Origin of the sequence: Emticicia agri, from assembly GCF_004168285.1 — a bacterium.
GTDB classification, from domain to species: Bacteria; Bacteroidota; Bacteroidia; order Cytophagales; family Spirosomataceae; genus Emticicia; species Emticicia agri.
In genome coordinates this window covers 1-57,671 of sequence record NZ_SEWF01000020.1, presented here as the reverse complement: position 1 = coordinate 57,671, position 57,671 = coordinate 1, and the positions used below count along the sequence as shown (strand labels likewise).

Below are 57,671 nucleotides of genomic sequence, written 5' to 3'. Positions count from 1 at the left end.
TATATTGCAGATATTCCAACCTTAAAGCACTGTGTATCATACGGGGAAACGATTGAAGAGGCCATGCAGAATATAAAAGAAGCCTTAGAAGGTGTGTTAATAGTGAGGGAAGAAGAAGGTTTGTCAATACCTGATGACAGTAATGTACTTGAATACTCTATTAGTGTTCCGTCAACTTTACTTATGCATTCTGCTAATAGTCTGACTACTGCTTAATCTTCATGAATCAATCGGCAAAGAATTTGATTAAGGTATTAGAATCAAAAGGATGGGTTCTTAAAAGAGTAAAGGAAGCCATCACATTATGTATCATGCTGAGAGGAAACAAACTATTCCAATTCCTGTGCATGCAATAAAGATATTCAAACTGGCTTATTTATGTCGATTCTGAAAAAAACTGACCTAACACCTGACGATCTCTGATATTAACCTGAACAAGGCCTCTTCTGAATGATAGTATAAATAAAAGTGGATTGATAAGAACCATTTCACGCCAGTTTTCTTAGTTTTGCTCTACTTATATGACCCTGAACCCGGTATGTCATCACAATCAAATCTCGGAAGGACACAAATACTTGACCGCAAAAATACCGAAGCTGAACAAGGTGGAGGAAAAGACAGAATAGAAAGTCAGCACGCCAAAGGGAAACTTTCTGCTCGCGAAAGAATAGAGTTACTTTTAGATGAAAACACTTTTGAGGAAATAGGCAAATTTGTGATGCACCGAAGCAAAGATTTCGGGCTTGACAAAGAGTATTATTTAGGCGATGGTGTGGTAACCGGTTATGGCACTATTACCGGACGTCTGGTCTATGTTTTTGCACAGGATTTTACGGTATTTGGTGGCTCGCTCTCAGAGACGTATGCCGAAAAAATCTGTAAAATTATGGATATGGCCATGAAAAATGGTGCTCCGGTTATAGGACTGAATGATTCAGGCGGCGCACGTATTCAGGAGGGTGTCAATTCATTGGCCGGATATGCTGAAATATTTTATCGTAATACCCTTGCCTCAGGCGTGATTCCTCAGATTTCTGCCATTATGGGACCTTGTGCCGGAGGAGCCGTTTATTCGCCTGCTTTAACCGACTACATATTTATGGTAGAAAATACCTCTTATATGTTTGTAACAGGCCCCAATGTAGTAAAAACTGTTACGCATGAAGACGTAACTTCAGAAGAATTAGGCGGTGCCATTACCCATGCTACAAAATCTGGTGTTACCCACTTTGTAACACCAAACGAAGCGGAATGTATCAATCAGATAAAAAAACTATTCAGCTATATTCCTTCTAATTGTGAAGACCAGGCACCTTTTGCTCCTTATGAGTCTGATGGTCATGAAAAACGTCCTAAACTGGCTGGCTTATTACCCGAAAACCCGAACCATCCGTACGATGTCAGAGAATTGATAGAAGAATTAGTTGATACAAATAGTTTTTTTGAAGTACATAAAACCTTTGCCGAAAACATTGTGGTAGGTTTTGCACACGTGGGCGGGCGTAGCGTAGGCATTGTAGCCAATCAACCTGCTGTATTAGCAGGTGTTTTAGACATTCATGCCAGCATTAAAGGTGCAAGGTTCGTACGTTTCTGCGACTGCTTTAATATTCCGCTTTTAGTGTTGGAAGATGTTCCCGGCTTTTTACCCGGCCCCGACCAGGAATGGAACGGAATTATTATGCACGGTGCCAAACTGCTGTATGCTTTTTGTGAGGCTACTGTTCCACGTATTACGGTCATTACCCGTAAAGCCTATGGCGGAGCCTATTGTGTCATGAATTCAAAGCATATTGGTGCAGATATGAATTATGCCTGGACAACGGCCGAAATTGCGGTAATGGGTGCCGCCGGAGCAGCCGAAATTATTTTCCGTAAAGAAATAAGCGAAGCTGACGACCCACAGGCTGAATTACGGCATAAGATTGAACAGTACACCGAAAAGTTTGCCAATCCGTATAAAGCTGCTCACCGAGGGTATGTGGACGAAGTAATTAAACCGGAAGACACCCGAGAAAAACTGTTAAAAGCCTTTAAAATGCTCGAAAATAAAGTGGATACCTTACCGAGAAAAAAGCATGGGAATATTCCATTGTAAGATTTGTGGGACGAACTTCCAGTTCGTCAAAATTCAGAGAATTTCATAAAAAATTAGACGGGATAATTCATAACTTCTCAATTTGAATTTGATTATAGCTCAAAGACCTTTTTATAAAACTCTCCGAGTTTTGGCGAACTGAAAGTTCGCCTCACAGAAAGGAAACGTTTTTTTTAAAATTGTAGTTACTTTAAAAGTACTCATACTTATTTACACTTAATTATATTATTCTTCGAAAAGACACTGTACTTTTCAAAAATCAGTTAGCTTGATTATGCTTGGAAAAACCGGAGTATTAATAGTAAATTTAGGTACACCTGACACTCCGAATGTACCTGATGTAAAAAAATATCTACGTGAGTTTCTGATGGATGGCAGAGTAATAGATATCCCTTACGCCAACCGTTGGTTGCTGATTAACCTGATTATTGCCCCTTTTCGTTCGCCTAAATCAGCTAAAGTGTATAAAGAACTATGGACAGAAAAAGGCTCTCCGCTTAAAATTTATGGTGAAGCTAATGAGAAACAATTACAAGAAGCCTTAGGAAATGACTACGTAGTAAAGTTAGCCATGCGCTATCAGAACCCGAGTATAGAAAAAGGACTGAAAGAATTGCAGTTGATGGGATTAAGTAAAATTATTGTAGTGCCATTCTTTCCACAATATGCTTCGGCCTCCACAGGTTCGGTCTATGAAGAAGTGATGCGGATAATTGGTCAGTGGCAGATAATTCCTCAGTTAAAGTTTGTCAATTACTTTTACAATCATCCGAAATTTATTAAAGCCTTTGCCGATAATGGCAGGAAATACCTTGATAAAGGTAATTACGATTACGTGGTTTTCAGTTATCATGGCTTGCCCGAAAGGCAAATGACTAAAGCCGACTGCACAGGCAATACCTGCAAGCTTGGTAGTTGCTGCGATACTATCCATGCTTTCAATCAGCACTGTTACCGGGCTTCCTGCTACGAAACTACCCGATTACTGGTAAAAGAATTAGGCCTCAAAGAAGGTACCTATACCACCAGCTTTCAGTCCCGTTTAGGCAAAGAACCCTGGATTCAGCCCTATACTGACCATGTGGTGAAAGAACTGGCGCAAAAAGGCGTTAAAAGAGTATTAGCGTACTCACCTGCCTTTGTGGCCGACTGCTTGGAAACTACCATTGAGGTAGCAGAAGAATATCGGGAAATGTTTGAAGAACATGGCGGCGAACACTGGCAACTGGTAGAAAGTCTGAACGATTCAGCACCTTGGATTGATTTATTGACTGACCTGGTAAAAGAACAGGAGCATTAAAAAAGAATAGGATACAGAAAAAGGGTTGTGCCAAACAAAAGCATAACCCTTTTAGTTTTAAGGCATAAAGTCCTCACCGAAAACTGTATCTTATGAATGTTATTTCTATCTGGGCAAGCCGTAACTCCAAAAAGGCTATCACACTCATTGTTATCATCGAATTTGTTAAGAGTTTCATCGGATTCGATATAGGTCAACATTTCTTTCCTGTTTTTTCCACCGCTTTTATTGAATTAGCTGTTTTGGGGCTGGTTTTTGTTATCACCTTTGTTCAGAACAACTACCGTTATCAGGCGCAAACCCTCAGCAAAGAAGCCCATCGCCAGCTACGCCTCCGAACTACAGGCATCATCTTTTTAAGCAGTCTTTTGTTGTCTGTTCTTTTAGGCAATCATTTTAAAGGATTGGGTTATTCTATCAATAGTGTATTCGTGGCAAATGCGGCTGTTTCAATGTCATCTGACAGTGTAGTAACAACTAATTCTCAAATAGCAACCAAGAAACATACTTTAAAGCATAAAATTCGGGTATTCTCAAAGAAAACGGCTGACGACGACCCTTATAGCGGTCGTCGTGTCGGGTACGTTTTATTGTTTTTATTAAGTCTGGTACTTACTTATTTTGGTTTATATCTTACCTGTGGCGTTTTGTGCAGTGGCTATGGTGTATTGGCGTTGCTGATATTTATAACAAGTCTTGGGGTACTATCAGGAGGTGTTTACTTTCTGATTAAGGCCTTTAGTAAACCCGTCAAGCCTATCTCGACCATGAGCAGGGAAGAAAAGAGGAAAGAACGTAAGAAATTCTTGCTCGTATGGGGAATACTCAGCGTATTGACAGGTATATTATTATTAATAACCAACGCTTCAAATAGTTAAAAAAGAAGAATCCTGTCCGTAAACCATTTCAGGACAGGATTCTTTCTTCTCTATCTTTTAAAAACCTGCGGCATGGCCATCTTTACGTGGGTCTGATGCGCCAGTATAGGTTTTTCGCTCTTCATCGTAGCGAATAGCCTGATACCCGCCATACAAGCCTAAAATATAACCTACTTTATGTCCTTTCTGCATTAGTCCTCTGATAGTTTCATATGAAAATCCTGACTCTAATGTTATCATGCCTCCATCAGTCATTTTTTCACCCGTTGGTTCTGATGAACCTTCATGATTCAGTCGTGGGGCATCTCCGGCTTCTTGCAGATTCATACCGAAATCTACTATATCCATTACTATCTGTACATGGCCTTGTGGCTGAAAAGCCCCTCCCATTACCCCAAAACTCATATAAGGTTTGCCGTCTTTGGTAATAAATGCCGGAATAATGGTATGAAACGGACGCTTGTGTGGCGCATAGGTATTATTTTCTCCCTCGGTCAGGCTAAACATTTCACCTCTATCCTGAAACATAAAGCCTAAGCCATCAGCCATCATACCCGAGCCGAATCCTCTGTAATTACTTTGAATCAAAGCTACCATATTGCCCTCTTTATCAGCTACCGTCAAAAAAATCGTGTCTCCGTCTTTCAAGGCAGGGTTACCTGCATCATATCGGGCAGCTGCCCTATTAGGGTCAATCAATTTTCTTCTTTCTGCCGCATATTCTTTCGAAATTAACTGTTTTACCGGAATTTTGGCATATTCTGGGTCTGCATAATATTTGGCACGGTCTTCAAACGCTAATTTTTTAGCTTCTGTAAACAGATGTATATGCTCGGTACTGCCATAAGGAATTTTCGAGAAGTCATACCCTTCCAGTATATTCAGCATTTGTAGAACACATATACCTTGTCCGTTGGGTGGTAGCTCCCATACATCATAGCCCCGGTAATTGGTAGAAACAGGTTCAACCCAGGTTGAGGTGTGGTCGGCAAAGTCTTTGGCAGTCAGAAATCCGCCATTCTTTTTCATAAAGGCTTCAATCGTTTGTGGTATTTCTCCCTTATAAAAGACATCACGACCACCTTTGGCAATTTTTTCAAGTGTATTAGCCAGATTAGGATTTTTAAATATATCGCCTTTTTTAGGCACTTCTCCATTCGGATAATAATGCTCTTTTACATTCGGGAATTTGCCATATAACCGTGGTACGGCCGCTAAAGAACTGGCCAACTCGCCATGCACAGGAAAGCCATTTCTGCCATAAGCAATAGCATGCGACAGAATTTTCTCCATAGGCAGTTTACCGAATTTCTTATGTAATTCAAACCAGCCGTCAACACACCCCGGTACATTAATAGGTAAAGGTCCGGTTGAAGGGAGATGAGTTAATCCTCTTTTTTTCAATTCTGCTAAAGTAAGGGTATAAGGCGAACGCCCCGAAGCATTCAACCCATATAGTTTACGGGTTTTGGCATCCCATACAATGGCAAATAAATCACCGCCAATTCCGTTCATGTGAGGTTCTACTACGCCCTCCATTGCATTGGCCGCAATAGCGGCATCAATGGCACTCCCTCCTGCTCGCAGAATTTCGATAGCAGCTTGTGTACTAAGTGGGTGAGAGGTGCAGGCCACGCCATTCTGGGCGATTACTTCTGAGCGGGTTGAACGAACATTGCCATACACACGGTCTTGTGCCCGAACTGAGTGAAGCGTTGATAATAGCATCATACAAAGAATTATTTTTTTCATAGGAGTATTGGGTAATGTATTGGCTTAGTTCCGTTGATTTAACAGATTGGATGTCAAACAAATATACTATTTTTCCTGATTGGTCAATTCGGTTTTTGTTGATTAGCTTGTTAAAATTCGTCTACATAAGTATTTTATGCGACAAGCACCACAGCCTTGATTCTTTTGTATGATTAACTTAATTTAACAAATTGTTTAGTAAAATGTGCTTGTCTGTGGTGTAAGTATTGCGTTTTTTTACGTTGTAAATAAACAAGTTAGCTTATTTTAAAATTACCACAATTATCAGGTGAACTACAGTCGTCACCCGGTTTGCCTCACAAAGCAATTTATGAAAGGTTTGATAATAGGTTTTATTTGTTTTTGTTCTTTCACTACCATTGCCCAGCAGGCAAAAATGAATGACCACGGCGATGTAAAAGTAGTATGGAATGATCATATAAAAGATTCAGTTTTCAGAGATTTTCAGGAGAGAATCAAGCGTACTAAAATTTTAGAAGCCATTGCACAGGATATTAACGGCTATCTGGCTTTACCTGAAGACCTGTATATTACTTTTGACGAATGCCAGAGTAGCAATGCGTTTTATGACGAACACAGCAAAAAAGTAACTATCTGCTACGAAATGGTTGTATATTTATATGAGTTGTTCACAACCAAAACACAGAATCAGGCACAGTTGAGAGAGATGGTCATTAATACCACGCTTTTTATCTTTTACCATGAAATGGGACATGCCCTTATAGACCTGATGGATTTACCTGTAACCGGAAAAGAAGAAGATACGGTAGATAATTTTTCTGTTTTTCTATTAGCCGATGGTAGTAGAAAAGGTTCTGTGGCAGTTCTGGATGGAGCTATCGCTTTTTATCTGATGGGAGAATCGGAACAGAATGTTCCTTTGAAGAACCTGCAATTGTGGGACGAGCACTCGCTTGACCACCAGCGTTTTTATCATATTATCTGTATGCTCTATGGCTCTAATCCTACGCAGAATCAGGCTTTAGTCCGTCGGAAGATGCTACCCCTGTCTATGACCAGCCGTTGTCTTGAAGATTATCAGAAAACAAAAAAAGGCTGGCTGAAAGTACTGGAACCCTGGATAAAAAAATAAGGATATGCCCAATGGACATATCCCCGTGTTTAGATGTAAGCAAATTGTAGTTTTAGTAATTTATTTTAATCACTTCATACCATATCTCACCTTCGTAAACTACTGCTTTGTATTGCACACCATCTACTATATAATATGTTTCTCCGTCTATAATCACTTGCTCGTACCCGTCAGGAATACTTTCAACCAAAGCACCAACCGGAGGCGGTACTACTTCGTATTCATTCCCAATCGGGCGATAATAGGACCCATTATAGTAGTGATACGGACGACCAAAGAAAGTATAAATCTGACAGTCAAGTGGCAATACGCCAATTCTTAAACCAATCGGCGGAAACGAAACCACGTATGTATCTCTATAAGGTCTGTAATAGATACCGTTGTAGTAACGATAGTTGATACCTCCGTAATAGACAGGTAAACAAGATGTGGGTAATACACGAACTACACTATTACGGCGTGGCAGATTGTAGTATCTCCAGCTTGGGCTGCCATATCTGCCATCAAATCTGCGGTTATCATAGCCTCTGCGGTCGTATCTGTCATTATCTCTCCTACCTCTGTTATCCCAGCCGCCTCTGTTGCCATAGTTATTGTCTCTACCACCTCGGTTATTATCCCAACGGTTTCGGTCGTTGTCTCTTCCGCCACGGTCTCCATAAGTACGGTTTCTATCGCCGCCGTTGCTTCTGTCTGCGCCATTACTTCTATCGCCATAAGTTCTGCTGCCACCACTATAATTATTATCTCTACTCCCTCTGTCGTTATCAGGTCTTGGCGTTTCTACCCTTCTGCTTTCAGTACGAACATCCGGCTGTGTTTGCACTCTATCCGGACGATTCAGGCTTATATCACCCCTTTCTTCTCTTCCTCTGGCACCTCTGTCAGGAAAAGAGCTTCTGCTTTCTTCTCTTGAAGAGCCACCCGGTGTTGACATCCGGCTTCCCCTCGATTCGCTGCTTCTAATCTCAGAACCTCTGTTCCCTGAACTCCTGTTTTCAAAGCTACGGCCTTCATTACCACGATTCATGGCAACTCTGTCGCTGCCGTTGCTTCTCTCAAAAGACCTCCTTTCAGAGCCTCCACTCCTCTCACTTCTGCCATTGCCTGTTTGTCCACCCTCTCTGTCGCCCTTCCTACCCTGAGCAAAAGTATCAATTGTGCAAAAGCTCAAACCTGCCATCAGCAAAAGCGATGCAGTAATACCTCCCCTCTTTATTTGAGAGGGCACAGGGTTTATAGCATTTTTCTTTATTTCTTTCATTTTCTCCTTATTTATAGCTTATAGATGCTAATATTAGTGAAATGGTTTAATCTGATTCAAATCATTAACAATCATTAACAATATCCAACCTTTAAACAGAAAAATCCAATTCAATTATTTAGCATAGCAAAGCTTTTTAGTACAAAAACTACTTCTGTTTTTATTAATAACGCTGATAATCAAGTAATTATTCAATGGGTGGCCATCAATTCTCGCAACCGCCAATTTTTACGGTAAATATTCGGACGCCACTGGCTACAAATCCTGCTTTCAGTTCAACTGCTTTTCCCGCATTGTCTATAAAATAAATGGTGTGGGGCAAGTATCCTAAACAAAAAAGCCACCTCAACAGAGATGGCTTTTTGCTACAACCCTAACCACTATGATGAAACAAAATCTACTTTAAAAATTTATTTCTTTGAAATAAACCTCTACTTAAACCCGTAGAGTGATATAGTACATATAGTCCTAATAACAACAATACTCCAACTAAAAGGATTTGTAGCGGGTAAATCATGGCTATATTGTTGAGACTATTTCCGATTTCTAAAAGCGTAAACATTTTCTTACATATTATAAAGTTGAATGAACAATGCAAAGGTCTGAAACTCTCTGAACATATTTTAGCGTAAAAACCCCTAATCTTTATACGTGCTGTACGGTATTTTTCAAAAAATTATTCAGAAGGTATTGAAAAGAAGAATTTCTGAATAAAAATAGGTTAGTACAAAATACCTAAACGTAAAGATCATAGAAGCAAACTCCCATTCTCTGTTTCAAAATTACTATTACTAAGACGTAAAATTTGTATGAATGTTACAGAATATACGAAAAATTTTATTCTACGGTTGCAAAAACAATTGAATGGTAAAAAAAAATTATTTAACGGCATATCAAACAACAAAAAACAGGAAATTTGACAGAAAATGATTAAATAAATCAACATTCGGTAAGTCAGTATTTTGACTACCCATATTTTTTAACCATTATTGTAATAAATAAAATTCAGGATATGATTCTACACCCTATAGAAGGTCTATCCTGAACCATAACCTAAACAATGCTTCTCCTGTAGGGACAGGGAAAACCACTTCATTATGAAACTAAATATTACCTGGAAAATTTTTATAGGCATGACCTTGGGTATCATAGTAGGCTACCTGATGAATGTCTATTTAACTTCTGACCCCGAAGCACTTGCCTCCTGGAGTGTGTATTTAAACCTGTTAAGCAAAATCTTCTTACGCTTGATAAAAATGATTATCGGGCCATTGATTTTCTCTATCCTGACGGTGGGTATAGCCAAATTAGGTGATTTTAAAACCGTTGGACGCATTGGGGTAAAAACACTGGGATATTTCTATTTTGCTACTATATTGTCGTTAGTAACGGGTTTACTTGCCGTGAATATTCTTAAACCGGGAAAGATGATGGAAATACCCTTGCCGGAATCGGGTGCAGATACAGGCATAGAGTCGAAAAAAATGACTTTAGAAAACTTCTTTACACACCTTTTTCCGCAGAGTTTTTTTGAAGCATTAGCTACCAACGAAATTTTGCAGATAGTGGTATTCTCTATCTTTTTTGGTATTGCCACAGCCGCTATCGGCGACCACGGTAAAGTGATTATCAAAGGTTTGGATGCCGTTGCCGAAGTGATGTTCAAGATAGTGGGTTATGTGATGGGTTTTGCGCCTTATGCGGTTTTTGGTGCAGTAGCAGCCGTAATTGCCCAGAAAGGTCTTGGCATTCTTGGTGGTTATCTATATCTGATTATCTGTTTCTTTGCTACACTGGCCTTTTTTATATTAGTGGTCTTGCCGCTTATCTGTCTGTTTACCAAAGTACAGTACTGGAAACTGCTTGCTTACGTAAAAGACGCCCTGTTTTTATCATTCAGCACAGCCAGTTCGGAAGCCTCAATGCCATTACAGATTGAGCAATTGAAGAAATTCGGCGTATCAGAAAGAATCGTGAGTTTTGTATTGCCATTGGGGTATTCTTTCAACCTTGACGGCTCTATGATGTATATGACCTTTGCCACCGGTTTTATTGCGCAAGCCTATGGCATTGAATTATCAATAGGTCAACAGGTTACCATGCTGCTTACGCTATTGATTACCAGTAAAGGTATTGCGGGCGTACCACGAGCCTCTCTGGTAGTCATTGCAGGAACGATGTCGCTATTTAATTTACCTGCCGAGGGTTTAATCTTGCTATTTGCTGTAGATTGGTTGTTAGATATGGGTCGCTCGGCTACCTCAGTGGCTGGCAATGCCGTAGCTACTGCCATAGTAGCTAAATGGGAGAATGAATTAGGGCCTGCACAGCCTGCCTGAGCATAAAATTAAAACCACAATGTACATTAAAATCGCAACGTTGCACAACTAACCGGAATAGTGTAATATAGTGCATATAGTGTACATTGTGGCAAAATTTTGTATCAGTTTATTTCAAACTCTTCTCCAACACTTCAACCAAAGCCCACATATCATCTTCCTTATTATACACATTCGGAGAAACCCGTATAGCTACGCCACGGTTGGAGATGATGATTTTATTGCTTAATAATTCTTCGGTAAAAGCCTGGTTATCTACGCCTTGTGGCAAACTGATACCTAATAAGTGATGTCCACGATAAGCCTCTGACTCAAGTCTGCAACCTAATTTCTGTAAGGCTTCTAAAGGTTTCTGCGTAATGCTTTGGCAATATTGCTGCATAGTATCTACTCCCCAATCAAGAATTTGCGAAAGCGCATCTTCTAACATGGGCAATTGAATGAACTGTGAATACTCGCCTGCATTGTATCTTTGGGCAAAGGGTCGGTACACTTTCTGATAGTGAATCAACTGGGCAAACTTCTCGCTGTTTATGCGGTTCAACCACGACTCTTCTACCGGAATACCCTCGTCGAAAAACTCACCAAAATAAGCCAGGCCTATGCTATATGGGCCTAAAAGCCATTTATATCCGGCACAAATCACGGCATCGGGTTGTATGGCATCTACATCAAAACTCATGGCTCCTACCGACTGCGTGGCATCAACAATCATCAGTGCCCCTACTTCTTTACAACGTTCTGAAATAGCCGCCAGATTGAACTTCACGCCATATATCCAATGAATATGAGGTACCACTACCATAGCTGTTTCGTGGGTAATGGCGTTAAGAATACTTTCATTCCACAACTTCCCTCGATTCTCTAAAGTATCAGGTTTGGCAACGGTATGGTAACTGAGTGATAATTGCCGACAAACTCTCTCGAAAGCATATACATTATTCGGGAACTCATCCTGAATCAGGATAATTTGCTTTTTAGCTGAAATGTCGGGTAATCGATGCAGGTTATTAGCCACAACCGCCATGCCATAAGATACTGCCTGAATAATGGCTACCCGTTGCGGATTGTCTATATTCAGCAATTGGGCAAATAACTTTTGTACCCTTTCTGCAGGGTCAAAGTGACTTTTGGGGTCAATGGTAAAAGGTCGGCTGGCTTTCATCAGCATACCCTCAGTGCCTTTGCTTATTGAGGTTTTCAGCATTGGCGCATAAGCAGCCCCATTCAGGTAGGTAATACCCTCATCTAAAGCAAATAAATGTTTCTGGTTAGTCATATCTTTCTGGCTTATACAACGAAATATCTATGCTTGTTTTTTCATTGTCAACAATTTCCTGCACTAATTTTCCGGTGGCGGGTGCCAGACTTAGCCCCATCATGGCATGACCTGATGCAATAATCAGATTAGTGTACTTTTTAGTGCGCCCGATGTAAGGCAGGCCATCAGGCGAGCAAGGACGCAATCCAGACCATACTTTCTCCTGCTTCGGCACTTCAATCGGATACTCAGGAAAAAATTCAGGTACGGCTTTAATAATACCCCTTACCCGATTCATGTTAATATCCTGATTAATACCGCCAATCTCCATCGTACCCCCGAAACGAATCAGGTTATCAGACATTGGAGTTATAGCTACTCTGGCCTCTAATAAAATAGACGGGATATTCAGTTTTTTGCCTTCCTGCTGTTTAAGCGTAGTGCTATAACCTTTTCCGGCCTGCATGGGTAAATTAATATTCAACTGCTTGGCCAGCATTGGCGACCACGAACCTGTAGCAATAATTAGTTCCTCTACAGCAATGGTTTTACCAGATTGTGTACTGATGCTTTTAATTGTGCTGCCTGCTGAATCAAACCCTGTTACCTCGTTATTATATAAAAAAGTAACGCCCTGTTGCTGCAACAAATCTTTCAGTTTTTTTAACAGTACATTCGGATACAAATGCGCATCGCCCGGATAATATACTGCCCCTGCTACGTCGGGTTTTACTTCCGGTTCAAGCTGATGCAGGGCGGTCACATCAAGCACCTGTGCTTCAATACCTAATTTATTAGCAGTTTCGGCTACTTCGGCTTCTTCATGAAAATTATGTCCGGTTTTACATAGCATCATCAGTCCTCGTTCCTCAAATGAAAAATCATTTTTCTCGTCTTTGGCAAAATCCTGATAGAGTTTTTTGGCTAACAAACTTATATCTCGCAAGGCAGGCATGGCTCTTTCTACCTGTCTGGCATTAGCTGCCTTATAAAACTTTAAGCCCCACGAAATCAAATCCCAGTTGAGGCGGGGTTTTACATAGAAAGGACTCTCTGAATTAAACATCCATCTGATACCTTTCTCAATCATACCCGGCACAGCCAAAGGAATAAAATGACTGGGTACTATCATACCTGCATTTCCATACGAACAACCATCGCTACCATCAGTACGCTCAATAATAGTTACCTGATGCCCTTTCTGTTGCAGATAATAGGCCGAATATAACCCTATAATACCACTGCCTATAATGACTGTATGCGGTACATTTGCTTTTGTAGCCATAATTTTTTTCTTATAAATAGCTTATATCACCTGAAAACCAAACGCATACGGGTCGTCATGGTCGTCAATTGTAATCGTATTATTTCCATAAATTCTTGCCCAACCCTCAATACTTGGGTAAATGGCATCAAAATCACCTACCTTGGTAGTACCCTCAATACGACCAATGAATTTACTGCCGATGATACTTTCATGCACAAATTCATCGCCGGGTTGCAGTTTACCTTTGGCTGCCCATTGCGCCATACGGGCTGAGGTACCTGTGCCACAAGGCGAGCGGTCAATGGCCTTATCGCCATAAAAAACCGCATTACGGGCTGTTGAAGTCGGGTCTATTACTTTACCTGTCCATTCTATATGGCTTAACCCATTGATAGTCGGGTTTTCCGGATGCACAAACTGATGTTTTGCATTGATTCGCTCTCTTAATACCCTTGCCCAGGCAATCAGTTGGTCAGCCTTGAAATGCTCTAAGCCTGGGAAATTTTCCTGCACGTCCACAATTGCATAGTAGTTGCCCCCATAGGCTACATCTACTTTCAGCATACCTAAATCGGGACATTCTACTTCAATATTTTCGGCGGCTAAAAATGAAGCAACATTTGTCAGTTTTACCGATTTCACTTTGTTACCTTCCTGCTTATACTCAATCATTACCAACCCTGCCGGAGCTTCCATTCTTATAAATCCGGGCTTTTTAGGCTGAATCAGCCCGTGCTCAATGGCTATGGTAATGGTACCAATGGTACCATGCCCGCACATAGGCAGGCAGCCACTGGTTTCAATAAACAATACAGCCACGTCGTTTTCGGGGTCATGAGGTGGGTACAGAATACTGCCAGACATCATGTCGTGGCCACGTGGTTCAAACATCAACCCCTTACGTATCCAGTCATATTCACGTAAAAAATGTTGCCTTTTTTCAGACATATTTTTCCCTTCCAGTATCGGCCCGCCTCCGGCAATCAACCTCACCGGATTCCCACAGGTATGGGCATCTATGCAAAAAAAACTCTTTATCATAGTTATAATCAGAATTGAGGTAAAACAGGTCTGGTTGCCAGAGAGTCGTTAATGATTTTCAATACACGCTCACGCTCTTCACCTGCCAAGGGCAATCGTGGCTCACGTACCCACTCAGTCCCTAAACCTGTTGCTACTTCGGCTAATTTAATATTCTGTACAAATTTTGTAGAAACATCCAGGTGCATCAGCGGGAAATGCCAGCGATAAATGGCTCTGGCTTCTTCAATACGGCCTTGTTTTACGAGTTCGTAAATAGCTACGGTTTCACGCGGAAAGGCATCTACCAACCCTGCTACCCAACCGTCTGCACCCATTACCAGACTTTCAAAAGCTAAATCATCAACTCCTGAAAGAATCTTGAATCTGCCGCCCAGTGCATTGATAATGTCAGTCATATAGCGAATATCTCCTGTCGATTCTTTCATGGCTTCAAAATGCGGATTTGCGGCCAGTTCATGAAACATCGGAATAGAAATAAAGGTCTTATATGCCAACGGATTATTATAGGCCATTACAGGCAAATCAGTTGAATCAGCTACTCTATGCAGATAATGTAAGGTTTCTCTGTCGTCAGAAGGATAACGCATCGGTGGTAACAACATAAAACCTTCTGCACCTGTCTGCTCACATTCTTTGGCAAAAGCAATGGCTTCTCTGGTAATGCACTCAGCAATACAAATAACCAAAGGTACACGGCCTGCAATCGTATTTTTCGCCGTTTCAAGCAAGGTCAGTTTCTCATCTTTTGTCAGCGTACCGTTTTCGCCCAATGAGCCGCAGATAATAATGCCATGTACACCCGCCTTGATTTGTTCGTCGATATTAAACGAGAAGGTTTTCAGGTCAAGACTTTCGTCCTGAAAAAAATTAGTAGTTACTGCCGGATAAACGCCTGTCCAGGAAGGTTTCATATTGAGTAATATAAGATAATGAATGATTCGGTTTGATGATACAAAGCTATTATACATAGCTCATAAAAACCTATTGTCATTTCACCAATACCTATACTTTTTTACCCCAAATAGTTGTTTACTAATTTATATAGGGGTAAATTAGTATTTATGCCTATAATTAAATTCATTTTTTACGATTCAGCGCATGAATTTGTTGTCTAAAAAAACAAAATGGATGTCTCACGGGTCTTTTTTGTATAGAATACAGATTGAAGTCTGCGCATAATGTAATTTTTATTAATAGTTCGCAATCCGCAGTCGAAATTCGACAATTCTTATGAAACCTCTTTTATTCCGCATTCCAAAAACTGAAACAGAATCGTTTCGTGTGCAGATTGATGATTTGCCCTATTTTTATGATACACTCCATTTTCATCCCGAATGGCAGCTAACTTTAATGCTGGAGGGTACAGGCACACAGTTTGTTGGCGACAATGTAGCACGTTTTCAACCGTATGACATCTATTTTCTGGGTAGTAATCTGCCCCATGTTTTCAGGAGTGATGCTGAATATTATACCGAGAATCTGCGGGCGTATTCTATTTCCATTTATTTCAGAGGAGATATTTTAGGTGAAAATTTCTTTGATATTCCAGAAACCCTGCATTTAAAAAGTTTATTGAATGAAGCCTCCAGAGGTTTTAGAATCAGAAATAAAGAGGCCAATACCCTCACAGTTTTAGTTGAGTCGATAATCTATAAAAAGGGATTTGACAAGCTATTGACTTTTCTTGAAATACTGAATGCTATTTCGGTTTCGCCTGATAAAGAATTTCTTTCGGGTATCACCTATCAGAATACACAGAAAGAAGCTGATAACCAACGCATCAATGCCGTATTTGAGTTTCTGATGCGCAATTACGAACGTGAAGTAAATCTGGAAGAAGTGGCAGAAATAGCCAACATGACTCCTAATGCTTTTTGTCGTTTTTTCAAGCTCCGGACACGCAAAACCTTTTCTGAATTTCTGAATGACATTCGCATAGGACATGCCTGCCGGATGTTGCAAAGTGGCGATAACACGGTGCTGGAAGTGTGCTATGCCAATGGTTTCAACAATGTTTCCCATTTCAACCGTCAGTTTAAAAACAGAACCAAAATGACACCCAGCACTTATTTGCGAAAGTATGATGCCAATACATAAAATTAAATTTCGTACCTTTGCAACAAGTTTCTACGGTAAATCCTGCACGTGGTATAGTTTTTGACCAGACTATTATAGTATATTTTCAGACGACTTTTGCTAATGCTAAAAAATGTGTTTTTATTTTTTTGCACAAATTAAAAAGGATAAGATACGTCCTGTACTAATCAATTATGTTTGAAACTCATCAGTTTAATACAATTCTTGACAAAGAATTTCTCCTTGAAAATTATGATACGCTTGAGTATCTTTTAGAGGTTTTCGGCGATTTTTTAGCACTCATGCCAGAGGAAGTTGAAGAAATCAAAGCAGCACAAGCCGAAAATGATAAAGACAAAGTAGTGAGAAAAATTCATGCCATAAGCTCTGCGGTGGGTTTTGTTGGTGGCATTGATTTATCAGACCGGATGAAAAAATTTGAGGTAAAAGCAAAAAACGACCCCGATTTTGACATTGCGAATGAGGAATCACAGGCAATAGTCAACGAAATTGATGCGTTTATAGGCATCATTCAACAAGAGTATAATCAACTCAGCTAAAAAGAAATTCTTCTGTTATAAAAAAACTCAAAGTGCCTTGGTTAGTATTAATCAGGCACTTTTCTGCATAAATTTTCACACCTTAGTTTTAATTTAATCTTAATATAAAAAATAATTATCCAGCGGTAGCATACTGTTATCTGGTATCTGCTTGGCTTGATTTTTGCTTTGTTATTGGGTAATCAGATGTCTTACAATTTCAGGCAAAAACACCCACTATGAGCTTTCAAAGCAATATACCGATGATAGATACAGATGAACAAACAATCTGGTCGAATAAATACGTCAGGTTCTTTAAAAGTACGATTGGTATTCATAATACTATCGATAACATGATGGGTGTGTTACTGCAATCGCTGAAAAAGTTAGACATTGCCGAAAAAATCTACTACGTACATTTTCTTCCGTCTGGTGTAGCCGAAATAGCCTATAGTACCGATGCGTCGTTGGTGGGGCTCAAAATCCCATTCAGTAAATCGCACGATCTTACCGAAAATACTTTCAGACTTATTGAAGAAGACATAGCCTTGTTCAGTTTTGAAAAAACGGCCAGAAAAGTAATTGTACAGGCCATAAAGACCGACCATACCACTGGACTACTGGTAAAAGTGTGTGCCGAAGATGCCAATATTCATACAGCCTACCGTTATTTTTCATTACTCTGCAAAATCAGGTTTGAAGAGATTGTTTCAACCTACCAGACTACTACCGATTTAACAGAACTCAATATCCGGTTTGAATCTATTCTGAGTAAAAGTCCGATACCGATTGTCTTTGTTGACGAAAGTGCCAATGGGGTATTTATGAATACAAAGGCGTACGATTTATTTGGTTTTTCTTCTGACGAACCTATTAATTCACAAAAAATTGCAGAGGGGTTCAGCAACCTTATTACCAAGCTGCAAAACAAAGAAGAAGTGCAAGCCAAAATGCAGGAATTGATGTTTTCGAACTCAATTGACCGGTGGAGGTGGAAATTCGGTGCGCCTATCAACCGTACCTATAATGTGATTACACAGTTAATTCATGTAAACCGCTATACAGGTAGAATCTGGATTTTTGAAGATGTAACCATCGAAGAACAGGTAGAAGAACGCCTGCAGGTGATAAATCATCAGTTGATTCATCTGGCTGAAAAAGAAAGACGGGACAATGTAATGAAAACCACTTTCCTGGCGAATATGAGCCATGAAATTCGTACACCGATGAACGGGGTAATTGGGGCCGTGAGTTTGCTGGAAAACACGGTTTTATCGAACGAACAATTTGAATTGGTAAATATTATCAAGAAAAGTGGAGAAAGCCTTATTTCGTTGATTAATGATATTCTGGACTACTCGAAAATAGAAGCAGGAGAACTGACAATCCAACCGGAGGTGTTCTCATCAGTTGAGTTGTTTGATGATTGCGTAGACGTATTTTATGCGACTGCCCTCGAAAAATCTATACAGTTAAGGGTAATGCTGAATCCGAATGTACCTGTGTATATCAGGGCTGATAGAAACCGGTTACGCCAGATTATCCTGAATTTTGTTTCCAATGCGGTTAAATTTTCGCCTAACGGAAGTTGGGTAACTATTAAGGTTTCAGCCAGAAACATTGACGGAAAGCCTACTTTATCTTGTAAAGTTATAGATCAGGGCAAAGGCATTGATGCCAATGAACAAGAATTGATATTTGACCGCTTCAAACAATTAACCAATAAGCACTCGGGAGGTACTGGTTTAGGGTTAGCGATTTGCAAGCGTCTGACTGAAATGATGGACGGTATAATTGGCGTAAAAAGTAAGCTTCACGAAGGGGCTGAGTTTTTCTTTGAAGTACCTTTTGAAAATACTGATTCAAAACCGATTCTTCTGGGAGACCTGTTTATAAAATATGCCAATACTGAGGCTTGTATCTGGACTGTGGACTCGCAACAAGCCGTTGAAACATTTGAGCAGTATTTTAAAGATAAGAAATTGGAATTGGTTGCCTTTGGCTCACCGGAGAAGTTTTTTGAAAGCCCTCAAAATTCACCGTCAATGATACTTGTGGATTCGATGCAGGTAAAAGGCGAATTGGAGAAGGCTATCAGGGTTTTCAGAGAAAACGGGGTATCAGAACAAGTGCCTATTGTTGTCATGAGCTATAGCCACGAAAAAGAAGCCAAAGAATATGCAAGGTTAGGATATAGCGATATGATGATTAAACCATTGAAGTTGAAAAACGTGATGAAAATGGTTGAAAAATGGGTATTCAAGACTGTGGTGCAACAAACTGTTCAGAAACAAGAAGAGAATAAACCTGAGAAAATATTAAACGACCACAGAGTATTGGTGGTAGAAGATAATGAGTTTAATCAGAAAATACTGAAACGGATTCTTGAAGGGGTAATGGATGAATTTGATATTGTTGATACAGGCGAAAAAGCCGTAGTTGAAGCGAGGAAAAAGAAATATGATTTGATTTTTATGGATATTCAGTTGCCAGGCATTAACGGTATCATGACCTCAAAACTTATCAGAGAAACTTATCAGGATACTGACCAGCCGTTTATTATTGCGCTCACAGCCGATGTATTTCTAAAAGATTCAAGTGCTTTGGAAGAGGCAGGTTTTGACGATTATCTGCCAAAACCTTACCGTCAGAAAGAGATACTGGGCAAAATTGAGAATTACCTGCAACGCCAGTCTCACATGGTTTTATAACCTGCCGTTGAGAACTTGGTTGGTTTGCTGCTTACTTCGGTACAAACCAGGCTATATTTATCTTTCGATTTCTTATTGGTAGCTTGTATCTCAAGCGGAATGCCTTTCATATCAGCAGGCATGGGTGTACCTGTGCTTTTAGCTAATTGCTGGGCCATAATTTTATAAAAACTTGCCGAATTAATAGGCAATTTCTCACTCATCCACATCGAAGAACTGTACTCGATATTTTCGGTTACCCATTCTTCGCAGGCATAACCTAAAATAGTTTTGGTACGGCCTGTTTTTTTAGGAGTGGAAACCTTCGTCTTAGGGTCATTCTGCATATCATTCATGGTTTTATCCAAATCAAACGGAATACCCATCACCATTTTCTGGTCTTCCATAAACATAATCATCGATTTGTCTGTGTAGTCAATTACTCCCCGAATACTCGACCCCTGCTCCATATTCATGGCAATACCGAAGATGTTTTCTTTACCTACCGGAAAATACCACATCTGCTCACCTTTAGAAGCCTTTCCTTCCTGAATAGCTGTTACCTGAAATTTAAGAGAGCCTGCAAAATTATATTCCGGCTTAGGTTTTACTTTTTTACCACTGGTCATGCCTTTAATAATATCATCGGCACTCTGGGCATGAGAAAATACACTTACGAATGCTAATACTACAACCAACAGAATGTTTTTCATGAGATAGAATCAGTTTTGTGTGAAAATACAATAATCTCCCTATCAAACGAAAATGAGCGTCTTATGTTATGGGTTATTGATTAAATGGAGGGTAAGTCCACAAAAAAATCTCCATAGCACTATGGAGATTTTCAATATATACGTTATAATTCCTTACTTTCCTAAACTTGCCAGTTTATCAACAATCAATCCTTCAAGGTATTCTTTGATAGAGTCGATTTTGATTTGAGACACTACATCTTCGGCAAAAGCTAATAACTGCAAACGAATTGCCTCTTTCTTCGGAATCCCACGCGACTGCATATAGAAAATAGCTTCATCATTCAGTTTACCTGTAGTAGTACCGTGTGAACATTTCACATCATCAGCCCATATCTCTAACTGCGGTTTGGTATTCATGGTTGCCTCATCGGTAGTTACCACATTGCGGCAGTTCTGATAAGCATTGGTTTTTTGTGCATCCTGACGTACAAAGATTTTACCATTGAAAACCCCTGTCGATTTATCCATCAGAATCCCCTTATACAGCTCATTACTCTGGCAATTAGGTTTGCGGTGGTCAACCAGAGTATGGTTATCTACGTGTTGCTTGCCTGTTGGTAAATACAGTCCATACATGTGGCTCTCTATATGCTCGCCGTCTAAAACAATATTCAGGTTATTTCTTACAAAACCACCGTTTACTGTAACTGTAGCCGAGTAGAAGTAACTTCTGTCTTGCTGATAAACCTGTGTAGTGCCAATATGATGCGTTTTGTCGCTTTCGTTTTGCACTTTGTAATAATCTGCTCTTGCATCTTCAAAAAGCACAAACTCTGTAACAGTATTAATAAAATATTTATTATCACCTATAGTACGGTAGGCTTCTGCTATTTTCACTTCAGCGTTTTTGCCTACTACAATCAGGTTTCTTACCTGTGAGCCAACGTCTTCTTTACGGGTATCGCCAATAAAACGAAGGATAACGGGCTCTTCTAAAGTTTTATTATCTGCTATATGCACCACTACCCCATCTTTTGCCAAAGCTGTATTCAGGGCAGTGAAAGCGTCATTTTTATAGTCGGCATATTGGGCAAAATAGCGATTGATTACCTCGGGCATTTTCTCTTGCGCTTCGGCAAAAGGCACTACCTGCAGGTGTTCGCCCGGGCTTTCGATATGGGATAATTCTGCATGAAATACGCCATTAACAAAGTACAATACATTGCCTTTCAGATGTGGCAGATGTATTTCTTTTAAATCTTTATTGCTGAAATCAGAACTTGCTTCAAAATTGTAGTTTTGTTTTACAAGGCTCGACACATTGCTGTATTTCCATTCCTCATGTCTGATAGTCGGGAAACCCAGTTGAGCGAAGTTTTTCATGGCTTCGCTACGCAACTGATTAACAGGCAAAAGGCTTTTGCCATTCAGTTGGGTTTGTAAAGTCTGAAAATCAGCAATTAATTGATTTTTTAAATCTGTATTTTCTATAGAACTCATCTTATAATTCTGCTACTGCTTCTAATTCTATTTTATAACCAAAGTGTAATTCTTTAACCGGAATGATAGACCTTGCAGGTCTGTGACTTCCGAACAATCCGGCATACAATTGGTTGACAATCCCCCAGTGTTCTCCGTCTGCAATATATATCGTTGTTTTCACAACTTTTTCGAGGCTACTGCCTGCTTCTTCCAGAATCTGCTTCAGGTTATCAAAAACCGCAGCAATCTGCTCTTCTATGGCAGCATCAACAGGTAGTTTTTCGGAGGTTTTTATTCTGATGGGTAGAATACCTGACGTAAATACATAACCGTTACTCACAATTGCATGCGAGTAATGACCTATGGGTCTGGGGCTATCAGCTACCTGAATAATTATCATAATTGGGTAGATGGGTTAAGCTACTTCAAGCGAATCAACTTCTGCTTTAATCCAGTCATAACCTTTTTCTTCCAGTTCAAGTGCCAAATCTTTAGTACCCGATTTCACGATTCTTCCTTTGTATAATACGTGTACAAAGTCTGGCACGATATAATCTAACAAGCGTTGATAGTGCGTTACTACAATAAATGAACGTTTTTCGTCTCTTAGTTTGTTTACACCTTCGGCTACAATTCTTAAAGCATCAATATCAAGCCCTGAATCAGTTTCGTCAAGAATACATAATTGTGGCTCTAACATAGCCATCTGAAAAATCTCATTCCGTTTTTTTTCTCCGCCAGAGAACCCTTCATTCAGCGAACGTCTTAACAAAGTATCGTCAATTTTCACCAATTTTGCTTTCTCCTTCATTCTTTTCAGAAACTGCGCTGCATCTAAAGATTCCTGTCCGTTATATTTACGTATTTCGTTGATAGCAGTTTTAAGGAAATTAACGGTAGTTACACCCGGGATTTCGACAGGGTACTGAAAGGCAAGAAAGATTCCCTCTGCGGCTCTTTCTTCAGGAGACATATCTAATAAATCTTTACCATTGAACTCAACAGTACCATTGGTTATTTCATAATCTTCTCTACCTGCCAGCACTGAAGCAAGTGTACTTTTTCCTGAGCCGTTTGGTCCCATAATTGCATGAACCTCGCCCGGTTTTACCTCAAAATTTATTCCACGTAATATCTCTTTCTCCTCAATTCTCGCATGTAAATTACTGATAGTGAGCATTTTTAAGCTTTATTTTAAATGATTCTTGACTCTGATTGTAGTATTCTCTGATAGAAACTAAAAAAATTAGGCTGCAAAGATACAACCAAAATAGCCAAGATGCTATTCTTATTCAATTATATAACCCTAAATAATGGCAGCTCGTTCCTTTTAGCCTATAAAATTTGATATATACGTAATAAATATGTCTCGTTTATTTCAAAAAATTATAATTCATCAAAAAACAGTATGAAAAACACGGAATATCATTCCGTGTTACGCCACTACTTCGTAGAGTTTTACAGTTTTTGACTTATTTTTCAGAGTTACCTCCCCTACTTCCTTACAATTAAAAGACTCTTTTACCTGCTCATAGGTTGCTTCGCTGATAATAATCTGCGACGGTTTAGCGGCCGACTGCAATCGTTGGGCTGTATTCACGGCATCACCTATAACGGTATAGTCAAGGCGTTTCAGTGAAGCCGAGCCTATATTACCCGAAATCATTTCACCGGTATTGATACCGATAGATACCTTAGGCAGATAAGTAGCATGATTAGGCAATACCTCTTCAATTTTATCAATAGCTGAGCGGACAGCCAGCGAGGCCTCAATGGCACGGTCAATGTGGTAATCACCTTTAAAAACCGCCATAACGGCATCACCCATAAACTTATCTACGTATCCTCCCTGGTCTATAATACCTTTCACCATTACATCAAAGTATTTATTAATCAGGTTTACTACTATATCGGGCGACTCTTTTTCTGAAATGGACGTAAAACCACAAATATCAATGAAAACAACCGTGGCCTGAATAGTTTCGTTGGCAGTAAGTGATTTTTCAAATTCCTGACTATTCATAAATTTCAGGACTGTTTCATCGACATACATTTTCAGGATGTTGTTTTCTTTGATAGCCTGTAAGGTCTGGCGTAGTTGAACTACGTGCTTGATGGTTTTTTCAACCGTTACTTCAAGGTCTTCGAAATTGATAGGCTTAGTTAAAAAATCAAAAGCACCCCGGTTCATGGCAATTCTGATATTGTCCATATCGCCATAAGCCGAAACAATAACCGCCTTTAAAAGCGGATGATTGTCGGAAATTTTACTCAAAAGGGTCAGTCCATCCATTTCCGGCATATTAATATCACTCAATATCATATCAATATCCGGAAACTCCTGTAATATTTTAAGTGCTTCGGCACCATTCTGCGCAAAGCTGAATTCGTATGTTTTTTCTCTGATTTGTCGGCGGAATTTCTGTTTGATGAGTGTTTCTAAATCTGCCTCATCGTCCACAACCATTATCTTAGCGTTCATATCGAACTTACAAGTTTTTGTTTGAGTTCTACAAAATCTAAAGGCTTGGTCAGGAAATCGTTAGCTCCTAATCTAAGCGCCTGGGCGTGGCTTTCTTCATCCCCATAAGCAGTAATCATCATGATGGTAGGCGGTGCACTCGGAGAGGTTGTCCGGATTTGTTTCAGCAGTTCTAACCCACTCATGCCGGGCATATTAATGTCAGATAAAATCAGTACTGCTTCTGAATCCTGGCCTTCAAGGTATTTCAGCGCTTCTTCTCCTGAGCCACTAAAAGCAAAATCAAATTCACCTGCCCTGATTTCCCGACGAAAACGTTGTTGGAATAAAGTTCTTACATCTTCTTCGTCATCAACTACTAATATTTTCATAATACTTGGGTTAAGCAATTAAATATATTTCAAAGATAAGGCAATTTGATGATAAACATTGTTCCCTCTCTCTCTTTTGTTTCCACTTCTATAGACCCATTATGGCTTTTGGTAACAATATCATAAGTCAGCGACAAGCCTAATCCGGTGCCTTGTCCGGTAGGTTTTGTAGTAAAGAAGGGCTGAAAAATTTTTGCTTTTATATGCTCCGGAATACCTGTACCATTATCGCTCACCCGTATTTCAATACTGTCGGTCAGTTTTTTTGTACGCACTATTACCTGCCCTTTGCCCTGCATATCTTTTACGGCATAAAAGGCATTATTGATAAGGTTCAGCAATACTCTGCCAAAATCCTGGGTAATCAGCTGAATCATCGGTATGCTTTCATCAAGAATGGCTTTAAAATCGGCATTGAAACTTTTGTCTTTGGCTCTTATGCCATGATACGCCAGACGCAGGTATTCATCGGCCATAGCGTTCACATCGGTTGGTTCTTTTTTGCCCGAGCTTGTGCGTGAGTGTTCGAGCATCCCTTTTACGATACTGCTTGCCCGCTTGCCATGATGATTTATTTTTTCAAGGTTCTGTGCAATGTCTCCTAATAGTTCTTCTTCCAGTTCTTCATCCCGTTTGCTTTTTTCTTTCTCCCGTTCTTCTTTCAGTTCCTCAATCAGTTCCTTACTCAGTTCAGAAAAATTATTCACAAAATTCAGTGGATTTTGTATTTCATGAGCAATGCCTGCGGTTAGCTCGCCTAATGAAGCCAGTTTCTCACTCTGAATTAACTGACTTTGAGTAACTTTCAGTTCTTGTAATGATTGCGCTAACTCTGCGGTTCTTTCGGCTACTTCCTTTTCCAGTATTTCATTCTGTGCTGCCAATATCTGTTGTTTTTCCTGTTCATACGCCAGATTTTCAGCAGATAGTTTTTCTATTTCTACCAGTTTCTTACTAAGTGCCTGATGTGTTCGGGTGTATTCTCTTACCAGCGATAGCGATAAACCAATAGGAATACTAAAAAACATAATGATTATAAAGAATATACCCAGATTCATAATAATACTGCCCGACCCATTACCTGTGGTACCCTCAATAAATAAAACAATAATAGAAAGTAAGGCACAACCGGCTACTACAAGCAGCGAGTAAATAGGTACTTTAGCATTTGAATCTTTTCTTCGATCGGCAAGGATACTGACCCTGATAAAGTCAACAAACAACAAGAGAAACGGCAGCCATGCCTCCACAGAATAAGGCATATCCCAGTTAAAAATATAACTGAACATACTGATTGTTACCAACAAGGCCTGTACATAAAAGATAATACCAAATTTCTGATTCAGGTATTGGTATAACGACACATTGATGAGAAAAACACCGGCATAGGTAGTGATAACCGAAAGTAGCCCATACACTTCTTTTGATGAAATTTCGGTCTGGTAACTTTCTATACTTCTCAGAAAAAATGCCAGTGTCAATGCCAGCATGGTGAGCCCCAAACTTAAACTTACTTTTCTCGCTCTGTTTGAGGCATAAAATGAAAAATGAAGAATAGTAAAAATCAGAAAAATACCCGTAAAAAAATAAAAGAATCCGGAAGTACGATTGGCCTGTTCTTCAAAAAACTTACCTACGTCCTGCGCTCTATGTACTCTCAGATGAAAGGTTTCGGAGTTGGTACCAGGGTAATAGAAATTATCTTTGGAAAATGAGTACCTAACAGCCAATACATGCTTGTTGGTATCAGACAAAACAATGGGCAACGAGGTAGTAGAAACCTTCGTCTGTTCTTCGTCGTCGTTCTTACTTACTACCCCCAGCTTATGCAAGAGTTTACCATCAAGGTAAATTTCGGAGGCTCCCATCTGTTTGACACTGATAGAGAGCGGCTTGTTTACCAATGCCTGTGTAACTTGTATAGGTCTTCTGAACCAGGCTATTTCAGACTCACGCAGTTTCGGAAACTCTTCGATAGATTCAGCCACCTGAAGTTTATCCCAAAGGCTATCATTAAATTCAGGTTTCGCCCATGCCGGATTGTCTCCGGCATGCCATTTCCAGTGGTTACTCAGCGTAACTCCATACATGGGAATAGAATCAATCGGAGTAAATTTCCTTGGTTTCTGGCCTTGTGCCTGTAAGCCTATCAGCAGTATAATAAACAGGTAAAAATGCTTCATTTATTTTCTAATATCTTCTTATATTTCTTAAAATTGAGTGATTTAGCGGCCGCCGCGCGGTGATTAATTGATTAATTTACAGAGCTTTAAATAATCACGCAATCACCGCGCGGCGGCCGCTCATTTACTAAATCACTAAATATATTAATTCACAGGTATAGTAATCACAAACTCAGTTCCTTCTCCTTCTGTTGAATTTACTTCTAATACACCACCATGTCCTTTGGTGATAATATCAAAGGCTAACGACAAACCTAAGCCTGTGCCTTGTCCGGTTGGTTTAGTAGTAAAAAATGGCTGAAAAATCTTGTTTCTGACACTTTCTGGAATACCCGTGCCGTTGTCACGTACTTTAATCACAATTTCTTCCTCTTTTTCCAGAAATTCTGTGGTTACTTCTACCATAGGTTTATACCCATCAATACCCAGCTTTGCTTTTTGTTGCACTGCGTAAAATCCATTATTAAACAGATTCAGCAATACACGCCCGAAATCCTGTGGAATAATATTTACTTTAGGTACTTTAGGGTCTAAGTGTGTCTTGAAGTCGGCATTAAATGTTTTGTCTTTAGCTCTTAGTCCATGATACGACAACCGCAGGTATTCATCGGCCAGGTCGTTCATATTTGTTTCTTCTTTTTGTCCGGTACTAGTGCGTGAGTGTTGCAACATACCACGAACAATACTTGCGGCCCGCTTGCCATGATGGTTGATTTTTTCCTGATTCTGCACCAAATCACTTACCAAATCTACAATTAAATCTTTATCCTGATCTTCTCTGTCCAATTCTTCCTGCAATTCTTTGGCTAATTCCACACTCAATTCAGAGAAATTATTCACAAAATTCAGCGGATTCTGTATTTCGTGGGCTATACCTGCGGTTAATTCGCCCAGAGAAGCCATTTTTTCAGCCTGTACTAACTGGTTCTGTGTAGCTCTTAGTTCGGCAATGGTTTCTTCGAGTTCGTTTTTCTGTTTGGTAAGTTCAGCCGTTCGTTCTGCTACCTGATATTCCAGTTCCTGCTTTTTGGCCTCATTCCTGATTCGCTCTTCTTCGGTTTTCTGCCGCTGGGTTTGTTCTACTTTATTTTGCTTATGTGCATAAATACCAAAACCAATCATCCAGAAAAAAGAGAACCCATAAGCTGTACCGAATATTTCTTCATATTCTTTATAAAATGAAGGGAACAAAAATTCAAAAAACGTATTGATAAAAATCATGATTACCACAGGTAGAACAGCCGTAAACAAAGTACGTGTATTGCGGTTGTATCTGGCCCTGTAAATAAGAAATGCTCCTACCAGAATAAACACCTCGTAATACCAGTCGTTAATGAATTTCATACCGGGCAAACCTGCCAATAAGAAAAGTGGTATTACAAATAACCAGGTTCTCTGCAATATCTTGTCGAGTTCCGGGTATCGGTTAGGTGTATCGTAATAGTTGCGTAAAAAGCGTATTACAAAAAATGTAAATATGCCTTTTTCCACCATTTCGCTGTAATCAACTTTCATAGTGTTTTCAGAATAAGTCGGGTAAATGTTAGTTTGGCTACAAAATACTCAATGTTTTGTCGGGTTGGTGTCTCTACCATCATTCTCAACCAAAAATAGCGAAGAATCCTGCAAATTACAATTTTAAGGTATTAGTTAAAGACAGTTTATGTTTTTAGTCAGAAAAAAGTATAGCAACAGGATTATTTGAATAAAATTTGTCATAATATTTGCAATATAAAAACCCGGAACTATTAAGAGTAGTTTTCCTATCAGCCAAACCTGAAGTACAAATGAATTTTGAAAAGGCAGAAGCCTATGTTTTTGACAAATTAGAAGATAGTTTATCTGCTACATTATTTTATCATGGCGTACACCACACTATTGATGTGTGCAAAGCCGTGTTGCAGATAGCTATAGCAGAGGGAATCAATGACAAAGAGACCTTGCTATTGTTGCAGACAGCAGCACTCTACCACGATTCAGGTTTTATCAGTACCTACAAGGGGCATGAGGAAGAAAGTTGCCGTCTGGCCAGATTATCCTTACCTGATTTCGATTATTCTGATGAAGAAATTGAGACTATATGTAGTCTGATAATGACTACTAAAATACCGCAGAATGCGCATACGCATCTGGAAAAAATTATGGCAGATGCCGACCTTGATTATTTAGGGCGTGAAGACTTCTGGCCTATTTCCGACTCTCTTTATGAGGAATTAAAAGAACGTGAAATGGTAACAGATAGGAATAGCTGGAATAAACTACAGATACAATTTCTTGAAAGCCACCACTATTGGACAGACACGGCTAACCAATGGCGTACCCCTAACAAACTCAAACGCATTGAAGAACTAAAGGCGAAGATGGAAATTGAGTGAATGGTTATAAATTGTGAGTTAGCAGACCAACTAAGATTTATGAAAATCATCGCACCACTTAGATTAAATCACTCAATCGCTAATTCACTCAATATAAACTCACTGCACCGACAATCTTCTTAGTTTATCATTCTGGGCACGTATGCGCTGGCAGAGAATTCTTAATACACTTCTCAGTAATTCGTCTCGCTCTTCCATCAGGTCGTAGAAATCGTCCTGGTCAATTCTGAATAGCAGGGCATCGCTTTTAACCAAAGCCGTTGCCGAGCGAGGCTCTGAATCGAGCAAGGCTAATTCGCCAAAAATATCACCCTTGCCAAAAGTAGCAAAAACTACATCATGGTCAACAATCCCGATTTCGCCAGAGTATATTACGTACATACAATTGCCTATGGCCCCTTTCTGAAAAATCTCCTGTCCTTCATGATACGTTACTTCGTTCATAATCGGCACAATTGAGGTCAGCACGTTCTCGGGGGTTTCAGAGAATAACTGTGTATTTTTCAATACAATTACTCGCTCCAGTTCAGATATTTCGTTTTCATCATGTCCGTGTTGCATAGCTAAAATATCTTTATATTTTTCTGTTAAATCCGGGTTATTGAGTATAATCTCTTTGGTGGCTTCGTTCAGAAGTTTTTTCTGTGAGCCAATATATTTTTCAAAAAGCTGGTTTTTATTGGCCTTAAACTCCCATTGACGCAAAGCCATTACAATAGTCCAGTCGCCAAATGCAAGGTTACCTTTTTCCAGCACATATTGTACAATAGGCTTGGTTTTAATACCTTTATTAAAATACGCATCAAATACTGCTATCTTTTTATCAACCTCGGTTTCATCTAACATGGCGTGCAGGCACTTATAAATATCCCTCGGAATAATATTATCTAAAATCTCTAAGGCATTAGCTCTTTTCTCTTTCGACGAATGTTCTACGCCCATCATGGCATCCTGTACCATATCTTTATCATAAAGCAGCATCAGCAGATAAAAAATTCGGTTCGATGATTGCCCCAGTTCATATTGCAGTAAAGTGTCTTTCAAGGTAATAAATCCATGTAATACCTGATAGGCATGCGCCAGTTCTTCCTGCAGTAGTTTTTCAAACATGGCCTCATAATCCTCTGCATTGGTTCGTCTGCTTAATACTTTCAGCGCCATCTGCCTTACATGCAGCGACTCATTCTGCGCCAGGCGTATCAACAACCTTTCACTGGCAAGGCTTTGGTATTTTTCGCTGAATAATACCACTTTTTGTAATAATCCGGTATCGCCCCCTTTCGATAATGCCTCTACCTCCTCAAAACCTCTTCCCCCTGATTTTATCAGGCTGTTGATGGCTTTTTTGCCCCATAAGCGGTCTTCTAATAATTGTACAAGACTTTTTATCAGCACAGGCGAATCAACAGATCCTGCTACCTCTATGGCTTTCTCTTTTATCTCTCCTGTTTCTTTTTCAAGGCATATTCTTACAAAAGTTTCATACTCTTTCAGATGCAGAAACGCTATAATCTCCAAAGCCACATAGATATGCGAGGGCTCTGTACTGGCGCATAATGCATCAAGTTTTGCTTTTGCCTCAGTTCTTTGCAGTTTCCAACAGGCTATAATAGCCCCCTCGACTGTATAAATATTTTTAGCGTTCAGATAATGGGAACGTTGTTCAGGCGAAGAGGCTGATGCGCAGGCTATTTCTGCCGAAATACGCCGGGCAAGCGGGTCTGTTTCATTTTCATTAAAAATCCTCAAAAACTCTGCATCTAAATGTAAGTGCATATTTCTGATAACTGTCAGAATATGCAGACGCACTTTATCAGATTTATTCTTTAATAATAACTCTACCTGATGCTGAATCACTTTAGGCTCAAACTTCACTATCCAGTCAATGGCACTGATTACTTCTTCTGGTTTATCGCTTGTCAGGTTCTTTAAAATAATTCCGAGTGCATCGCCCTGTACCACCAGTTCATTGCTTTTCAGAAAGCGTTTGCTCAGGGCATTTTTCAACTCTATAATATAGCGTTTGTAGGCTTTGTTCAGAAAAAATAACGCCAGTAACGACAATAGTACTGTAAAAGCAAAGGCTATCCAGATTTCAGACGAATGAACAAAGTAAGCAATCAGCAACAGAATACCGGCAATACCCATTCCAAGCGGCTCATAAAAGCCTTTTGCCAGCGTATGTCCTTTCAATCGCTGTTGTGTTGATAGTGGTTGAAACATCACCAAAAAAACAGGGTCGAAAGCTGTTCTTCTCAATACTTCAAAACACAGATAAGCAGCACTGAAATCGAATAAGAGCGAACTATCGTCGTGCTGATAAGACGACATACCCACCAGTAAAACCGACATTAATAAAGTCCCTATCGGCAACAACAACAAGGCATTTTTAAGCCCGAATTTATCAATAACCTTGCTCGAAAACAGTAGCTTTACTATGGTAGAAATAGCATAAGTAATGGCTAATAAATACCCCACAAACTGAATGACATCGTGCTGGCTGTGGAATTTATACTTTACATTCACAAAGAAATTATACTCAACCCACGTAGCCGATGCCGCTATGGCTACCAGACCAATACACATTTCAAAAACCAAACGACTACCACCAAAAAGCGTTTCTACCATTTTTGATTCGGTAGGGCGACGGATTTTATTCTGATGATGGCTGGGTATTTCGGTAAGTTCAAAAGTGCGTTTCTGGGTAAAAAAAGCTAAAAGAAAAGTAACAAAAGCCACCAGTACCAGAATAGCCAGCACTGAAGTAGAATGAATAAGTGCCGCCAGAATTGCCCCAATGGCTTTGGCTGGCACATCGCCAGACCCGATTACACTAAAAAGCCTTTTACTTTGCCGCACATCAAAGACCAGTGCCGAAACACCCCAGAACTCTAAATTCACTAACAAATAAATAACCCTGAACCCCACCATGATGCCAATGGCCACAATAGTAGAATGATTAAAAAACAGGATTGTGCCAATAATGATTGATAGCACCAATACGGCTAATAAAACTCTGACGCTAAGTTTCTTTAAAACCAGATGGTGTTCATAATATTCATAAATCTTACCTACGCCCATCATGGCAAAAGTAGAAGCAATATAAGCAACAGGTAAGGATACTTCGGGGTGGTGTTCGAGTAAAATTAAGTTAGCTGATACATATACTAAGACGGTTCCTATACTAATAAAAAAATTGTGTAGGAAAAACAATATAAGCAGTCTTGATTCTTTTGGGCGTTCTTCTGTCTGGGCTACCCCACTCATACTTTTAGATTCAACCATTTGCATTTTTGAATGGACAATGCAATTTAGGAATGTTTTTTTAAAGATTTGTTAAGTTTCCGAAATTGCCCCTAAGAAAGAAGCCTGAAAATGTTGGCTATTTTGAAATCATTCGGATAACTTGTATTATTGCAAAATAAAATGGCATTTTTTAACGAAGATATCGCACTTTCTCAAAACACAAATTACCCCGTAGGTAATGTGTATGACAGTGCTTTGATTACTCTCAACCGCCATTTCTGCCAACCGCAACCGATACTGGTTGCCTTTTTTCAGCTTTTGTTCTTCATGGCTCAATTCGGGTTTTACTAATGAGGTTTGAATTAATCGTCTTGAACTTTGATTGACCTGATTTGATGATTTCGCTGAGTTACTATTTAAATTATTCTGAGATAATAATTCAATTAAAGTTATTTAATCAATGCGATCAGGTCAATCAGCTAAATCACAGTTCAGACAAAATCACACATTCACTCAATCACTCATTAGATACCTCTTATGCAAAATATATTTGTTTCTTCCGAAGTAGGCACACTTCGTCGCCTTATTATTCATAGCCCAGATAGTGGTCTGGGCAAAGTAGTACCCTCAAAAGCACAGGACTGGTTATTTGAAGACATTGTTCACCTGCAAACCATGCGTCGTGACGAGTACGACTACTATTTAAAGATTTTGTTATATTTTCTCGACAAAGAAAAAGTACAGGGCAAATTAAAGGAAATTGATGCCGATACAAGTCGGGATTTCTATAAGCCCGAAAAAGAGAAATACTTCAAATCGGATAAAGTAATAGAGTTTGAAAGCCTGCTGGCAGATATTCTTCACATGCCGGAGGTACGTACCGAACTTACTGCGGCAGTATGTGCTATAGAAGAATGTTCGTTTCAGTTTCAGAAAGAATTAGCTAAGTTATCGGTAATTGACTTGGCCAAGGTGCTTATTACAGGTACTATGCCTTCGAACAAAATGCTCTTTCCGCCGATTCCGAACCTGATTTTTACCCGTGACATCGGGATTGTTGTAAACGACCATTTATTGCTGAACAAACCAGCCAAATATGCCCGCACCCGTGAGTCTTTATTAGCCAAATATATCTTTTTCAACCATCCTGTCTTTGCCAATTTAAGAGGCAAGATTATTGAGATTACAGAAGACGAAAATCATTTTCTGTTAGCTGAAGAAGAACAGGAAGGCCGTCTGAATACTTTAGAAGGTGGAGACGTAATGATGGTAGCCCCCAATCATTTACTAATTGGTGTGAGCGAACGCACTACAGTAGAAGCCGCCCGACAAGCCATTGATTTGCTTTTTGCCAAAAAAGTAGTAAGCAAGATAACCATTATCAAGATTCCTCAAAAACGGGACTATATGCACATTGACACCATTTTTACACAAATCAAGTGTAATGTATGGGTACTGTTAGGTTCATTGGGAAGAGTGCAGGAAGAAGCCGAAAAGCAGCAGACTTGGGAGCAATTGGGGCAAAAACCCGGTTATGAAACATTGATTATTAAACAATTTATTAATAAACCTGATGGCGTAAAAATCAAGGATTTTGCCAATCTGGAAGACCTTCTTGGTTCGGTTACGAGAGACGACCTAAATTGTTATGATGAAATCAAATTCATTTACTCGGGCAATAACCAGTTTCCGTATGGTGCCCGGGAACAATGGACTGACTCATGTAATTTATTAGCTTTAAAAGCAGGGGTGGCAATCGGGTACGACCGCAACGACCATACTGCACAGGCATTCAGAAATGCAGGATTTAAAACCATTAATGCCATTGAATTACTGGAAAAATTTGAAAGCAACGAATTATCGCCGGAAACTTTAAGAGATACTATTATTATGTTGCCCTCAGCCGAACTCTCAAGAGCCAGAGGTGGCTCCCATTGCATGAGTTTGCCTATTCTGAGAGACAATGCAATTTAGGTTTTTATTTGAGCAGAACCAGATAATCAGGTGAATATCGCACGGGTGCAAGAAAGAATCGTTCTCAATGAAAAACTATAAATTTAAGAGAACGATTCTTTCTTTAATTTTAGTCAATACATTAATATCAAACACAACCCATTAAACCTTATGAAAACCAGACTTCTATTCTTCCTACTCCTTTACGCTACACAGATTTTTGCGCAGAAAAAATCCTATTATGTCTTTACTTCTTTCAGAGATAACGGGCAAGATGGTCTTCACCTGGCGTTGAGTAACGATGGCTACAACTGGCAACCCCTCAGAAATGACCAGTCGTTTCTGAAACCACAGATTAACCATCCTGATAACCTCATGCGTGACCCTGCCATCAAACAAGGCCGTGATGGCACTTTCCACATGGTTTGGACAGTGTCGTGGAATGGTGATAATGGCAAAATAGTGGGTTATTCCAGTTCAAAAGACCTTATTAATTGGAAACCCCAAACGGCAATTCCGGTACTGGAACACGATACTGATGTAAGAAATGTATGGGCACCGGAGTTATTTTACGACAAAAAACAGAAAGACTGGATTATCTACTGGTCATCGACAGTCAAAGGAAAATTTGAAGAAGATATTACCAACCTGAGCGAGAGTAAATACAATCATCGTTTTTACTATGTGCGCACCAGAGATTTTGAGCATTTCAGCGAAACCCAGCTTTTGTATGATCCGGGTTTCAATTGTATAGATGCCACTTTATTCGAAGATAAAGGCAAATTTTATCTTTTTCTGAAAGATGAACGATTGAAACCTGTAAAAAAGAACTTAAGAATGGCAGTCGGCGAAACACCCGTAGGTCCTTTTAAAGACTTAACCGCACCTTTTACTATCAGTTGGGTAGAGGGTCCATCAGCCATTAAAATCGGAGATGAATATTATGTTTATTTCGACCACTATACTAAACCTCATTACTATGGTGCTTACCTCTCAAGAGATTTAAACGACTGGCAGGAAGTTTCAGCACAAATGCGCTTCCCCAAAGGCATGAGGCATGGTAGTGTGATAGAAGTTTCTAAGAAAGTAGCACAGAAATTATTGAGAGAATAATTAATCGTGAATTTGCGAATGACGAATTAGTGAATAATTCAATAATTAGTATATTCGCTAATTCATCATTCGCAAATTCACGATTACATTATCCCAACCGTTCACGCATGGTTTTTGCTCCATCGCACATGGCTTTTAGTTTCTGGCGTGAGGCCCAGCGGGCGGTCTGACTTAACCCACAATCAGGAGCAACTGCCAGTTTTTCAGCCGGAACATATTTCAGGCAAAGTTCTATTCGCTCCATTACGTCTTTTACGGTTTCGCAGTAATAGTTCTTTACGTCAATAATGCCCACTGCCACATCCATTCTCTGCGCAAATTCGGCAAGCAATTCTACTTCATCAAACTCACGGTTGGCCATTTCAATATGAATTTCATCAACATTCATATCCAGAAACTCAGGTAACATCGGGTGTAATTTCCGATACCCTACCGGGCGTCCCTTGAAATTACCAAAGCATAAATGTGTGGACACACGTGCCTTGCCTACCACTCCGGCAATGGTACGATTAAAAATATCTACAAATCGTTTGGTATCCTCTTTATATGCATAGCACGACATTGAGGGTTCATCAACCGTAATTTCGGTGCAACCTGCGGCCACCAGGTCTTCCAGTTCTTTTCTTACAAAAGGCAGTAGCCCTTCTGTTACCTCAAATCGGTCTTTATAGATTTTCCCATCAGGCAACATACGTCCTGATAAGGTATAAGGGCCCGGCACAGATGCTTTCAGAGTATAACCTTGGGGGGCTAATCTTGCCAGACGCTGGTATTCTTTTACGGCTCCTAATCCTTTAGGTGCAGTTAGCGGCTCAACAATCGAATGTTTGCCACGCTGGTCGTGCGCAGGTGGCCCAAACTTACGGGTTTCTGAATGATTGGGTTCAAGTCCTTTGATAAAGCCATAGAAAGATAAATTAAAGTCAAGGCGGGTTTGTTCGCCATCGGTAATTACATCCAATCCGGCAGTAGTCTGGTCATGAATAGCCGCAATCACCGCATCTTCAATCATTTCTTCTATATCTGCTGCCCCGAATTTATCAAGGTTCATAGAAGAGAATTCCAGCCATCCCGGAAAAGGATAACTTCCCACAACGGTTGTTCTAATAGGTATAGGTTGCATAAGTTTATTTAGTGAATGTGTGATTGAGTGAATTAGTGATTAAGGGCGAATTAGTGAATAGTTTGTGTTAATCAATATATTTGTAATCACTCATTCACTAAATCACTAACTCACTCATTGATTAATAAGCCTTCTATGATAATTAATTTGTCCTAAGTGATAATTGAAATGGCCGTACAGATGAATCAGGAAATACTCGTTAGTAGCTTGTCCGTCATTGTACTCTTCTGTATGGTTTTGTGCTAAAACTTCATCAGTAAGATTAGTGATTACCTCTCTCAGCATCTGTATTGTCTCTTCAATCTGCTGAATCAAGGTGGCTCTCGGTACATTTTTATCTGAAAATTCTAAAGGGCGATTTCTGATATAGCCTGTATTGCCCAATTGAGCCCCTATATAATGATTCAGGTTACCCATCAGGTGGAGACATAAATTACCTGCCGAATTTTTGATTTCCGGCCTGACTTGCCAGATGATTTCCTCATTCGTATAGGCTTCTATCTCAGCTTTCAGTTTCAGTAAATCTCTGTCGAATAGTTTGATTAATTCAGTTTGTAGCATATTTCTATATTTTAATCGCATCAATCTCCACCACCACAACCTCCGCAGCCACTACTACAACCTCCTCCGTCCCCTCCTCCATCACCACTACCGCACGAACTGCTGCTGCTGTTGTTACCTATGTATCTACCTTTTTCCATATAATGTGGGTCAAATGCTGCATTAATACCATTTTCGTTGTTCAGTAAGTAAAAATCAGTAAAAAGATAGGCTCCAGCGATAGTGGCAAAATCAAAACTATGTGTATTTTCTTCTATTGTGGTTTTTATACTTTCTCTGCTGTTTATCGAAAATTTACTTAAAAAATATCCTATTAGAATATATAGGATTATCATTACAACCAAAAAAACCACAGGTTTTTGATTACCAACTCCTTGAAAAAGGCGTATAACTCCTATCAGCAAAATAATAAAATGGAAGATTAAAAAATAACTTCCTCTCGATTTAATAGCCTCTTTTAATGGTGTGGTTAATTTGACAAAATAAGCGGCATGATTAAGCAATATAAGTCTTACGGATTTTATACCAATATTTTCATTCTCATGTGCCTGAATACTATAAAAAAGTGGTTCAGTTTTATCAAATGTATGTTTAAATGTTTCACCATTAAAAGTCAATAACCCTTTTTCTACCAGATTTACAGTCAACATCCGCATGGTCGTTTCCTGACCCGCATACACTGCCGAAACATGAAGTGGATGTAATTGCCTTCCAAGATTGATAGCCGTATTTTCTTTAAAAAATTTATTGGCATATATCAGTGTAAACCCAATCAGCATCAACCCTGCATAAAATCCTAAAAATTCGGGTCCGTCTAATCGGTACGGGTTTTTAGTAAAATATAAAAGAACTGCTAACGCAATATCACTACCTATAAGAATCCTTTTTACAAATGGTAAATCAAAAGGGCTTCCGATTTCTTCATAAACAGGTGCTCTGAAAGGAGAATTTTGCGGAAGGTATTTTTCCAGATCAAAACCTTTCGGGAGCGGCCAGATAGACTCGGGAGGAATTTCTCCAAACTCTTTTATATAAGCAATAATGGTATCATCATACCATTTAACATGCTTTATGTTTTCACTTTCACCGCCTTTACTTGGGTAATGATGTACCTCTTTACCCAATGTTTTTTTACAGAATTCATTCCAGTAGTTATCGGTATAAGTCAGATGCAGATGCCATACTTTGTCAATCTCTTCGGAAGGCGAAGCACCATTGGGTTGCGTGATACACAAATAGATAAATTTCTTGTACTCACTGATTGCCAGCGCTGCCAGTGGTTTTGACCAACTTTCTTCCTTACATAGTTTGTCTGAAAACTTTACTTCAGCATTGGGGTCGTCCAGTTTAAATTCGCAGATTTTTTGCCATAATTCGGTGTTTTTCATAAAAAAACAGTTTTATTGTGTTTCTATAATATAGCCAAAATCTTGCAATTTATTTATATGCATCAGATTACCAAATTATTAAATCTTCAAACGCATTTTTACATAATCTTTGCCACTTTTCTGAAAAACTTCTGAGCCTGTTTCCATGCCAAACTGCTCATAAAAGCCTATGGCTGTTACCCTAGCATCGCAGATAAGTTCTTTTATACCGAGGTATTTTGCCTCTTTAATCAGAAAATTCAATAGTTGTGTGCCATAGCCCTTACCCTGATAAGCGCTATCAGTAGCAAACTTTCTGAATTGTGCCTGTTCTGCTTTGATAAATAGCGAAATTACTGATACTAATTGGTTGTTTTCAAACAATCCATAATGCAAACCGTCGGCATCGTCAGGCAAAATCACAAAGTCAATGGGTTTATCAGGCCACATGACCTTGTGACGCAATGCCCGGGTTTCATACGCTTGTATTTGTTTAAGGTCAATCAAAATGTTTATAATTCTCTAATCCAGATATTGCGGAACGATACCTCTGAACCATGCTCCTGCAAAGCAATAGGCCCTTTACCTGAATAATATTGGTATGAGGGAATACCGATATACTGAATAGTACCCTGAATCTCAAAATGATTCAATATTAAAACGCCATTCATCAATACAGTTACATAAGCAGGCGTTTCTACCGAGCCGTTGTATCTGAATTTAGGCGCAGTAAAGAATATATCGTAGGTATTCCATTCGCCTGGTTTCAGCATAGAATTAGCCATCGGTATCACCTGTTTATACACACTCCCTGCTTGTCCGTTGGCATAAATAGGCACTTCGTTATTATACGAGTCAAAAATCTGAATCTCATATTTGCCATGTAAAAACACCCCACTATTTCCCCCATTCGGATAACCCATTTTTTTCGAGTCCAAAGGTGTACTAAACTCTACATGCAATTGAAAACTGCCAAACTCCTGTTTGGTTCTTAGCTCGCCTGTGCCATTTTTGGCAATCATTGCACCATCTTTTACAAGCCATTTAGCCGGAGCCTTATCTTTGGTTTGCTGCCAGGCATCAAGGCCACTGCCATCAAAAAGTATTACTGCATCAGATGGCGCACCACCGGGAGTTTTGGCAGGTACTACCAGTTTGGGTTTAGGTTCCCACACCTCAGTGGTTTCAGGGACTTTAAAATTCTGGGCAAATCCGCCCAGGCTGATAGCTGCTAAGGCAAGCTGACAAATAATTTTTTGCATAGGTTAAAAACAGACAGGGTTATTAATGGGTCTTGTTGTCGGATACATAACTCGCTACACCTACTTTGGCATACATATGGGCTATGCGATGGGCGTGTTCGTCATAGGCGGCTTCAAACAATTCGGTAGCTCTTTGCGTACCAACTAAAGCACCGGCAGTGAGTACTTTAGGCGGATGTCCGGCCTGTGTCAGATAATCGGCTACCTGTGCTTTAATACTATTGATGAGCATGGCTCCCCCAACAGTTGAACCGGGTGATACAGGCGTATCCAGGTTTGGCACATGCACCATTGAGTCTCCCACAGGGGCTCCTGTATCCAATACCAAATCGGCAAAATCATTTAACTTCTTTCCATCCGGGCGTTTGGTAAGGCTGGCTTCCAGATGGTCTTTGGTTACCAAAGCGACTACTTTAATGCCTCTCTGCTGAAAAATCTCTGCCATTTCAACAGGTACTACATTGGTACCTGACGACGAAATAACCAGCGCCGTGTCAACCGTAGATAAATCGAAATTACGTAAAATGCGGTCGGCTAATCCGCTTACATTTTCTAAAAACATGGCCTGACGTTGCCCATTAGCACCAACCACTAAATTATGAAAGGTCAAGGAGAGTTCTACAATCGGATTAAATCCCGGAAATGAACCGTACCGAGGCCACATTTCTTCTACCATAATACGACTATGACCCGACCCGAATGCATGCACCATTCTTCCTGCCAGAATCGAATCGGCAAACCATCGGGCAGCCGTTTGTATTTCATTTTCCTGCTGCTTTACTGTTTCTACAATCGCCGCACATTTATTCAGATAATCCTGTATGACACTCATTTTAATTAGATTTTTATTTAGTTAGTACAAAACTGGCAGCACCAATGGCTCCGGCCATATCGCCAAAATAGGCCTGCGCAATTTCAGTTTTTTTATTTCCCGGTTTCCACTCATATAAGTCCATAAAAGCTGCCAATGGCTCAAAAAGGGAGTTTTCAGCTAAGGTTATACCCCCGGCCAGCACTATCATTTCAGGCGATAGCAGATTGGCAACAGAACTGATGGCAATAGCCAGTTTTCTGACTGACGAAAGCCACAAATAAGAGGCAAAGTAATCTCCTTTGCGATAAGCCTCTACTAATTCCCAGGTAGAAGTAAATCTGCCATGACTTCTTTTTTCTATGGAATAATTGCCAATGGCATATTCAAGACTACCAACCATTCCTACAATACTTTGCGTTTCTTCATGAGCATTCAACGAAATATGCCCGAGATGTCCTGCCATTTGCGAAAGTCCCTGATACAATTGCCCATTGATTAAGATACCACCGCCAACACCTGTGCCTAAAGTGAGTAATACCACATTACGTTTATCTTTGGCTACTCCGAATTTTGCTTCTGCCATTAATGCGGCATGGGCATCGTTCAGCACATAGGTAGCATCGCCCAGATACTCACCCCACATAAAATTCTCTAACCCTTTCAGTCTGTTAGGCAGGTAGGCAATACATTGGTTCTGCTCATTCGGTAAGCCGGGTGCTGATAAGCCAATGCCTAAAACAGGTTGTTGGAGATAATTTTTCAGATACTCTACCATTTCTTTCACATTTTCCCGCCAGGAGCCATCTTCAGTATCCTTCGTCGGAATATAATGTTGCTTCAATACCTCTCCATTTTGGTTGATAATCAACCCTTTAATGTTTGTACCACCGAGGTCTATTCCAATAACATATGACATTTCTTATTGTCGATTTTCGATTGCAGATTGTCGATTGATTGTCGATTTTCGATTGCAGATTGTCGAATGTGCGTTTAATTCGACAATCTGCATTGAAAATCGACAATCAATTCACTTGTTTTTTCTCGCTGTTATAGCCGATGCTGAAAAAATTGCTAATAATTCACTAGCTTCTTTCATTAAATCATGCAAAAGACCGTCTTCTACTATTTTTCCCTCTATTAACAATTCCATCCAGAATATAGACTCGTCTGTTTCTTCCTCTGCTATATGTATTTTATTAATAAAATCTGCTTGTGATTTAGCACGGCAGGCTGAACGATAATTTGCCCCAACCGAAGTACCTGACCGCAGCAACTGTTTTCCAATCACATCAGCTACTTTATCTGCTGGTAAAGCCCGTACTAATCTGATAACTCTTAAAGAAAACTGCTTCGTACGGCTCTTTAATTCAACAGAATTCATTTGTATGATAGTTTATTGGTAGTTTATACTTATTTTTTATTGTCGAATGTCGATTGCAGATTGTCGAATTAAAATGCACATTCGACAATCAATTGACAATCTGCAATTGAAAATCGACAATTGACTAATATTGCCCTTCACTCACACCCCATCCACCATCAACAAATAAAGCCTGCCCAGTCGTAAATTTTGAACCATCAGACATAAAATACACAGCTGCTCCATCTAAATCGCTTACTTGTCCATTTCTGCCCCCATCCAAAGGTTGCTTGGTTTTCACAAAATCCATGATTACCTCGTCTTTAGAAGCCCTTTGAGACATAGGAGTTTCTACCAGAGCCGGAGCCAAAACATTTATACGGATATTATCAGGCGCATAGTAAGCAGCAATAGATTTAGAAAAACCAATAATAGCCGCTTTAGTAGCCGCATAAGCATGGGTAGAAAAATATTTTGGCGAAGGCGAAACACCCAGCACCGAACCCATGTTCAGAATAGTACCGCCTTTACCTAAAGCTAAAAATTTACGGATTGCCGCCTGATTGGATAGCATCAGACTTGTAAGATTCAGTTCAAAGGTTTTATTCCAGCCCTCTAAAGATATTTCATGCAATGGGCCATCGCCAAACTTTCTACCGCTTCCGCCTGCTACATGGTATAATCCATCGAATCCCCCAAAATCATTAATAGCTAAGTCAATAGCCTTATTGGGTGTATCAGGGTTGGCGGCATCACCACTCATGGCATGGGCGTTTTCACCTAATTCTATTTCAGCCGCCACACAGCTTTCAGGATTTCGCCCTACCACTACAACCTTTGCTCCATTTTTCACAAAGGCTTTGGCAGCCGATAATCCTAAGCCGGTAGTACCACCTATAATCACTATTTTTTTGTTTTTTAACATACTTCTCTATCCATTTGGCAATTCACTCGTCCAACTTGTCTATACAAGCAAAAGTAAGCAAAGAAAAAATCTTTACAAATTTTTTTTATAACGATTGAACGGTTCGTTGTTACGGAAATCGTCTATAGCTACTATTAAATCAATTCCTGATAATAATACACAAACAAAAGAGGCACTGATTACAAAACCAGTACCTCTTTATATTATGATTGACCCGTTGTTATAGAAACCGTTTATCTATTATTTTCTACTTGCGTAAGTAGTATAGTATTTCTGTGCTTTGGACATTTTCTTTTGCAAATCTGCAATTCTATCTGCATCTGTAGGGTGGGTAGAAAGTAATTTCGGAGGTTTTGATGAGTTTTTACCAGCCTCTGCCATTCTTTGCCAGAATGCTACTGCATTCTGCGGGTCATAACCTGCCATTGCCATAAAAATCAATCCCAATTCATCAGCTTCTGACTCCTGCTTACGGCTGTTAGGCAATACATAACCCAAAGTGGTACCTACCCCCAAAACTTGTCCTACCAACTCCATTGTTTGCTGATTTCCTGTATAAACTCCTGCGCCAATTGCACCCAATTGTGTAATTCCCTGTGCTGCCATTGCCTGACTCATACGCTCACGACCGTGGCTGGCAATCGCATGGGCTACCTCGTGCCCCATTACTACGGCTACACCTGCCTCATCTTTACAAATCGGCAAAATTCCTGTATAGAAACAAACCTTACCGCCGGGCATACACCAGGCATTTACTTCTTTGCTTTGCACTAATTTGAATTCCCATTGATAACCATTAATAATATGGCTCAGGTTATTCTGAATCAGATAGTTTTCTACAGCAGTTTTAATTTTGTTTCCTACCCTTGCAATCATGGCAGCATCATTATTACCGACAGATACTACCTTAGACGTATCCATAAAGCCTTTATATTCGGCAAAACTCATCTGAATCATTTGTTCGTTCGAAACCAAGCCTACAAACTGGTTACGACCAGTAAGCGGCACTTTCTGACAAGACCAAATAGATACAAACAACAAACAAGCAGCTACAGAAGATTTTAATAAGGTTTTCATTGTATTTATTAAATTAAGTTCTTGATTGTATTAGACGTTAATAGTTGAGAATATAACAAAATCACAAATATTTATTTTCAGATAATGTCTAAAAAATCAGACCACTATCTGTGAGTGAAGTATGAAAAATACCTATTTTTGTGAAATTTTGTGAAATTTTTCGACTTTTGAGTGCCTCAAAAGTAAACAAAAATTACCTAACTCAAACCAAAATCTGAACTTTAGATACAGCATATATCGTATGAAAATTATCGCAATTGGCCGGAATTACGTAGAACATATTAAAGAATTAAATAACGAACGCCCTGACGAACCTGTTATATTTACAAAACCGGATACAGCTATTCTGAAAGACGGGGAGCCTTTTTACTACCCTGATTTTTCGCAGGATATTCATCACGAGGTAGAAATATTGCTTAAAATCAACAAAATGGGTAAAAATATTGAGGAAAAATTTGCTCATAAATACTACGATGAAATTGGTATAGGCATAGATTTTACGGCGCGAGACCTGCAATCGAAACTGAAAGCCAAAGGTTTACCCTGGGATTTAGCCAAAGGATTTAACGGTTCAGCACCTATTTCGAATTTTGTACCTAAATCGAAATTTACTGACCTCGCCAATCTGAATTTTCATCTGGATGTAACAGACGCTAACGGTGAGACACAAACTCGTCAGCAAGGCAATACTTCATTAATGCTTTTTTCGTTTGATTATATTATCTCGTTTGTTTCAAAGTATTTTACGCTGAAAACAGGAGATATTATTTTTACAGGTACCCCTTCAGGCGTTGCTCCAGTAAAAACAGGCGATAAGCTAACCGCCTTTATAGAAGGAAACAAGATGCTTGAATTTGAAGTAAAGTAAGATTTTAAAAAATAAAATCTGGCAGGAAAAGCTGAATCAGGTTAAATGCCTTTATGGAAATAGATGGCTTAACCCCTATATAAAACTGTAAAGCTGATTTCTACTTTTCAGATTGTTCTTGTAGCAGACTGCCTTTTCATTTTTATAAGAACAATCTCTATAAAATAGAGTTTACTGATTTAAAGAAGACTTGTTCAAAGATTCCAAAATAACCCCGTCTTAACCCTTCCGCAAGGCATCCGCCCAAACGGTTTCAAAAGCCCCTCACCCCAGCAATGGGGAGAGGGGCTGGGGTGAGGGGTTAAGACATATCCACCCAAACCCTTACAAATACGTGAAGAATACTGATAAGTCCATGATTATCACAAGAGTTTTAAGTGCTATCTTATTAATAGTGTATTTAATCTCCGATACCTCTCTTAACCTTTCTTATGCACAGAGAGAACCCGGTCAGGCAGCTAAGGAACAATACCCGAAAGGATACTTTATGTTTCCGATACAGCCGGGCAAACAGGCATCTCTGTCAGGTGGTTTTGGCGACTTACGTACCAATCACTTTCATGCAGGGCTTGATATTCGTACAGGTGCCGTAGAGGGTTATAATGTATATGCAGCAGCCGATGGGTATGTTTCGCGCATAAGAGTGATGCGTGGTGGCTATGGGAATGTTTTATACATCACCCATCCAAACGGCTACACTACTGTATATGGGCACTTAAAAAACTACAATACTGCCATTGAGGCATATCTGCGCAGACGTGAATATAGCCAGAAAGTATGGGAAATAGAGCTGACACCCAACCCTAATGAACTGAAAGTAAGAAAAGGCGAAATTGTGGCCATTTCCGGTAATACGGGTGCATCGGGTGGACCTCATTTACATTTTGAGATTCGTGATGCCCTGGAAAATGCGATTAATCCGATGAAATTCGGTTTTCCTGAAATTCAGGACTCGCAGGCTCCTGTCATAGAACGGGTAATTCTGAAAACCCTAAACGCCTATTCACGTGTGAATGGTGAATTTGGCAGGGTATCTATGGCTCCCAAACGTTCGGCTTCCGGTGAATATATCTTACCCAATATTGTAAAAGCACAGGGTATTATAGGCTTAGAACTTAATACCTATGACCGTAGCCAGACCTCACCTTTCCGTATGGGTATTACTGCTTTAGAAGTAGAAGTAGATGGCAAGAGTACCTACAAACTGAATCTTGAAAAAATGCCTTTTGATGTTTCCAAAGACATTAATGTACATATTGATTACGATATTTCGCAAACCGACGGTGTGCGTATTCAGAAATGTTATGTAGCCGATGGTAACCGGATTTCTGTTTATGAAACCGATAAAAATAAAGGGAGAATACTTATCAGTGATAATCAACTGCATAGTGTATATGTGCGTGTGAAAGATACCTATGGTAATACTTCAGTTCTGACATTTTCTATTCAGGGAGAAGCGCCCATTTTGCAGGAGAGTGAAGGAGAAACACCTTTGGCGGAAGAAAGTAAATTTACCGGCAATATAGCTACTTCTATTACCGAAAATACGCTCGCTATCAGAGCCAAAAACACCAAAGCGCCCTTTGCTGTTGTGCAGAACAAGGGTGTACCTACCAAAGTACCTTTATCTTATGTAGGCAATAAAGAAGCCGTATACCTATATGACTTAAACAAAGGAATTGCAGATTTTGCACAGGTAGATAACAGTTCGGCACTTATTGGCATTAAAAAAGAAATATTGCCGCAAATCGGGCAGTTTTATACCGAGCCTAACCTGCGTATCGATTTTAATAATGCCGTATATGATACCCTTTATCTGACTACAGGCATGAGTGGCAATCGTTTGACCATCAATACACAGAGAATTCCTCTGAAAGATAATATAACGGTTCAATGGACACCCTCGGGTGTGTCTATGTCGCCTAAAACGGGGGTATATGATGTAAGTAACGGCCGTTCGTACTTAGGTGGTGTCTGGGTCGGTAGTGCCATTCAGTTTAAAACCCGTCGGTTAGGCAGTTTTATGCTCTTTACCGACAATGAAGCTCCCTCCGTTCGTCCGGCTCGGTTAGATTCCTCTTATCTGAGTTTTGTTATTTCAGATAATCTGTCGGGAATTAAATCTTTTAATTGCTTTGTGGATGGCGAATGGGTATTGATGGATTATGAATATAAAAATGGCAGAATATGGTCTATTAAGATCGATGAAGAACGAATGTTTGGTGGAGATTTGAAATTAGAAGTAGTAGATAATGTGGGCAATGTAGGTACTTATCAGGTAAATCTGGATGAGTATTTTAAACAAAAACAAGTACAAAAATCGAAAAAGAAACATGCACCTGCACGTAGGAAATCCGGTTCCGGAAGTAAAAGCAAAAAATCAAGACGGCGTTGAAATTGACCTGAATGATTATAAAGGCAAAAAAATAGTTTTATTCTTTTATCCGCAAGATGGCACCCCTACCTGCACGGCAACAGCTTGTAATTTAAGAGATAATTATGAGGCACTGATAGCCAAAGGCTATACCGTTTTTGGCATCAGTCCTGATAATGAAGCGAGACATCAGAAGTTTATAAAAAAGCATAACTTACCTTTTGATTTACTAAGTGACCCCGACCATCAAGTGATGGAAAAATTCGGGGTCTGGGCAGAGAAAAAATTATGGGGGCATGTACACATGGGTGTTCTGCGTACTACTTTTATTATTGACGAAAATGGAATTATTGAAGAGATTATCTCAAAAGTCAATGCTAAAAACCATGCCCAGCAGGTGTTGAAATAAATTATTTCATAATAATGGCACGCATCATTCTATTAGTGGTGGCTATAGCCATAGCAGTCTTCCTGTTTTTTCAACCCTTTCCGTTCGGACAAGGCTTAGTCGTTATTATGTCATGTCTCACAGCACTCTGGTTGCTGAGCATAGTCCTCAAAGATTCAAGCATTATTGATATTTTCTGGGGAATGGGTTTCGTGATTACAGTATGGTTTTATCGTTACACAGGCGGTTTGATTGATACCCGTTCATTCATTTTCTGTAGCATTGTTACCATCTGGGGTTTACGCCTGAGTATCCACTTGGCTATCAGAAACATCGGCAAAGGAGAAGACTATCGTTACCGGGAATGGCGCAAGGAAAACGACGAAAACTGGTGGTGGGTGTCATTTTTCAGGGTTTTCTTATTACAAGGAATCCTGCTCTGGATTATTTCATCAGTCTATGTCCCTGCCTTATCTTCTGAATTTAATACCTTACAAACCCTCGATTATATAGCTATTGGCGTTTGGTCAACAGGTTTCATTTTTGAAGCCGTTGGCGACTGGCAACTCACACAATTCAAGAAAAATAAAGCCAATAAAGGAAAAGTATTACAGACCGGACTCTGGTCTCGTACACGTCATCCCAATTATTTCGGCGATGCAGTGCAATGGTGGGGCTATTTCCTTTTTGCTTACACCAATCAACAATATCTCTACGTTTTTAGCCCACTGTTAATGACATTTCTGCTCATGCAGGTTTCTGGCGTAACTCTATTAGAGCAAAAACTGACTGAAACCAAACCGCAATACGCCGATTATACCAAGCGTGTTCCTGCCTTTTTTCCAAAATTGTTTTGATATTTCACTCCAGTTCGGTGAATGAATTCACCGGCTAAGATAACAAAGGAATTTTTCTATTTGTGTCCGACTCAAGTCGGCACTGTATAATAATTATACCGTTGTTATTTTAGCCAGCCAATTCTATTCGCTGACACGAGCCTAACAACGAGGAGGATTCTTTTAAATTTCATTAAAATAGCCGAATGCAATGGCTTAATTAGCATCGAAATGCTTTACTAAATCCTCATTTGCACCCATAAACCCTAAGTTTAACCATATTCTTTATTTAAAAACCAAGATGTATTATGTACTTTTGCAAAAATTAATACAACAACCACATTTTTAACATTTTCTAAACTACCTTTGTATTAATTGTTTTTTTGACACTTAATAAATCTTTTTAAATGCAAAACCAAGAACTACAAGCAATTGCGGTACAAGTACGCCGGGATATTGTTAGAATGGTGCATGCCTGTCAGTCCGGCCATCCGGGTGGCTCTTTAGGTTGTACCGATTTATTTGTTGCCCTTTATTTTCAACAAATGAAAATTAACAACCGCAAAGGTAAAGACACTTATCTATCATTTAATATGGACGGAAAAGGTGAAGATCTATTCTTTCTTTCAAACGGACATATTTCTCCGGTGTTTTATTCAACTTTAGCTCGTAGAGGGTATTTCGATGTAAAAGAACTGGCAACTTTCCGTAAAATTAATTCAAGACTACAAGGACACCCTACTACACACGAGCACCTGCCAGGTATTCGTATAGCTTCAGGTTCATTAGGCCAGGGGCTTTCGGTAGCTATCGGAGCAGCTTTAGCCAAACGCCTGAATGGTGATAAAAACTTAGTGTATTGCTTAATGGGTGATGGTGAGCAACAGGAAGGCCAAGTATGGGAAGCCGCACAGGCAGCCCCTCACCACAAAATAGATAACCTGATAGCAATCATAGATTTGAACGGACAGCAGATTGACGGCCCTACTGAAAAGGTGATGAGTAACCGTGATTTGAAAGCCAAATATAAAGCTTTCGGTTGGAATGTAATGGAAATCAAAGACGGCAACGATATGACCCAAGTAGTAGCCGGATTGCGTAAAGCTAAACGTCTGACAGGCAAAGGGCAACCGATTATGATACTCATGAAAACCGAAATGGGTGCCGGAGTAGATTATATGATGGGTAGCCACAAATGGCACGGTGTAGCTCCTAACGACGAACAACTACAAACAGCACTGAATCAATTGGTAACAACCGGGACTATTGGGGATTATTGATTAAGACATGACAATCACAAGCATTGAACAACTTGATTTTTCTAAGCGATACAGCTATGCCGATTATTTAAAATGGCAGATAAGCGAGCGTTTGGAATTAATTAAGGGATATATTATGCGAATGTCTGCTCCGTCACGGGAACATCAGAAACTTTCATGGAATTTAGAAAGGGAAATGGATAAATATTTTTACGGAAAACCCTGCGAAATATACCATGCTCCTTTCGATGTCAGACTTCCCCGCCTCAATGAAAGAAATGACAAAGAAGTATATACAGTTGTTCAACCGGATATTTGTATCATTTGTGATGAATCCAAGTTAGACAAGCGTGGCTGTATTGGTGCTCCTGACTTGATTATAGAGATTCTTTCTCCCGGCAATACCAAAAAGGAAATGAAAGAGAAATTTGAGGTATATGAAGAAACTGGAGTAAAAGAATATTGGATGGTAGATATGGCTGAAAAAATAGTGCTGCTTTATTCCCTCAACGAACAAGGCAAATACGTCGGGCATCGTCCATTTATTGAAGACGAAACTTTGCACTCTATTATTTTTCCTGATTTAAATATTGATTTAACCAGAGTATTTGCTTGAAAATAAAGTCCTTAAATATTAAAAACTTCAAATCTATTGTTGATATAACCATCAACGAGCCGAATCCTTTTACCGTTTTTGTAGGCCCTAATGGAAGTGGAAAATCTAATATTTTTGAGGCTTTAGAGTTTGTAAGAACATTTTCATTGTTTGGTGCCACTTATGGGAATAGAAGAACTCAAGCCATTTCAACCCAAGTAATTGATAGTTACGGAGGAAAATCTAATGTTTTTAATTTTAACGATAATATTAGCCCAATCTCAATTCAAATTATTGAAGAATCAAAAGACATTAAACTCGTACTTGACTCTGATTTAATAATTAAAGAAAGTAATTTTATTGATATAAACAACAATATTTTCAATTCATTTTCAAGATTATTTTTAGGAAAACAAATCGACAAAGTAAAAAATGTTGGAGACAATAGATTAAATAATTCTTGGAACTCCTCTGAAAGTAATCTTGAAAAAGTACTAAAAAGAGTTCTTGAAAATGAATGGGATAAGAAAGAAATAATAGAGTGGCTTGAATTATTTATTCCCGAATTTAAAGATGTAGAAGTACGTAAAAGTGAATTTAGTAGTAACGAAGAATTACTGATTTATCAAAAACATTACGATAAACCTTTCAATAAAGAACTAATTTCTGATGGCACATACAACATTCTTTGCTTACTGACAGCAGTTTTTCAATCTGATGAACCTCAATTTCTTTGCATTGAAGAGCCTGAAAATGGCTTAAATCCAAAGGTAGTTAAAGAGTTAGTAAATTTCTTTAGAGATGCCTGCGAAGAGAAAGGTCATTATATATGGCTAAATACTCATTCTCAAACATTGGTTTCTCAATTGCGAGAAGAGGAAATGATAACTGTTGATAAGATTAATGGTGAAACAAAAATAAAACAATTTAAAGAGGGTGATTTTTATGGGATGCCTGCCGATGAAGCATTATTAACTAATGCCTTAGGAGGTGGCTTACCTTGGTAAAAGTAGGTTTCATATGTGAAGGTGATGTAGAGAAAATCTTAATTGAATCACCTGATTTTCAAAACCTTTTAAAAAGGCTTGACTTAGAATGTATAAAACCAATAATAAATGCAACAGGTAAAGATAACTTACTACCTCATCGGATTTTAGAGCATAGAGAGAATTTAAAGGATAAGCAAGCAGAAATTATAATAATTATCACTGATTTAGACGATTTATCTTGTATTACCTTAACTAAGCAACGGATAAAACCTTTAGAAAATGAAATCATTATAGTTTCAGTAAAGCAAATCGAATCTTGGTTTTTAGCTGACTCAGAATCAATGAGTACTCTCTTTAAACAAAAATATTTTTTTGAGTTTCCGGAACGGGAAATGATTCCATACGAAACAATAAGACGAGAATCTTTGAGAATACGAGAGCAGGGCTTCGGCAAAAATGCAAAACTTAAGTTTGCGGCTAAATATATCAGAAATGGCTTTTCCATCGAAAACGCCGCTAACCACCCTAATTGCCCGAGTGCCAGATATTTTATAAACAAATTACAATCATTAAGTAAAATTCATAGCTAACGATTAATCAGCGTTTATGACAAAATACACATTCACCGAGAAAAAAGATACACGTTCAGGCTTTGGTGCGGGTATGACCGAATTAGGCAGAACTAACCCCAATGTTGTAACCCTTTGTGCCGACCTTGTAGGGTCTCTCAAAATCGATACATTCATTAAAGAAAATCCTGAAAGATTTATCCAGTGTGGTATTGCCGAAGCTAACATGATAGGTGTAGCTGCCGGATTAACCATTGGCGGTAAAATTCCATTTGCTACGACTTTCGCCAATTTCGGTTCAGGCAGGGTTTACGACCAGATTCGTCAGTCGGTAGCTTATTCAGATAAAAACGTAAAAATAGCGGTATCTCATGCAGGTCTTACTTTAGGAGAAGACGGTGCTACGCACCAGATTCTTGAAGATTTAGCGATGATGCGTGCCATGCCGAATATGACGGTTATCAACCCTTGCGATTTTAACCAGACCAAAGCCGCTACCATTGCTGCCGCCAACTGGAAAGGCCCTATTTATCTGCGTTTTGGTCGTCCGGTAGTACCTGTTTTCACAGCACCTGACCAGAAATTTGAAATAGGCAAGGCATGGATGGTAAGCGAAGGTAAAGACGTAACTATTGTTGCTACAGGCCATTTAGTCTGGGAAGCTATTCAGGCTGCCGAAATATTGGAAGCACAAGGCATCAGTGCCGAGATTCTGAATATACATACCATTAAACCTTTGGACGAAAAAGCTATCTTAAAGAGCGTTCGTAAGACTAAATGTGTGGTTTCTTGCGAAGAACATCAGGCCAATGGTGGTTTAGGTGATGCAGTGGCACAAACGTTGGCGCAGAATTTTCTGGCACCACAGGAATATGTAGCTGTAAACAATTCATTTGGTGAATCTGGTACACCAGCCCAATTGATGGAAAAATATGGCCTTTCAGCAAAAAATATTGTTGAAAAAGCCTTAAAAGTGATTCAAAGAAAACAATAAAACAGATAGGTTGTTTTAAGAGTTATGCCGCGCGGCGGCCGCCTCACCCCGTGCGACGTCCGCTCTAAATCTCCCTCTCCTGAAAAAGAAGCGGACGCCGCGCAGAGGGAGACTTTTAAGCCCCTCTCCCTCAGGAGAGGGGTTTGGGGTGAGGTGAAAACTCACATAAATCAACCAATTTTCGGTAAAATGCAGATTTCAGACCAGGAGTTAGTTAGTTTAATCATAGAACCGGATAAGCGTCAGAATGCGTTTGAGTTACTGCTTAAAAAATATCAGCAGAAAATCTATTGGCATATACGTAAAATGGTGATTGCCCATGACGACGCCGACGATGTAGTGCAGGAAACCTTTATCAAGGTTTGGCAGGGTCTCCAAAACTTCAGAGGCGATGCACAACTATATACCTGGATATATAGAATTGCCACCAACGAATCTTTAAACTTTCTTCAAAAGAAACGTCGTCGCAACCACATTCCTCTTGAAACTGAATCAGAAGATAGTATGGATTTGCTCAATACGCTCGAAAGTTCAATTTCGCAGGATTATATTTCGGGCGATGAGATTCAGCTAAAACTCCAAAAAGCCTTGCTTCAGTTGCCCGATAAACAACGGTTAGTATTTAATATGAAATACTACGATGATATGAAATACGAAGACATTGCCGAGATAACAGGCACTTCTGTAGGGGCTTTGAAAGCCTCCTATCACCTCGCTGTGAAAAAAATTGAAGATTTTTTAAATAAAGATTCATAATTTTTTAAACCTTTTAAAAATTAACTTGTCAAAAAAACAATTAATCAGTTAAAAGGCTAAAAAAGAGCAGGATAACAACACTACCCGGCTCTCCGTAGTAGTATGAAAGAGATAATCAACATAGAAAAACTTTCCAAAGTAAACGTATTTAAAGTACCCGAAGGTTACTTCGATACTTTGTCTATGTCTATTCAGGAAAGAATCAGATTCTCTGAGGAGCCTGTTGTGAATTTCGGCAAAAAACAAAACTTTGGTGTTCCGGAAAATTATTTCGATACACTTTCATCAAGAATCATGAATCGGATTGCCGGTCTTGAAAAACAGGAAATCAGGTTAGAAAACTTACCTAAAGTAAATGTTTTCAAAGTTCCGCAAGGTTATTTTGAAAATACCGAAGAAAGCATCAGAGCACAGGTAAGGGTTGAGAGCATTGAACGTAAAAATATTTTTGAAGTTCCTGATGGATACTTTGACGAATTAACTGGTCGTATTCTGAGCAAGACACAGCAGGAAACGAAGGTTATTCAGGTAAACTGGTGGCAGAAAGGCCGAACCATGTGGGCAGCAGCAGCAAGTATTGTATTGTTGATTGGGTTGGGTTTTGCCGTGCCGCAGTTTAGTCAGTCAGATTCAGAAGCAGCATTTGAATCATTGAGTAAAGAGGAGATTAACAGCTATCTGGCAACGCAGGATTTGGGTAATCTGGAATACGAAGCCATCACTACCAATACTGCTCCATTGCCAAAAGAGTTTGAAACCAAGATGATAGATGATTTGAATATCAATAAGAAAGATATTTTAGAACATCTTGAAAGTCAGGATATTGAAGAAGATATATAGTGTGCTATGGCACTAAAGATAAAACCAACAGTTATGAAACAATTAATAATTATCATTTTAGTCATCCCGATGTTTTCGTTCTCGCAGAACAGACAAGGGTTTAATGGTGAGCGATTCGAGAAAATACAAACTGCTAAAATTGGCCTGATTACTGAAAAACTAAACCTTACCACAGAACAGGCACCGCAGTTCTGGTCGGTCTATAATGAGTACCAAGGCAAGAAATTTGACCTCAGAAGAAGTATGAAAAGAACTTTGGACGAAGCTAATTCGCTGACAGCCTCTGACGATAAAATCATATCATCACATCGTCAGACACTGGCTATCAAAAAGAAAGAGATAGAATTAGATGAAGAATATATGGCGAAACTACTGAAAACCATTTCGCCCAAACAATATGCAGAATTAAAACGCACAGAGCAGAATTTCAATAAAAAACTGATAGAAAAACTGCGCGAATAGTTTAAAAGTTAGATAATTGGTATAAAAAGGTCGGGATTGATTGCATCTCGGCCTTTTTTGTGTTTTTTTGTCATTGTAACGCATAAATTTTAATTAATTTTGCACACATTTTTATCCATAAGCGTATGCAACAGCCAATAAATAAAAGCAATCGCCTCAATAACCTGAGTTATGCTATCCGTGGGCCTGTCTTCGAAAAAGCACAACAACTGGAGGCAATGGGGCAAAAAATTATCAATCTCAATATTGGTAATCCTGCGCCATTTGGTTTTGACGTTCCTGATGAAATTATATATGATATGATTATGAATATCCGCAATGCACAAGGGTATTCACATCATTTAGGTATTTTTCCTGCCCGCAAGGCTATTATGCACTATACCCAGCAATTAGGCATTCATGGCGTAACTATCGACGATATTTTTATCGGCAATGGTGTAAGCGAATTAATTGTAATGACCATGCAGGCTCTATTAAATGAGGGTGACGAAATACTTCTCCCCTCGCCCGATTATCCGCTCTGGACAACCTCAGTGGCACTTTCAGGCGGTAAACCTGTGCATTATATCTGTGATGAGGAGTCAGACTGGAACCCTGATTTAGACGACATCAGACGAAAAATCAACCGCAAGACTAAAGGTATTGTGTTAATAAATCCGAACAATCCGACCGGAGCAGTATATAGTAAGGAAGTACTGGAAGGCATTGTAAAAATGGCAGCCGAGCATAACCTGATTATATTCTCTGACGAGATTTATGATAAAATTCTGTATGATGGAAATAAGCATATACCCGTTGCTACTCTAAGCGACGATGTATTTATTATGACCTATGGCGGCTTATCTAAAAACTATCGTGCGGCTGGGTTTCGTGGAGGTTGGGTAATTCTGAGCGGAGCAGTGCATAAGGCTAAATCATTTGTCGAAGGTTTCAATCTATTGGCAAGTATGCGCCTGTGTGCCAATGTGCCTACCCAATATGCTATTCAGACAGCTCTCGGGGGGTATCAGAGTATCAATGACCTGGTAGCACCTGAAGGACGATTATGCAAACAACGTGATTTGATTCATTATAAAATGACCGATATTCCGGGCATTACCTGTGTAAAGCCTAAAGGTGCTTTGTATTTATTCCCGAAAATTGATTTACGTAAATTCTCGTTCAAAGATGACGAACAGTTTGTTTTTGATTTATTGTCTGAACAAAAAGTGCTCGTTGTTTCTGGAACAGGCTTTAATTATATTAAAAACGACCATTTCCGTATCGTATTTCTCCCGTCTGCCGAAGAACTCGAAACTGCTTCTAATCGTATCCGTTATTTCTTAGAAGGCCATCGGGTAAGGGTAGATGAAATGGAGATGGCGTGAGAATCATTGAGTGGTTTAGTGATTGTGTGATTAATGGTGAATTAGTGAATAGTTAAAAATTAATCTTTAGCTCAAATATTCGCCATTCATGATTCACTATTAAAACAATCACTAAATCGTAGTATTGCAAAGTCGGAATAAAATTTGGTTTATAGTTAAGATACAATAAAATTAAGACACGGTTAAGTTGGTCATATTGACGCTAAATTGGTAAAATATATCTGGAGTGATGCTAATAGCCAACTTACCCACTTCATGCGATTATGGACAGTTCACTGGGACATAGATCTCTTCAAACGATGATGTTATAAGCATGAAATAAACTATTTTAAAACAATGACTATAAACAAACAGTACATAGGTATCGATGTGGGAAGCCATGAGTTAGTCATCGCTCAGGGCTTAAGTCAAGCTTCATCCAAATTCATCAAACTTCCTGTACAAACTATCGACAATACTATAGAAGCTATCAATCAGTGGATTGAGACACTTGGTGAAAATGTACATATTATTTTTGAACAAACTGGTACTTATAATCTTCCATTAAGCTATGCTTTAACGCTTCATGAGATTACTTTTAGTGTAATCACTCCAAGCCAAAGCAAAGGGTTTGTCAAAAGTATGAAAGTTACTCATCAGCATGATGGAGTGGATGCAGCCTTATTAAGCTTGTATGGAGCCAATTATCAACCTGCTCCCACCAGTATCGAAGATGAGCATTTGCATCATCTCAGACAAAAAAGGAAACATTTATCCACTTTAATGACTCAGAAACAAGCCTATGAGAATCAACTTCATGCCTTGTCTTTTGACCCAAGAGCTGACAAGTTAGTCATTGAAAGTTTAGAATTATTGCAAATGACCTTGCAAATACAAATCACTAAATTTAAAGAGGAACTCTTTACTTTAGATGATGACCAACATAAACACTTGTTTGGTTTAATCAAATCAGTAGTGGGTATCGGTGATGCCTCTGCCAATGCTTTGATTATCGCCAGTGATGGGTTTAAGAACTTTAGCAATGTCAAGCAAGTACTTAAGTTCTTAGGAATTGTTCCCATCGAAAAACACTCCTCCAAAAGTGTACACAAAAACTATGGGCTGGCTAAAACCGGACTGGGTTATGTCAGAGCGATTCTTTATATGGCTGCCCGAAGTGCTAAAAAATATAACCTGGCCTGTGTGGCTGTTTATCAAAGGCAAAGAGCCTTGGGTAAAGCTCACAAAGTCGCTATGATTGCCGTGATGAACAAATTAATCAGACAAGTTTTTGGGGTGGTTAAAAACCAAACCTTGTTCGTCAATGATTTTGAGTTTGCCAAATAATATTTCGACTTTTTATTGACTTTTAACACAGTTCATC

The 57,671-nt window shown here is 39.3% G+C and carries 51 protein-coding genes (1 of these 51 running past the window's edge); 26 read left to right on the top strand and 25 right to left on the bottom strand.

Annotation, left to right across the window (positions count from 1 at the left end):
- The 4 genes from EWM59_RS14525 to EWM59_RS14510 form a co-directional block, all read left to right on the top strand.
- Nucleotides 1–216, top strand: the 3' portion of a protein-coding gene (locus EWM59_RS14525; RefSeq protein ID WP_130021774.1) for a type II toxin-antitoxin system HicB family antitoxin. 51 nt of this gene lie to the left of the window's left edge; 216 of the gene's 267 nt are visible here — the last part of the coding sequence; its start codon lies off the left edge, out of view; the stop codon is at nt 214–216.
- A gap of 322 nt (nt 217–538) precedes the next feature.
- Complete coding sequence (locus tag EWM59_RS14520) at nt 539–2,098, top strand: acyl-CoA carboxylase subunit beta (protein WP_130021898.1); 1,560 nt, start codon at nt 539–541, stop codon at nt 2,096–2,098.
- A 274-nt stretch (nt 2,099–2,372) separates the two neighbouring features.
- Nucleotides 2,373–3,398, top strand: a complete 1,026-nt coding sequence (gene hemH, locus EWM59_RS14515; RefSeq protein WP_130021773.1) for a ferrochelatase — start codon at nt 2,373–2,375, stop codon at nt 3,396–3,398.
- A gap of 92 nt (nt 3,399–3,490) precedes the next feature.
- On the top strand, nt 3,491–4,276 hold the full coding sequence (locus tag EWM59_RS14510; RefSeq protein WP_130021771.1) for a hypothetical protein: 786 nt from the start codon (nt 3,491–3,493) through the stop codon (nt 4,274–4,276).
- 57 nt (nt 4,277–4,333) lie between these two features.
- Here EWM59_RS14510 and ggt read toward each other — a convergent pair whose 3' ends face one another.
- Nucleotides 4,334–6,028: a gamma-glutamyltransferase gene (gene ggt / locus EWM59_RS14505; protein ID WP_130021769.1), complete on the bottom strand. Its 1,695-nt coding sequence runs from the start codon at nt 6,026–6,028 to the stop codon at nt 4,334–4,336.
- A 331-nt stretch (nt 6,029–6,359) separates the two neighbouring features.
- On the opposite strand from ggt, the gene EWM59_RS14500 reads away from it, so the two are divergent.
- A complete protein-coding gene (locus EWM59_RS14500) occupies nt 6,360–7,142 on the top strand; it encodes a DUF4344 domain-containing metallopeptidase (protein WP_130021767.1) in 783 nt (260 codons plus the stop codon).
- 52 nt (nt 7,143–7,194) lie between these two features.
- Here EWM59_RS14500 and EWM59_RS14495 read toward each other — a convergent pair whose 3' ends face one another.
- Nucleotides 7,195–8,406: a DUF6515 family protein gene (locus tag EWM59_RS14495; RefSeq protein ID WP_130021765.1), complete on the bottom strand. Its 1,212-nt coding sequence runs from the start codon at nt 8,404–8,406 to the stop codon at nt 7,195–7,197.
- A 1,097-nt stretch (nt 8,407–9,503) separates the two neighbouring features.
- On the opposite strand from EWM59_RS14495, the gene EWM59_RS14490 reads away from it, so the two are divergent.
- Nucleotides 9,504–10,745, top strand: a complete 1,242-nt coding sequence (locus EWM59_RS14490) for a dicarboxylate/amino acid:cation symporter (protein WP_130021763.1) — start codon at nt 9,504–9,506, stop codon at nt 10,743–10,745.
- A gap of 109 nt (nt 10,746–10,854) precedes the next feature.
- Here the strand turns inward: EWM59_RS14490 and EWM59_RS14485 are convergent, their stop codons facing one another.
- The 4 genes from EWM59_RS14485 to EWM59_RS14470 are packed head-to-tail and all read right to left on the bottom strand — an operon-like array spanning nt 10,855 to nt 15,228.
- Complete coding sequence (locus tag EWM59_RS14485) at nt 10,855–12,024, bottom strand: aminotransferase class V-fold PLP-dependent enzyme (RefSeq protein WP_130021761.1); 1,170 nt, start codon at nt 12,022–12,024, stop codon at nt 10,855–10,857.
- Nucleotides 12,017–13,291: an NAD(P)/FAD-dependent oxidoreductase gene (locus EWM59_RS14480; RefSeq protein ID WP_130021759.1), complete on the bottom strand. Its 1,275-nt coding sequence runs from the start codon at nt 13,289–13,291 to the stop codon at nt 12,017–12,019. Before EWM59_RS14480 ends, EWM59_RS14485 begins: the two co-directional genes overlap by 8 nt.
- Before the next feature lie 21 nt (nt 13,292–13,312).
- On the bottom strand, nt 13,313–14,314 hold the full coding sequence (locus EWM59_RS14475; RefSeq protein WP_130021757.1) for a 4-hydroxyproline epimerase: 1,002 nt from the start codon (nt 14,312–14,314) through the stop codon (nt 13,313–13,315).
- 8 nt (nt 14,315–14,322) lie between these two features.
- Nucleotides 14,323–15,228 carry a dihydrodipicolinate synthase family protein gene (locus tag EWM59_RS14470; protein WP_130021755.1) on the bottom strand — a complete coding sequence of 302 codons (906 nt, stop codon included), beginning with the start codon at nt 15,226–15,228 and terminating at the stop codon, nt 14,323–14,325.
- A gap of 319 nt (nt 15,229–15,547) precedes the next feature.
- Here EWM59_RS14470 and EWM59_RS14465 point away from each other — a divergent pair, with 319 nt between their 5' ends.
- The 3 genes from EWM59_RS14465 (at nt 15,548) to EWM59_RS14455 (ending at nt 19,643) form a co-directional block, all read left to right on the top strand.
- Nucleotides 15,548–16,414, top strand: a complete 867-nt coding sequence (locus EWM59_RS14465; RefSeq protein WP_130021753.1) for an AraC family transcriptional regulator — start codon at nt 15,548–15,550, stop codon at nt 16,412–16,414.
- Between the two features lie 173 nt (nt 16,415–16,587).
- Nucleotides 16,588–16,953, top strand: coding sequence for an Hpt domain-containing protein (locus tag EWM59_RS14460; RefSeq protein ID WP_130021751.1), 366 nt, complete (start codon nt 16,588–16,590; stop codon nt 16,951–16,953).
- 218 nt (nt 16,954–17,171) lie between these two features.
- Nucleotides 17,172–19,643 (top strand): response regulator, encoded by a 2,472-nt coding sequence (locus EWM59_RS14455; protein ID WP_130021749.1) that lies wholly within the window; start codon nt 17,172–17,174, stop codon nt 19,641–19,643.
- Here the strand turns inward: EWM59_RS14455 and EWM59_RS14450 are convergent.
- From EWM59_RS14450 to EWM59_RS14415, 8 genes are all read right to left on the bottom strand, one after another.
- The gene (locus EWM59_RS14450) at nt 19,628–20,335 is read right to left on the bottom strand and encodes a DUF4412 domain-containing protein (RefSeq protein ID WP_130021747.1); all 708 of its coding nucleotides are present in this window, start codon (nt 20,333–20,335) and stop codon (nt 19,628–19,630) included. The two genes, EWM59_RS14455 and EWM59_RS14450, sit on opposite strands and share 16 nt — an antisense overlap.
- A 153-nt stretch (nt 20,336–20,488) precedes the next feature.
- Nucleotides 20,489–21,817, bottom strand: a complete 1,329-nt coding sequence (sufD, locus tag EWM59_RS14445; RefSeq protein ID WP_130021745.1) for a Fe-S cluster assembly protein SufD — start codon at nt 21,815–21,817, stop codon at nt 20,489–20,491.
- A 1-nt stretch (nt 21,818) separates the two neighbouring features.
- Complete coding sequence (locus EWM59_RS14440) at nt 21,819–22,199, bottom strand: RidA family protein (RefSeq protein WP_130021743.1); 381 nt, start codon at nt 22,197–22,199, stop codon at nt 21,819–21,821.
- A 15-nt stretch (nt 22,200–22,214) separates the two neighbouring features.
- Nucleotides 22,215–22,979, bottom strand: a complete 765-nt coding sequence (sufC, locus tag EWM59_RS14435) for a Fe-S cluster assembly ATPase SufC (protein WP_130021741.1) — start codon at nt 22,977–22,979, stop codon at nt 22,215–22,217.
- A gap of 255 nt (nt 22,980–23,234) precedes the next feature.
- Nucleotides 23,235–24,281 (bottom strand): adenylate/guanylate cyclase domain-containing protein, encoded by a 1,047-nt coding sequence (locus EWM59_RS14430; RefSeq protein WP_130021739.1) that lies wholly within the window; start codon nt 24,279–24,281, stop codon nt 23,235–23,237.
- Nucleotides 24,278–24,652 (bottom strand): response regulator, encoded by a 375-nt coding sequence (locus EWM59_RS14425; RefSeq protein ID WP_130021737.1) that lies wholly within the window; start codon nt 24,650–24,652, stop codon nt 24,278–24,280. The genes EWM59_RS14430 and EWM59_RS14425 overlap by 4 nt, the downstream gene beginning before the upstream one ends.
- 29 nt (nt 24,653–24,681) lie before the next feature.
- Nucleotides 24,682–26,835 carry a sensor histidine kinase gene (locus EWM59_RS28405; protein WP_229239364.1) on the bottom strand — a complete coding sequence of 718 codons (2,154 nt, stop codon included), beginning with the start codon at nt 26,833–26,835 and terminating at the stop codon, nt 24,682–24,684.
- Between the two features lie 144 nt (nt 26,836–26,979).
- Complete coding sequence (locus EWM59_RS14415; protein WP_130021735.1) at nt 26,980–28,350, bottom strand: ATP-binding protein; 1,371 nt, start codon at nt 28,348–28,350, stop codon at nt 26,980–26,982.
- 209 nt (nt 28,351–28,559) lie between these two features.
- Between EWM59_RS14415 and EWM59_RS14410 the strand changes: the two genes are divergently transcribed.
- A complete protein-coding gene (locus EWM59_RS14410; protein WP_229239363.1) occupies nt 28,560–29,210 on the top strand; it encodes an HD domain-containing protein in 651 nt (216 codons plus the stop codon).
- Between the two features lie 99 nt (nt 29,211–29,309).
- Here the strand turns inward: EWM59_RS14410 and EWM59_RS14405 are convergent, their stop codons facing one another.
- Complete coding sequence (locus tag EWM59_RS14405; RefSeq protein WP_165372184.1) at nt 29,310–32,495, bottom strand: cyclic nucleotide-binding domain-containing protein; 3,186 nt, start codon at nt 32,493–32,495, stop codon at nt 29,310–29,312.
- 498 nt (nt 32,496–32,993) lie between these two features.
- Here EWM59_RS14405 and EWM59_RS14400 point away from each other — a divergent pair, with 498 nt between their 5' ends.
- Both EWM59_RS14400 and EWM59_RS14395 read left to right on the top strand, forming a co-directional pair.
- On the top strand, nt 32,994–34,430 hold the full coding sequence (locus EWM59_RS14400) for an arginine deiminase family protein (RefSeq protein ID WP_130021731.1): 1,437 nt from the start codon (nt 32,994–32,996) through the stop codon (nt 34,428–34,430).
- 150 nt (nt 34,431–34,580) lie between these two features.
- A complete protein-coding gene (locus EWM59_RS14395) occupies nt 34,581–35,522 on the top strand; it encodes a glycoside hydrolase family 43 protein (RefSeq protein ID WP_130021729.1) in 942 nt (313 codons plus the stop codon).
- 88 nt (nt 35,523–35,610) lie between these two features.
- Here the strand turns inward: EWM59_RS14395 and EWM59_RS14390 are convergent, their stop codons facing one another.
- From EWM59_RS14390 to EWM59_RS14345, 10 genes are all read right to left on the bottom strand, one after another.
- The gene (locus EWM59_RS14390) at nt 35,611–36,645 is read right to left on the bottom strand and encodes a cobalamin-independent methionine synthase II family protein (protein ID WP_130021727.1); all 1,035 of its coding nucleotides are present in this window, start codon (nt 36,643–36,645) and stop codon (nt 35,611–35,613) included.
- A gap of 114 nt (nt 36,646–36,759) precedes the next feature.
- The gene (locus tag EWM59_RS14385; protein ID WP_130021725.1) at nt 36,760–37,206 is read right to left on the bottom strand and encodes a DinB family protein; all 447 of its coding nucleotides are present in this window, start codon (nt 37,204–37,206) and stop codon (nt 36,760–36,762) included.
- A gap of 20 nt (nt 37,207–37,226) precedes the next feature.
- Nucleotides 37,227–38,594, bottom strand: a complete 1,368-nt coding sequence (locus EWM59_RS14380; RefSeq protein ID WP_130021724.1) for a glycine-rich domain-containing protein — start codon at nt 38,592–38,594, stop codon at nt 37,227–37,229.
- Nucleotides 38,595–38,672: 78 nt separating this feature from the next.
- On the bottom strand, nt 38,673–39,023 hold the full coding sequence (locus EWM59_RS14375; RefSeq protein WP_130021722.1) for a GNAT family N-acetyltransferase: 351 nt from the start codon (nt 39,021–39,023) through the stop codon (nt 38,673–38,675).
- 62 nt (nt 39,024–39,085) lie between these two features.
- Nucleotides 39,086–39,835: a 3-keto-disaccharide hydrolase gene (locus EWM59_RS14370; RefSeq protein ID WP_130021720.1), complete on the bottom strand. Its 750-nt coding sequence runs from the start codon at nt 39,833–39,835 to the stop codon at nt 39,086–39,088.
- Between the two features lie 22 nt (nt 39,836–39,857).
- Nucleotides 39,858–40,667 (bottom strand): sugar isomerase domain-containing protein, encoded by an 810-nt coding sequence (locus EWM59_RS14365; RefSeq protein WP_130021718.1) that lies wholly within the window; start codon nt 40,665–40,667, stop codon nt 39,858–39,860.
- 13 nt (nt 40,668–40,680) lie between these two features.
- Nucleotides 40,681–41,565 carry an ROK family protein gene (locus tag EWM59_RS14360; RefSeq protein WP_130021716.1) on the bottom strand — a complete coding sequence of 295 codons (885 nt, stop codon included), beginning with the start codon at nt 41,563–41,565 and terminating at the stop codon, nt 40,681–40,683.
- A 111-nt stretch (nt 41,566–41,676) separates the two neighbouring features.
- The gene (locus EWM59_RS14355; RefSeq protein ID WP_130021714.1) at nt 41,677–42,030 is read right to left on the bottom strand and encodes a four helix bundle protein; all 354 of its coding nucleotides are present in this window, start codon (nt 42,028–42,030) and stop codon (nt 41,677–41,679) included.
- A 124-nt stretch (nt 42,031–42,154) separates the two neighbouring features.
- Nucleotides 42,155–42,934: an SDR family NAD(P)-dependent oxidoreductase gene (locus EWM59_RS14350; RefSeq protein ID WP_130021712.1), complete on the bottom strand. Its 780-nt coding sequence runs from the start codon at nt 42,932–42,934 to the stop codon at nt 42,155–42,157.
- Nucleotides 42,935–43,174: 240 nt separating this feature from the next.
- Nucleotides 43,175–44,011, bottom strand: a complete 837-nt coding sequence (locus EWM59_RS14345) for a M48 family metallopeptidase (protein ID WP_130021710.1) — start codon at nt 44,009–44,011, stop codon at nt 43,175–43,177.
- Between the two features lie 241 nt (nt 44,012–44,252).
- Between EWM59_RS14345 and EWM59_RS14340 the strand changes: the two genes are divergently transcribed.
- The 14 genes from EWM59_RS14340 to EWM59_RS14275 all read left to right on the top strand — a co-directional run bounded on the left by EWM59_RS14340 (nt 44,253) and on the right by EWM59_RS14275 (nt 57,634).
- Nucleotides 44,253–44,879: a fumarylacetoacetate hydrolase family protein gene (locus tag EWM59_RS14340; RefSeq protein ID WP_130021708.1), complete on the top strand. Its 627-nt coding sequence runs from the start codon at nt 44,253–44,255 to the stop codon at nt 44,877–44,879.
- A 355-nt stretch (nt 44,880–45,234) separates the two neighbouring features.
- Nucleotides 45,235–47,274 (top strand): M23 family metallopeptidase, encoded by a 2,040-nt coding sequence (locus EWM59_RS14335; RefSeq protein ID WP_130021706.1) that lies wholly within the window; start codon nt 45,235–45,237, stop codon nt 47,272–47,274.
- Nucleotides 47,213–47,662, top strand: coding sequence for a thioredoxin-dependent thiol peroxidase (gene bcp / locus EWM59_RS14330; RefSeq protein WP_130021704.1), 450 nt, complete (start codon nt 47,213–47,215; stop codon nt 47,660–47,662). The genes EWM59_RS14335 and bcp overlap by 62 nt, the downstream gene beginning before the upstream one ends.
- A 14-nt stretch (nt 47,663–47,676) precedes the next feature.
- Nucleotides 47,677–48,498 carry a DUF1295 domain-containing protein gene (locus EWM59_RS14325; RefSeq protein ID WP_130021702.1) on the top strand — a complete coding sequence of 274 codons (822 nt, stop codon included), beginning with the start codon at nt 47,677–47,679 and terminating at the stop codon, nt 48,496–48,498.
- A gap of 386 nt (nt 48,499–48,884) precedes the next feature.
- Nucleotides 48,885–49,757, top strand: a complete 873-nt coding sequence (locus EWM59_RS14320) for a transketolase (RefSeq protein WP_130021700.1) — start codon at nt 48,885–48,887, stop codon at nt 49,755–49,757.
- 7 nt (nt 49,758–49,764) lie between these two features.
- On the top strand, nt 49,765–50,352 hold the full coding sequence (locus EWM59_RS14315) for a Uma2 family endonuclease (RefSeq protein ID WP_130021698.1): 588 nt from the start codon (nt 49,765–49,767) through the stop codon (nt 50,350–50,352).
- Entirely contained in the window at nt 50,349–51,338 is a 990-nt protein-coding gene (locus tag EWM59_RS14310; RefSeq protein WP_130021696.1) for an AAA family ATPase, read from the top strand. Before EWM59_RS14315 ends, EWM59_RS14310 begins: the two co-directional genes overlap by 4 nt.
- On the top strand, nt 51,332–51,910 hold the full coding sequence (locus EWM59_RS14305) for a hypothetical protein (RefSeq protein WP_130021694.1): 579 nt from the start codon (nt 51,332–51,334) through the stop codon (nt 51,908–51,910). The genes EWM59_RS14310 and EWM59_RS14305 overlap by 7 nt, the downstream gene beginning before the upstream one ends.
- Before the next feature lie 16 nt (nt 51,911–51,926).
- Nucleotides 51,927–52,883, top strand: a complete 957-nt coding sequence (locus EWM59_RS14300; protein WP_130021692.1) for a transketolase family protein — start codon at nt 51,927–51,929, stop codon at nt 52,881–52,883.
- A gap of 189 nt (nt 52,884–53,072) precedes the next feature.
- Entirely contained in the window at nt 53,073–53,639 is a 567-nt protein-coding gene (locus tag EWM59_RS14295) for an RNA polymerase sigma factor (protein ID WP_374755949.1), read from the top strand.
- A gap of 102 nt (nt 53,640–53,741) precedes the next feature.
- The gene (locus EWM59_RS14290) at nt 53,742–54,479 is read left to right on the top strand and encodes a hypothetical protein (protein ID WP_130021690.1); all 738 of its coding nucleotides are present in this window, start codon (nt 53,742–53,744) and stop codon (nt 54,477–54,479) included.
- 33 nt (nt 54,480–54,512) lie between these two features.
- Entirely contained in the window at nt 54,513–54,941 is a 429-nt protein-coding gene (locus EWM59_RS14285; RefSeq protein WP_130021688.1) for a hypothetical protein, read from the top strand.
- Nucleotides 54,942–55,066: 125 nt separating this feature from the next.
- On the top strand, nt 55,067–56,308 hold the full coding sequence (locus tag EWM59_RS14280; protein ID WP_130021686.1) for a pyridoxal phosphate-dependent aminotransferase: 1,242 nt from the start codon (nt 55,067–55,069) through the stop codon (nt 56,306–56,308).
- Between the two features lie 336 nt (nt 56,309–56,644).
- Nucleotides 56,645–57,634, top strand: coding sequence for a transposase (locus EWM59_RS14275; protein WP_130021068.1), 990 nt, complete (start codon nt 56,645–56,647; stop codon nt 57,632–57,634).
- Nucleotides 57,635–57,671: the final 37 nt, after the last annotated feature.

What these genes read in the sequence shown, in the direction of transcription:
- EWM59_RS14520 (WP_130021898.1), top strand. Translation starts at nt 539, where the DNA reads ATGTCATCACAATCAAATCTCGGAAGGACACAAATACTTGACCGCAAA.
- hemH (WP_130021773.1), top strand. Translation starts at nt 2,373, where the DNA reads ATGCTTGGAAAAACCGGAGTATTAATAGTAAATTTAGGTACACCTGAC.
- EWM59_RS14510 (WP_130021771.1), top strand. Translation starts at nt 3,491, where the DNA reads ATGAATGTTATTTCTATCTGGGCAAGCCGTAACTCCAAAAAGGCTATC.
- ggt (WP_130021769.1), bottom strand. Translation starts at nt 6,028, where the DNA reads ATGAAAAAAATAATTCTTTGTATGATGCTATTATCAACGCTTCACTCA.
- EWM59_RS14500 (WP_130021767.1), top strand. Translation starts at nt 6,360, where the DNA reads ATGAAAGGTTTGATAATAGGTTTTATTTGTTTTTGTTCTTTCACTACC.
- EWM59_RS14495 (WP_130021765.1), bottom strand. Translation starts at nt 8,406, where the DNA reads ATGAAAGAAATAAAGAAAAATGCTATAAACCCTGTGCCCTCTCAAATA.
- EWM59_RS14490 (WP_130021763.1), top strand. Translation starts at nt 9,504, where the DNA reads ATGAAACTAAATATTACCTGGAAAATTTTTATAGGCATGACCTTGGGT.
- EWM59_RS14485 (WP_130021761.1), bottom strand. Translation starts at nt 12,024, where the DNA reads ATGACTAACCAGAAACATTTATTTGCTTTAGATGAGGGTATTACCTAC.
- EWM59_RS14480 (WP_130021759.1), bottom strand. Translation starts at nt 13,291, where the DNA reads ATGGCTACAAAAGCAAATGTACCGCATACAGTCATTATAGGCAGTGGT.
- EWM59_RS14475 (WP_130021757.1), bottom strand. Translation starts at nt 14,314, where the DNA reads ATGATAAAGAGTTTTTTTTGCATAGATGCCCATACCTGTGGGAATCCG.
- EWM59_RS14470 (WP_130021755.1), bottom strand. Translation starts at nt 15,228, where the DNA reads ATGAAACCTTCCTGGACAGGCGTTTATCCGGCAGTAACTACTAATTTT.
- EWM59_RS14465 (WP_130021753.1), top strand. Translation starts at nt 15,548, where the DNA reads ATGAAACCTCTTTTATTCCGCATTCCAAAAACTGAAACAGAATCGTTT.
- EWM59_RS14460 (WP_130021751.1), top strand. Translation starts at nt 16,588, where the DNA reads ATGTTTGAAACTCATCAGTTTAATACAATTCTTGACAAAGAATTTCTC.
- EWM59_RS14455 (WP_130021749.1), top strand. Translation starts at nt 17,172, where the DNA reads ATGAGCTTTCAAAGCAATATACCGATGATAGATACAGATGAACAAACA.
- EWM59_RS14450 (WP_130021747.1), bottom strand. Translation starts at nt 20,335, where the DNA reads ATGAAAAACATTCTGTTGGTTGTAGTATTAGCATTCGTAAGTGTATTT.
- sufD (WP_130021745.1), bottom strand. Translation starts at nt 21,817, where the DNA reads ATGAGTTCTATAGAAAATACAGATTTAAAAAATCAATTAATTGCTGAT.
- EWM59_RS14440 (WP_130021743.1), bottom strand. Translation starts at nt 22,199, where the DNA reads ATGATAATTATTCAGGTAGCTGATAGCCCCAGACCCATAGGTCATTAC.
- sufC (WP_130021741.1), bottom strand. Translation starts at nt 22,979, where the DNA reads ATGCTCACTATCAGTAATTTACATGCGAGAATTGAGGAGAAAGAGATA.
- EWM59_RS14430 (WP_130021739.1), bottom strand. Translation starts at nt 24,281, where the DNA reads ATGAACGCTAAGATAATGGTTGTGGACGATGAGGCAGATTTAGAAACA.
- EWM59_RS14425 (WP_130021737.1), bottom strand. Translation starts at nt 24,652, where the DNA reads ATGAAAATATTAGTAGTTGATGACGAAGAAGATGTAAGAACTTTATTC.
- EWM59_RS28405 (WP_229239364.1), bottom strand. Translation starts at nt 26,835, where the DNA reads ATGAAGCATTTTTACCTGTTTATTATACTGCTGATAGGCTTACAGGCA.
- EWM59_RS14415 (WP_130021735.1), bottom strand. Translation starts at nt 28,350, where the DNA reads ATGAAAGTTGATTACAGCGAAATGGTGGAAAAAGGCATATTTACATTT.
- EWM59_RS14405 (WP_165372184.1), bottom strand. Translation starts at nt 32,495, where the DNA reads ATGGTTGAATCTAAAAGTATGAGTGGGGTAGCCCAGACAGAAGAACGC.
- EWM59_RS14400 (WP_130021731.1), top strand. Translation starts at nt 32,994, where the DNA reads ATGCAAAATATATTTGTTTCTTCCGAAGTAGGCACACTTCGTCGCCTT.
- EWM59_RS14395 (WP_130021729.1), top strand. Translation starts at nt 34,581, where the DNA reads ATGAAAACCAGACTTCTATTCTTCCTACTCCTTTACGCTACACAGATT.
- EWM59_RS14390 (WP_130021727.1), bottom strand. Translation starts at nt 36,645, where the DNA reads ATGCAACCTATACCTATTAGAACAACCGTTGTGGGAAGTTATCCTTTT.
- EWM59_RS14385 (WP_130021725.1), bottom strand. Translation starts at nt 37,206, where the DNA reads ATGCTACAAACTGAATTAATCAAACTATTCGACAGAGATTTACTGAAA.
- EWM59_RS14380 (WP_130021724.1), bottom strand. Translation starts at nt 38,594, where the DNA reads ATGAAAAACACCGAATTATGGCAAAAAATCTGCGAATTTAAACTGGAC.
- EWM59_RS14375 (WP_130021722.1), bottom strand. Translation starts at nt 39,023, where the DNA reads ATGTGGCCTGATAAACCCATTGACTTTGTGATTTTGCCTGACGATGCC.
- EWM59_RS14370 (WP_130021720.1), bottom strand. Translation starts at nt 39,835, where the DNA reads ATGCAAAAAATTATTTGTCAGCTTGCCTTAGCAGCTATCAGCCTGGGC.
- EWM59_RS14365 (WP_130021718.1), bottom strand. Translation starts at nt 40,667, where the DNA reads ATGAGTGTCATACAGGATTATCTGAATAAATGTGCGGCGATTGTAGAA.
- EWM59_RS14360 (WP_130021716.1), bottom strand. Translation starts at nt 41,565, where the DNA reads ATGTCATATGTTATTGGAATAGACCTCGGTGGTACAAACATTAAAGGG.
- EWM59_RS14355 (WP_130021714.1), bottom strand. Translation starts at nt 42,030, where the DNA reads ATGAATTCTGTTGAATTAAAGAGCCGTACGAAGCAGTTTTCTTTAAGA.
- EWM59_RS14350 (WP_130021712.1), bottom strand. Translation starts at nt 42,934, where the DNA reads ATGTTAAAAAACAAAAAAATAGTGATTATAGGTGGTACTACCGGCTTA.
- EWM59_RS14345 (WP_130021710.1), bottom strand. Translation starts at nt 44,011, where the DNA reads ATGAAAACCTTATTAAAATCTTCTGTAGCTGCTTGTTTGTTGTTTGTA.
- EWM59_RS14340 (WP_130021708.1), top strand. Translation starts at nt 44,253, where the DNA reads ATGAAAATTATCGCAATTGGCCGGAATTACGTAGAACATATTAAAGAA.
- EWM59_RS14335 (WP_130021706.1), top strand. Translation starts at nt 45,235, where the DNA reads ATGATTATCACAAGAGTTTTAAGTGCTATCTTATTAATAGTGTATTTA.
- bcp (WP_130021704.1), top strand. Translation starts at nt 47,213, where the DNA reads ATGCACCTGCACGTAGGAAATCCGGTTCCGGAAGTAAAAGCAAAAAAT.
- EWM59_RS14325 (WP_130021702.1), top strand. Translation starts at nt 47,677, where the DNA reads ATGGCACGCATCATTCTATTAGTGGTGGCTATAGCCATAGCAGTCTTC.
- EWM59_RS14320 (WP_130021700.1), top strand. Translation starts at nt 48,885, where the DNA reads ATGCAAAACCAAGAACTACAAGCAATTGCGGTACAAGTACGCCGGGAT.
- EWM59_RS14315 (WP_130021698.1), top strand. Translation starts at nt 49,765, where the DNA reads ATGACAATCACAAGCATTGAACAACTTGATTTTTCTAAGCGATACAGC.
- EWM59_RS14300 (WP_130021692.1), top strand. Translation starts at nt 51,927, where the DNA reads ATGACAAAATACACATTCACCGAGAAAAAAGATACACGTTCAGGCTTT.
- EWM59_RS14295 (WP_374755949.1), top strand. Translation starts at nt 53,073, where the DNA reads ATGCAGATTTCAGACCAGGAGTTAGTTAGTTTAATCATAGAACCGGAT.
- EWM59_RS14290 (WP_130021690.1), top strand. Translation starts at nt 53,742, where the DNA reads ATGAAAGAGATAATCAACATAGAAAAACTTTCCAAAGTAAACGTATTT.
- EWM59_RS14285 (WP_130021688.1), top strand. Translation starts at nt 54,513, where the DNA reads ATGAAACAATTAATAATTATCATTTTAGTCATCCCGATGTTTTCGTTC.
- EWM59_RS14280 (WP_130021686.1), top strand. Translation starts at nt 55,067, where the DNA reads ATGCAACAGCCAATAAATAAAAGCAATCGCCTCAATAACCTGAGTTAT.
- EWM59_RS14275 (WP_130021068.1), top strand. Translation starts at nt 56,645, where the DNA reads ATGACTATAAACAAACAGTACATAGGTATCGATGTGGGAAGCCATGAG.